This window comes from Halorarum sp. SLYT50 (assembly GCF_059821265.1).
Genome location: NZ_CM187555.1, coordinates 2,931,452 through 2,988,378, shown reverse-complemented (window position 1 = coordinate 2,988,378; position 56,927 = coordinate 2,931,452). Strand labels below are relative to the sequence as shown.

49 protein-coding genes and 2 pseudogenes (2 of these 51 running past the window's edge) are annotated in these 56,927 nt (G+C 70.4%); 22 read left to right on the top strand and 29 right to left on the bottom strand.

The window, feature by feature from the left end; genetic code table 11:
* The 5 genes from AC6RUA_RS15590 to AC6RUA_RS15570 all read right to left on the bottom strand — a co-directional run.
* Positions 1–977, bottom strand: partial view of an MFS transporter gene (locus tag AC6RUA_RS15590; RefSeq protein WP_499813910.1) — the 5' portion only. Its footprint begins 214 nt before the window's first position; the window shows 977 of its 1,191 coding nt (coding positions 1–977); its start codon is at positions 975–977; its stop codon lies beyond the left edge, outside the window.
* Positions 978–1,090: 113 nt separating this feature from the next.
* Positions 1,091–2,518, bottom strand: coding sequence for an amidohydrolase (locus AC6RUA_RS15585; protein ID WP_499813909.1), 1,428 nt, complete (start codon positions 2,516–2,518; stop codon positions 1,091–1,093).
* 86 nt (positions 2,519–2,604) lie between these two features.
* On the bottom strand, positions 2,605–3,987 hold the full coding sequence (locus AC6RUA_RS15580; RefSeq protein WP_499813908.1) for a serine hydrolase domain-containing protein: 1,383 nt from the start codon (positions 3,985–3,987) through the stop codon (positions 2,605–2,607).
* 70 nt (positions 3,988–4,057) lie between these two features.
* Entirely contained in the window at positions 4,058–5,986 is a 1,929-nt protein-coding gene (locus AC6RUA_RS15575; protein ID WP_499813907.1) for an ABC transporter ATP-binding protein, read from the bottom strand.
* A gap of 94 nt (positions 5,987–6,080) precedes the next feature.
* Complete coding sequence (locus AC6RUA_RS15570; RefSeq protein WP_499813906.1) at positions 6,081–7,379, bottom strand: 5'-deoxyadenosine deaminase; 1,299 nt, start codon at positions 7,377–7,379, stop codon at positions 6,081–6,083.
* A gap of 248 nt (positions 7,380–7,627) precedes the next feature.
* On the opposite strand from AC6RUA_RS15570, the gene AC6RUA_RS15565 reads away from it, so the two are divergent.
* The gene (locus AC6RUA_RS15565) at positions 7,628–9,190 is read left to right on the top strand and encodes an FG-GAP repeat protein (protein WP_499813905.1); all 1,563 of its coding nucleotides are present in this window, start codon (positions 7,628–7,630) and stop codon (positions 9,188–9,190) included.
* Between the two features lie 71 nt (positions 9,191–9,261).
* On the opposite strand, the gene AC6RUA_RS15560 is transcribed toward AC6RUA_RS15565, so the two are convergent.
* Together AC6RUA_RS15560 and AC6RUA_RS15555 are read right to left on the bottom strand one after the other, a co-directional pair.
* The gene (locus AC6RUA_RS15560; RefSeq protein WP_499813904.1) at positions 9,262–9,642 is read right to left on the bottom strand and encodes a YrdB family protein; all 381 of its coding nucleotides are present in this window, start codon (positions 9,640–9,642) and stop codon (positions 9,262–9,264) included.
* Positions 9,643–9,807: 165 nt separating this feature from the next.
* Positions 9,808–11,439, bottom strand: coding sequence for a polysaccharide deacetylase family protein (locus AC6RUA_RS15555; protein WP_499813903.1), 1,632 nt, complete (start codon positions 11,437–11,439; stop codon positions 9,808–9,810).
* Between the two features lie 429 nt (positions 11,440–11,868).
* Here AC6RUA_RS15555 and mtnP point away from each other — a divergent pair, with 429 nt between their 5' ends.
* Positions 11,869–12,729 (top strand): S-methyl-5'-thioadenosine phosphorylase, encoded by an 861-nt coding sequence (gene mtnP, locus AC6RUA_RS15550; RefSeq protein ID WP_499813902.1) that lies wholly within the window; start codon positions 11,869–11,871, stop codon positions 12,727–12,729.
* A 28-nt stretch (positions 12,730–12,757) separates the two neighbouring features.
* Here mtnP and AC6RUA_RS15545 read toward each other — a convergent pair whose 3' ends face one another.
* The 3 genes and pseudogenes from AC6RUA_RS15545 to AC6RUA_RS15535 all read right to left on the bottom strand — a co-directional run bounded on the left by AC6RUA_RS15545 (position 12,758) and on the right by AC6RUA_RS15535 (position 17,564).
* A complete protein-coding gene (locus AC6RUA_RS15545) occupies positions 12,758–13,615 on the bottom strand; it encodes a segregation/condensation protein A (protein ID WP_499813901.1) in 858 nt (285 codons plus the stop codon).
* Positions 13,608–17,197, bottom strand: a pseudogene (smc, locus tag AC6RUA_RS15540) (chromosome segregation protein SMC). Before smc ends, AC6RUA_RS15545 begins: the two are co-directional and overlap by 8 nt.
* Positions 17,198–17,240: 43 nt before the next feature.
* Complete coding sequence (locus AC6RUA_RS15535) at positions 17,241–17,564, bottom strand: DUF7518 family protein (protein ID WP_499813900.1); 324 nt, start codon at positions 17,562–17,564, stop codon at positions 17,241–17,243.
* Positions 17,565–17,833: 269 nt separating this feature from the next.
* Here AC6RUA_RS15535 and AC6RUA_RS15530 point away from each other — a divergent pair, with 269 nt between their 5' ends.
* The 4 genes from AC6RUA_RS15530 (at position 17,834) to AC6RUA_RS15515 (ending at position 23,491) form a co-directional block, all read left to right on the top strand.
* Positions 17,834–18,727: a phytanoyl-CoA dioxygenase family protein gene (locus AC6RUA_RS15530; protein WP_499813899.1), complete on the top strand. Its 894-nt coding sequence runs from the start codon at positions 17,834–17,836 to the stop codon at positions 18,725–18,727.
* Positions 18,728–18,969: 242 nt separating this feature from the next.
* Positions 18,970–20,193: a putative manganese transporter gene (locus AC6RUA_RS15525; protein WP_499813898.1), complete on the top strand. Its 1,224-nt coding sequence runs from the start codon at positions 18,970–18,972 to the stop codon at positions 20,191–20,193.
* 67 nt (positions 20,194–20,260) lie between these two features.
* Entirely contained in the window at positions 20,261–20,704 is a 444-nt protein-coding gene (locus tag AC6RUA_RS15520; RefSeq protein WP_499813897.1) for a universal stress protein, read from the top strand.
* A 111-nt stretch (positions 20,705–20,815) separates the two neighbouring features.
* Complete coding sequence (locus tag AC6RUA_RS15515) at positions 20,816–23,491, top strand: heavy metal translocating P-type ATPase (protein WP_499813896.1); 2,676 nt, start codon at positions 20,816–20,818, stop codon at positions 23,489–23,491.
* Between the two features lie 16 nt (positions 23,492–23,507).
* On the opposite strand, the gene AC6RUA_RS15510 is transcribed toward AC6RUA_RS15515, so the two are convergent.
* Positions 23,508–23,981, bottom strand: a complete 474-nt coding sequence (locus tag AC6RUA_RS15510) for a DUF4385 family protein (protein ID WP_499813895.1) — start codon at positions 23,979–23,981, stop codon at positions 23,508–23,510.
* Between the two features lie 133 nt (positions 23,982–24,114).
* Between AC6RUA_RS15510 and AC6RUA_RS15505 the strand changes: the two genes are divergently transcribed.
* On the top strand, positions 24,115–25,035 hold the full coding sequence (locus tag AC6RUA_RS15505) for a presenilin family intramembrane aspartyl protease PSH (RefSeq protein WP_499813894.1): 921 nt from the start codon (positions 24,115–24,117) through the stop codon (positions 25,033–25,035).
* Positions 25,032–25,940 carry a presenilin family intramembrane aspartyl protease PSH gene (locus AC6RUA_RS15500; RefSeq protein WP_499813893.1) on the top strand — a complete coding sequence of 303 codons (909 nt, stop codon included), beginning with the start codon at positions 25,032–25,034 and terminating at the stop codon, positions 25,938–25,940. Before AC6RUA_RS15505 ends, AC6RUA_RS15500 begins: the two co-directional genes overlap by 4 nt.
* A 118-nt stretch (positions 25,941–26,058) precedes the next feature.
* Here AC6RUA_RS15500 and AC6RUA_RS15495 read toward each other — a convergent pair whose 3' ends face one another.
* Positions 26,059–26,541, bottom strand: a complete 483-nt coding sequence (locus AC6RUA_RS15495) for a PUA domain-containing protein (protein ID WP_499813892.1) — start codon at positions 26,539–26,541, stop codon at positions 26,059–26,061.
* Positions 26,538–27,035 (bottom strand): LabA-like NYN domain-containing protein, encoded by a 498-nt coding sequence (locus tag AC6RUA_RS15490; RefSeq protein ID WP_499813891.1) that lies wholly within the window; start codon positions 27,033–27,035, stop codon positions 26,538–26,540. Before AC6RUA_RS15490 ends, AC6RUA_RS15495 begins: the two co-directional genes overlap by 4 nt.
* A gap of 118 nt (positions 27,036–27,153) precedes the next feature.
* On the opposite strand from AC6RUA_RS15490, the gene AC6RUA_RS15485 reads away from it, so the two are divergent.
* The 5 genes from AC6RUA_RS15485 to AC6RUA_RS15465 all read left to right on the top strand — a co-directional run bounded on the left by AC6RUA_RS15485 (position 27,154) and on the right by AC6RUA_RS15465 (position 32,510).
* On the top strand, positions 27,154–27,645 hold the full coding sequence (locus AC6RUA_RS15485) for a deaminase (RefSeq protein WP_499813890.1): 492 nt from the start codon (positions 27,154–27,156) through the stop codon (positions 27,643–27,645).
* 55 nt (positions 27,646–27,700) lie between these two features.
* Positions 27,701–28,612: a PhzF family phenazine biosynthesis protein gene (locus tag AC6RUA_RS15480; RefSeq protein WP_499813889.1), complete on the top strand. Its 912-nt coding sequence runs from the start codon at positions 27,701–27,703 to the stop codon at positions 28,610–28,612.
* A gap of 208 nt (positions 28,613–28,820) precedes the next feature.
* Positions 28,821–31,214, top strand: a complete 2,394-nt coding sequence (gene ppsA / locus AC6RUA_RS15475; protein WP_499813888.1) for a phosphoenolpyruvate synthase — start codon at positions 28,821–28,823, stop codon at positions 31,212–31,214.
* Between the two features lie 121 nt (positions 31,215–31,335).
* On the top strand, positions 31,336–32,082 hold the full coding sequence (locus AC6RUA_RS15470; protein ID WP_499813887.1) for a CPBP family intramembrane glutamic endopeptidase: 747 nt from the start codon (positions 31,336–31,338) through the stop codon (positions 32,080–32,082).
* Positions 32,083–32,228: 146 nt separating this feature from the next.
* Positions 32,229–32,510, top strand: coding sequence for a hypothetical protein (locus AC6RUA_RS15465; RefSeq protein ID WP_499813886.1), 282 nt, complete (start codon positions 32,229–32,231; stop codon positions 32,508–32,510).
* 55 nt (positions 32,511–32,565) lie between these two features.
* Here the strand turns inward: AC6RUA_RS15465 and AC6RUA_RS15460 are convergent, their stop codons facing one another.
* From AC6RUA_RS15460 to AC6RUA_RS15450, 3 genes are all read right to left on the bottom strand, one after another.
* Complete coding sequence (locus AC6RUA_RS15460; protein WP_499813885.1) at positions 32,566–33,264, bottom strand: helix-turn-helix domain-containing protein; 699 nt, start codon at positions 33,262–33,264, stop codon at positions 32,566–32,568.
* Between the two features lie 225 nt (positions 33,265–33,489).
* Positions 33,490–34,536, bottom strand: a complete 1,047-nt coding sequence (locus AC6RUA_RS15455) for a DNA-methyltransferase (protein WP_499813884.1) — start codon at positions 34,534–34,536, stop codon at positions 33,490–33,492.
* Positions 34,537–34,604: 68 nt separating this feature from the next.
* Complete coding sequence (locus AC6RUA_RS15450; RefSeq protein WP_499813883.1) at positions 34,605–34,952, bottom strand: winged helix-turn-helix transcriptional regulator; 348 nt, start codon at positions 34,950–34,952, stop codon at positions 34,605–34,607.
* A 130-nt stretch (positions 34,953–35,082) separates the two neighbouring features.
* Here AC6RUA_RS15450 and sp36 point away from each other — a divergent pair, with 130 nt between their 5' ends.
* Positions 35,083–35,289 carry a Sp36 family protein gene (gene sp36, locus AC6RUA_RS15445; protein ID WP_499813882.1) on the top strand — a complete coding sequence of 69 codons (207 nt, stop codon included), beginning with the start codon at positions 35,083–35,085 and terminating at the stop codon, positions 35,287–35,289.
* On the top strand, positions 35,286–36,434 hold the full coding sequence (locus AC6RUA_RS15440) for a DUF7972 family membrane protein (protein ID WP_499813881.1): 1,149 nt from the start codon (positions 35,286–35,288) through the stop codon (positions 36,432–36,434). Before sp36 ends, AC6RUA_RS15440 begins: the two co-directional genes overlap by 4 nt.
* Positions 36,435–36,475: 41 nt before the next feature.
* Here AC6RUA_RS15440 and AC6RUA_RS15435 read toward each other — a convergent pair whose 3' ends face one another.
* Positions 36,476–37,171: a YqjF family protein gene (locus AC6RUA_RS15435; RefSeq protein ID WP_499813880.1), complete on the bottom strand. Its 696-nt coding sequence runs from the start codon at positions 37,169–37,171 to the stop codon at positions 36,476–36,478.
* On the opposite strand from AC6RUA_RS15435, the gene AC6RUA_RS15430 reads away from it, so the two are divergent.
* The 5 genes from AC6RUA_RS15430 (at position 37,170) to AC6RUA_RS15410 (ending at position 38,923) form a co-directional block, all read left to right on the top strand.
* Complete coding sequence (locus tag AC6RUA_RS15430) at positions 37,170–37,316, top strand: hypothetical protein (RefSeq protein ID WP_499813879.1); 147 nt, start codon at positions 37,170–37,172, stop codon at positions 37,314–37,316. The genes AC6RUA_RS15435 and AC6RUA_RS15430 overlap by 2 nt on opposite strands.
* A 142-nt stretch (positions 37,317–37,458) precedes the next feature.
* Positions 37,459–37,923, top strand: a complete 465-nt coding sequence (locus AC6RUA_RS15425) for a hypothetical protein (protein WP_499813878.1) — start codon at positions 37,459–37,461, stop codon at positions 37,921–37,923.
* Positions 37,924–38,146: 223 nt separating this feature from the next.
* Positions 38,147–38,422, top strand: a complete 276-nt coding sequence (locus tag AC6RUA_RS15420) for an ArsR/SmtB family transcription factor (RefSeq protein WP_499813877.1) — start codon at positions 38,147–38,149, stop codon at positions 38,420–38,422.
* Positions 38,423–38,432: 10 nt separating this feature from the next.
* Entirely contained in the window at positions 38,433–38,726 is a 294-nt protein-coding gene (locus tag AC6RUA_RS15415) for a DUF8036 family membrane protein (RefSeq protein WP_499813876.1), read from the top strand.
* Positions 38,723–38,923, top strand: a complete 201-nt coding sequence (locus tag AC6RUA_RS15410) for a hypothetical protein (protein ID WP_499813875.1) — start codon at positions 38,723–38,725, stop codon at positions 38,921–38,923. Before AC6RUA_RS15415 ends, AC6RUA_RS15410 begins: the two co-directional genes overlap by 4 nt.
* 91 nt (positions 38,924–39,014) lie before the next feature.
* Here AC6RUA_RS15410 and AC6RUA_RS15405 read toward each other — a convergent pair whose 3' ends face one another.
* Positions 39,015–39,491: a YbaK/EbsC family protein gene (locus tag AC6RUA_RS15405; protein ID WP_499813874.1), complete on the bottom strand. Its 477-nt coding sequence runs from the start codon at positions 39,489–39,491 to the stop codon at positions 39,015–39,017.
* 296 nt (positions 39,492–39,787) lie between these two features.
* Here AC6RUA_RS15405 and metG point away from each other — a divergent pair, with 296 nt between their 5' ends.
* Entirely contained in the window at positions 39,788–41,929 is a 2,142-nt protein-coding gene (gene metG / locus AC6RUA_RS15400) for a methionine--tRNA ligase (RefSeq protein ID WP_499813873.1), read from the top strand.
* Positions 41,930–42,160: 231 nt separating this feature from the next.
* On the opposite strand, the gene AC6RUA_RS15395 is transcribed toward metG, so the two are convergent.
* The 5 genes from AC6RUA_RS15395 to AC6RUA_RS15375 form a co-directional block, all read right to left on the bottom strand.
* On the bottom strand, positions 42,161–46,144 hold the full coding sequence (locus AC6RUA_RS15395) for a NosD domain-containing protein (protein ID WP_499813872.1): 3,984 nt from the start codon (positions 46,142–46,144) through the stop codon (positions 42,161–42,163).
* A gap of 150 nt (positions 46,145–46,294) precedes the next feature.
* On the bottom strand, positions 46,295–46,552 hold the full coding sequence (locus tag AC6RUA_RS15390; protein ID WP_499813871.1) for a hypothetical protein: 258 nt from the start codon (positions 46,550–46,552) through the stop codon (positions 46,295–46,297).
* Between the two features lie 148 nt (positions 46,553–46,700).
* Positions 46,701–47,417, bottom strand: coding sequence for a DNA-directed RNA polymerase subunit epsilon (locus AC6RUA_RS15385; protein WP_499813870.1), 717 nt, complete (start codon positions 47,415–47,417; stop codon positions 46,701–46,703).
* 149 nt (positions 47,418–47,566) lie between these two features.
* Positions 47,567–48,466, bottom strand: a complete 900-nt coding sequence (locus AC6RUA_RS15380) for an MFS transporter (protein ID WP_499813869.1) — start codon at positions 48,464–48,466, stop codon at positions 47,567–47,569.
* A gap of 446 nt (positions 48,467–48,912) precedes the next feature.
* Entirely contained in the window at positions 48,913–50,034 is a 1,122-nt protein-coding gene (locus AC6RUA_RS15375) for an MFS transporter (RefSeq protein ID WP_499815458.1), read from the bottom strand.
* 146 nt (positions 50,035–50,180) lie between these two features.
* Between AC6RUA_RS15375 and AC6RUA_RS15370 the strand changes: the two genes are divergently transcribed.
* Complete coding sequence (locus tag AC6RUA_RS15370; protein WP_499813868.1) at positions 50,181–50,348, top strand: HVO_0758 family zinc finger protein; 168 nt, start codon at positions 50,181–50,183, stop codon at positions 50,346–50,348.
* A gap of 130 nt (positions 50,349–50,478) precedes the next feature.
* Here AC6RUA_RS15370 and AC6RUA_RS15365 read toward each other — a convergent pair whose 3' ends face one another.
* The 6 genes and pseudogenes from AC6RUA_RS15365 to AC6RUA_RS15340 all read right to left on the bottom strand — a co-directional run.
* Positions 50,479–51,567, bottom strand: a complete 1,089-nt coding sequence (locus AC6RUA_RS15365) for an aldo/keto reductase (protein ID WP_499813867.1) — start codon at positions 51,565–51,567, stop codon at positions 50,479–50,481.
* Positions 51,568–51,684: 117 nt separating this feature from the next.
* Entirely contained in the window at positions 51,685–52,854 is a 1,170-nt protein-coding gene (locus tag AC6RUA_RS15360; protein WP_499813866.1) for a DHH family phosphoesterase, read from the bottom strand.
* A 55-nt stretch (positions 52,855–52,909) separates the two neighbouring features.
* Positions 52,910–53,814 (bottom strand): annotated as a pseudogene (locus AC6RUA_RS15355) (NAD-dependent epimerase/dehydratase family protein).
* The gene (locus AC6RUA_RS15350; protein WP_499813865.1) at positions 53,814–54,242 is read right to left on the bottom strand and encodes a DUF5791 family protein; all 429 of its coding nucleotides are present in this window, start codon (positions 54,240–54,242) and stop codon (positions 53,814–53,816) included. Before AC6RUA_RS15350 ends, AC6RUA_RS15355 begins: the two are co-directional and overlap by 1 nt.
* Before the next feature lie 68 nt (positions 54,243–54,310).
* Positions 54,311–56,419: a DUF7286 family protein gene (locus AC6RUA_RS15345; protein ID WP_499813864.1), complete on the bottom strand. Its 2,109-nt coding sequence runs from the start codon at positions 56,417–56,419 to the stop codon at positions 54,311–54,313.
* A protein-coding gene (locus tag AC6RUA_RS15340; RefSeq protein WP_499813863.1) for a DUF7286 family protein crosses the window boundary here: on the bottom strand, positions 56,395–56,927 show its 3' portion. It continues 523 nt past the right edge of the window; 533 of the gene's 1,056 nt are visible here — the last part of the coding sequence; the start codon falls outside the window, past its right edge — the gene reads right to left on this strand; its stop codon occupies positions 56,395–56,397. Before AC6RUA_RS15340 ends, AC6RUA_RS15345 begins: the two co-directional genes overlap by 25 nt.

The window sequence follows — 56,927 nt, the reverse complement described above, 5'->3', positions numbered from 1 at the left end:
GGCGGGTACGCCATCAGCCCGGCGGCGAAACACGCCACCGCCGCCGTCGCGACCAGCGGCGTCGAGGCGACGACGACGGCCGCGAGCATCACCGCCGCGACGGCGAGCACGGCCGGGGCCAACAGGCCGCGCGGCAGCCGGTCGCCGAGTCCGCCGGCGACGGGTTTGACCGCCGCGCCGACGACGAACAGCGCGGCGAACCCGGCGTTCGCCACGACGGGCGAGAACGACTTGCCCACCTGGAGGTACGTCGGCAGGAAGCTGACCGCCGACTGCCACGTGAACGCGTACAGCGAGTACGCGAGCAGCAGCCACCGCAACTGCGGCTCCCTGAACAGCCGCCGGCCGGTGTCGCCGATGGCGAGGTCGACCCGTTCGATGGCGTACCCCTCGCGGCTCCAGAGGTGGAGCGCGAGCGCCACCCCGAGCAAGACGGCGACAACGGGAGCGAAGGCGGCCCGCCACGTCGCGACGGCGACCACGAGCGTCGCCAGCCCCGCGGCGAGCACGCCGCCCACGTCGCCCGAGGCGGTGTGGAGCCCGAACGCCTGCCCCCGCCGCTCGACGAACAGGTCCGACACCAGTCCGCGAGCCGGCGTGGGGTACAGTCCCGCGCCGAGCCCGACGACGGCTGCGCCCGCGAGGAACGCGAGGTAGGTCGGCGCGCCCGAGAGGACGAGGAACCCGACGCACAGCAGCGCCAGCCCGCCGACCAGCAGCGTCGTCCGGGAGAGCCGGTCCGAGAGCCGCCCGCTGGGGTACTGCAACAGGGCGTACAGCCCCCAGATGACCGTGATGGCGAGACCGGCCCGCGTACTGGACAGACCGAGGTCGGCGCTGATGGCGGGCAGCAGCGGCGAGATGACGAGCCGACCCGCCTGGATGAACGCCCAGCCGACGGAGACGGCGAGCAGTAACCGGCCGGTGTAGCCGGTCACGAGCCGCTCCTCGGCCGCCGTTCCCGCGGTCTCTGTCACGCTAGCGCGGGCGGCCGCCGGTCACTTGAACGCCCCCGTTCCGGCCAGTCCGAACGGGTTCGCCGCGAGCGGCGGGCGCGTCGAGCGACCGGTACCGGGGCGGACCGGACAGCTCACTCGCCGCCCATCGCGGTCACGTCGAACGGCGGTTCCGCCTCCTCGGGGAGCGGCGTCTCGTACGCGTCCGCGCCGACGTCGGCCTCGAACTCCTCGCGGGCCGCCGCGAGCCGCTCTCCGTCCGCCAACAGGTCGTACGCCGCCCCCGCGAGCACCTTCGCGGCGAAGGCGACGCCCTTCTGCCCGAAGTCGCCGTTCGCGGCGACCACCTGCCACGAGTGGCCGGGCGTGCCGACGGGCCACGTCGCCCCCCGGAACTGCCCGGTGGGCGTTATCCAGCTCACGTCCCCTACCTCCGTCGAACCGTGCGTCTGCTGGTCGCCGTCGAACGGCTCGACCGGTTCTGAGTACAGCGCCTCGTCGCGCACCGTCTCCGCGAGGCCGTCTGGCAGGTCCGCGAGGCGTGACTCGATTCGCTCGTCGGGGACCGTCGCGCGCAACTCGGCGGCGAACTCCCGGTCGGACTCGTCGTACGGGATGGGACCGACTTCCTCCATGTTCTCCCAGATTACCTCCGAGACTACGTCGTTCGCGCGGTAGTCGTAACAGCCGGTGAGGAACCGCTCGTCTACCTCGGTCTGGGTCATCGTCGCCGCCGCCCCCGCGATGTCGCGGAGCCACTCGGTGTTGCGCTCCACCTCTTCGCGGGTCGGGGCGCGGACGTAGTACCAGACCGTCGACTCCGCGGGGACGACGTTCGGCGCCTGCCCGCCGTTCGTGATGGCGTAGTGCATCCGGGCGTCGTCGGAGATGTGCTCGCGCATGTACTCGACGCCGGTGTTCATGAGTTCCACCGCGTCGAGCGCGCTCCGACCGGCATCGGGCGAGCCGCCGGCGTGAGCCGCCTCGCCGTGGAACGTGAACGTCAGCGAGTTGAGCGCGTTCGACGACCCCATCCGCGGCGTGTTGAGGTCGCCCGGGTGCCACGTCATCGCCGCGTCCAGGTCGTCGAACGCCCCCGCGCGGGCCATGTACGTCTTGCCGACGAGCGTCTCCTCGGCCGGACAGCCGAAGAAGACGACCGTCCCCTCCACCTCGCCGGCGTCGATGGCCTCCCGGAGCGCGAGCACCGCGCCCACGCCCGCCGTCCCGAACAGGTTGTGCCCGCAGCCGTGGCCCGGGCCGCCGGGTACCACCGGGTCGGGAGTGGCGGTCACTCTCTGCGAGAGGCCGGGGAGCGCGTCGTACTCCCCGAGGACGCCGATTCTCGGGTCGCCCTCGCCGTAGGAGGCGACGAACGCCGTCGGCATCCCGCCGACGCCCGTCTCCACGTCGAACCCGCCGTCCTCGAGCGCTTCGACCAGTCGCTCCGCGGACTCCTCCTCGTGGAGCCCCAGTTCCGGCGTCTCCCAGATGTCCTGTGCGATGTTCCTCAGGCGCGACTCCTCCGCATCCACGCGGTCGAACACGTCCTGTTTCGACATGGGGTCCGCCTAGCAGCACCCCGTAATGAAACCGCGTCTCGCGGCGGAACCGCCCGATTGCGGCGGAACGGTCCGGCGGCTGGTCCCTACTCGTGCTGGCGGTGGAGTCGCCACCGCTGGAGGAGCATGTCGACGCCGTCGTCCGTCTCCACGAACTCGACGGTGACGCGTTTGTCGCCCGCGACGGTGTAGTACGTCGGGTCGTCCGGGTCCGCGTTCTCCGGGAAGAGGGTGAGCGACTGGTCGCCGAGACGGCCCGCCACCTCGACCGACAGGGTCGTCCCCTCGCGCTCGACGGTCGCCGACTGAATCCCCTGGTACGACTCGTACTCGCCGACCAACGCGTCTGCCCGCCGTTCGAGCGCCAGCCGCGGGACCGCCTCGTGCGGGTCCCGGTCCCGGAGCACCGACAGGAGCGCGTGGCCGACGACCGTCGGGTGGTGGTCGGGGGCGGTGTTGCACGCGACGACGACGCCCACGTCCGCGTCGTCCAGCCAGCCCACGAACGCGGTGGTCGTCCCCATCATCCCGCCGTGCCCGACCAGCGTGTCGCCGAGGAACGGCTGGACGGACAGGCCGTAGCCGTACTCGCGGGCCGTCCCGTCGACGGTGTCGTACCGCGTCACCCGCGGCGTCGCCATCGCCTCGACGGCGTCGGCGTCGAGGACGCGCGCGCCGTCGAACGACCCGCCGTTCATCAGCGCCCGGAGGTACCGGGACGTCTCGACGACGGAACTCACCAGTCCCCCGGGTGCGTACATGGGTTCGGCGAAGCCGAGTCGTCCCTCCTCCCAGCCGTCGTCCGTCTCGAAGTAGGCGGTCATCCGGTCGTCGTCGGCCTCGAACCGGTCCGCCTCGAAGCACGACCGCTCCATCGAGAGCGGGTCGAACACGTGCTCGCGGACGTACTCGTGGAAGCCGGTGCCCGTGACCGATTCCACGAGTTTGCCGAGCAGGGTGAACCCCGTGTTGTAGTAGAAGAAGTGTTCTTCCTCGGTGTAGCGCTCCTCGGCGCTCGACTGGACGTGCCGGCGGAAGTCGTCGTCGCTCGTCAGCGGGACGTTCGCGTCGCCGATGTCGGTCAACCGGGTCACGAGCGCCGAGAGGTTGCCGTCGCTCGGCATCCCCGAGGTGTGCGTCAGCAGGTCCTCGACGGTGACCGGGTCGCCCGGCGCGTCCGCGAGGTGCGGGAGGTGGTCGCCGACGGGGTCCGACAACGAGAGGTCGCCCGCGGCGGCCCGCTGGAGCACCGCCGTCGCCACGAACGACTTCGTGCACGAACCGATGCCGTACAGCGTGTCCGGCGTCGCCGGCAGGTTCTCCGACAGGTCGCGCGCGCCGAACCCCTCGGCGTAGCGCAACTCCGTCCCCTCCACCACGGCGACGCTGGCGCCGGGCACCTCGTCGTCGCCCATCCACTCGGTCACGTACGACTCGAGGCGGCGCTCGGTGTCGGTGTCGACTGACATACTGGCGAAGACCGACGCGGCGACAAATACTCTGGCCTCGCGGAAGGCGAGGCGGCGTCGGCGACTCGTCCTACCAGCCGCCCCACCCCGACTCCTCGGCCGGGTCGGCGCCCTCCGCCGAGTCGACTTCCGCTCCCCGCCGGAGTGCCCGCTCGATGAACTCCCGCGGGAGCTCTTCGATGTCGCCCACCTGCACCCGCCAGAAGTTGGCGTAGAGGCCGTCGGCCGCGAGGAGGTCCTCGTGGGTACCCCGTTCGACGACCCGCCCGTCGTCGAGCACGAGGACGGTATCGGCACCGCGTATCGTCGAGAGGCGGTGGGCGATGACGAACGTCGTCCGGTCGCGGGTGAACGCCGCTAGGCTCCGCTGGATGAGCGCCTCCGTCTCCGTGTCGACGTGGCTCGTCGCCTCGTCGAGCACGAGGATGTCGGGGTCCTTCAGTATCGTGCGGGCGAGCGCGAGCCGCTGACGCTGCCCGCCGGACAGCTTCACCCCCCGTTCGCCCACGAGCGTGTCGTAGCCGTCGGGCAGGTTCCGGACGAACTCGTGCGCCTGTCCCCGCCGCGCGGCCGCCTCCACCTCCTCGTCCGTCGCGTCGAAACTGCCGTACCTGATGTTCTCCCGGACCGTCCCGTAGAACAGGAACGGTTCCTGACTGACGTACCCCACCGACCGCCGGAGGCTCGCCAGACTCACGTCGCGGACGTCCCGGCCGTCGACGCGTATCGCCCCCTCGCCGGCGTCGTACAGCCGCGGGAGGAGCTTCAACAGCGTCGACTTGCCCGCGCCGGTCGGCCCCACGACGCCGACGGTGGTGCCGCCCTCGGCGGTGAACGACACGTCCGAGAGGACGCGGTCCCGGCCGTACGCGAACGTGACGCCGTCGTACTCGACCCGGCCCGCCCCGACCGACAGCGGCGGCGCGTCGGGCGCGTCTCGGACGGCGGCCGTGCGCGTCATCAGCCCGTACACGCGCGTTCCGGCGGCCTTCGCCCGTTCGTAGTCGTCGACGACGCTCCCGAACTGGATGACCGGCCAGACGAACTGCTGGGCGTAGATGAGGAACGTGACGAACTCGCCGGGCGAGAGCGGCGTCGAGACGCCGAACGGCGCGCGACCCAGCACCCACAGCCCGCCGACGAGGAACGTGAGCGCGAACCCGGCGCCCGAGACGACGGTCAGCCCCGGGAAGTACGTTATCTGGACGCGGACGGCCGCGAGCGTCGCCGCGAGGTACCCCTCGGACGCCTCCTCGACACGCGCTCGCTCGTACGACTCGGCGCGTTCCGTCTTGATGACCTCGATGCCGCTGACGTTGTTCTCCAGCCGGGAGTTCAGGTCGCCGATCTCCCCCCGGACGGCGAGGTAGCGCGGTTCGACCACCCGGGTGAAGAACAGCGTGAACGCCGCGAGGACGGGCACCGGCAGGAGCGTGACCGCCGCGAGCGTGGGGTTGAGCGAGACGAGGATGGCGCCGATGCCGCCGAAGGTGGCGGTGAGCCAGACTGTCGAACTCAGCCCGTCCTCCAAGAACGTCTCCAGGGCGTTGACGTCGTTGTTGAGGATGCTTATCAGCTCGCCCGTCCGCTGGTTCGTGAAGTACGCAACGTCGAGTCCCTGCAGGTGCGCGTACGTGTCGACCCGGAGGGCGTGCTGGACTCGCTGTGCGAAGACGCTCCACCCCCAGTCCTCGACCCACGACGTGACCGCTCCCGACGCCGTCGCGACGAGCAGGACCAGAATAGAGAACTCCAACTGTCCGGCGGGCGTCGCCGGAATCCACGCGGCGGGCACGAACGGGAGGTGGTAGACCCGCTCGTTCAGGAATATCGAGTCCACCGCGAGACCGATGACGAACGCCGGGACGAGGCCGAACAGGCGGCCGACCACCGTCGCCACCACCCCGAGGAAGGCGTAGCCGGTGTTCTCGCGGCCGTACTCCGAGTAGAGTCGCCAGATGGGGTTTCCGGACCGCTCCGGGTCCGCGCCGGTTCCCATGACCCATGGTAGCGCGACCGACGTATCACTCTGTGGGCACTGCACGCGCGCACGTCGCAGGACGACTCCCAATCGCCGACCGCCCCCTGGCGTCTCACGCGACGCCCGGCACGTCGAACGAGCGCGCGCGCTCGCGGATCGCGTCGGCGTCGCCCGTCCGGAGGTCGCCGTCCGCGTACAGCACCTCGCCGTCGACCATCGTGAAGCGCACGTCGTCGCCGTGGGCGGCGAACGCGAGGTGCGAGCGCACGTCGTGGAGCGGCGTCGCCCGCGTGACGTCCGTCGACAGACCGACGACGTCGGCCTTCCACCCCTCCCGGAGCGCTCCCACCCGCTCGAACCCCGCCGCGCGCGCCCCGTTCAGCGTCGCCATCTCGAACACCCGTCGAGCGGGGAGGCTCGTCGCGTCGAGCGACTCCACCTTCTGGAGCAGGCTGGCCTGGCGCATCTCGGTGAAGGGGTCGAGCGTGTTGTTACACGGTGGGCCGTCGTTCCCGAGCGCGACGTTGATGCCCCGGTCGAGGTAGTCGCGGACGGGGGCGACGCCGGAGGCGAGTTTCATGTTCGACGACGGACAGTAGGTGACGTGCGTCCCCGTCTCGGCGAGCACCTCCCGCTCGGACTCGTCGGTGTGGACGCAGTGCGCGAGCACCACGTCCTCCCCGGTCAGCCCCACCTCGTCGAGCCAGTGGACGTTGCGCATCCCCGTCTCGCGCTCGATGGTGGCCACCTCCTCGCGGTTCTCGCTCGCGTGGGTGTGTATCCGGACGCCCTCGTACCGGTCGGCGAGGTCGCGCGCCCCCCGCAGGCACGCCTCGGTACACGAGACGGCGAACCGCGGCGTCAGCGCGTACCGGATGCGGCCGCCGTGCGCGCCGTGGTGACGGCGGATGAGTGCCTCCGAGGCCGCGAGCGCGTCGTCGGTGTCCTCCTCCAGTCCCGGCGGCGACTCCCTGTCCATCAACACCTTCCCGATGCGGCCCCGGATGCCCAGGTCGCCGGCGGCCGCGAACGCCTCGTCCGCGTGGTTGACCGAGAGGTGGTCCACCACCGTCGTGACGCCCGACTCGATGCACTCCAGGTAGCCGAGTTCGGCCGCGAGGCGCATCCCCTCGGCGTCGAGTCCCGCCTCCATCGGGAGGACGTGGTCGAACAACCACTCGAGCAGCGGAGCGTCGTCCGCGATGCCGCGTCCGAGCGACTGGACCGAGTGGACGTGGCCGCCGACGAGTCCCGGGAGCAGCACGTCGAACGACCGTCGCTCGTGGTCGGGGTAGCGGTCGAGCAGGTCCGTCCGCTCCCCGACGGCGACGACCGTGTCGCCCTCGACCACGAGCGCGCCGTCCTCGACGACCGTCGTCGCGTCCGCGATGACCGTCCCCGCGAGTAACATCCCCCCGCAGTTCGGGACGCTGCGCTGAAATACGTGTGGGTCTCACAGCGGCGTCGACGGGAGCGCTAGTTCCGACGGCCCGGTCGTTCCTCTCGTGTCGTCCGCCCCCGTTCACCGTCGCGCGAAACCAGACGGCGAGCACACGGCTACGACGGCGTGGCTTATTCCACGGTACGTGTCGCTGTCGGAGAAGCAATCGGTCACACACGTTTATGGACTAGTTGTCTCACCGACACGTACACGGAACGATGAGACGAGATATCGGTATCACGCGGCGGCGCGCGCTCCGGGTCGGAGCGGTCACGGCCGGCGTTCTCGGCGGCGCGGGACTCGGGGGCGCCCAACCCGACGGAGCGGAGGAGGAGTGCTACTACCAGGTGGACCTCGTCGCGGGCGACCCCATCGAGACGCTCGGAGAGACGCCGGGCGCGTTCTACGGCCGGCAGAACCGCCTCGTCCAGTACGCGCACGGCGACGAACAGGGACTCGTCGCGCGCGACACGTGGCTCAACTCCCTCGCGGACGGCGTCCGACGGCGCGTCACCGCCGACCCCATCCGGGTGAGCGGGGGGACGGCCTCGGTGGAGTTCGAAGTCGCGGACGGCGCGACTCCGACCCTCTCGCTCGCGGTGTACTCCCTGCCTGCCGGCGGGTTCTCCTTCGACGCAGAGCAGCGACTCCTCGACGCGACGACGAGGACGTTCGAGCCGGGGACGCACCGGTTGGAGGTCGGGCTCCCGTGTCACGTCTCCGCGCCGACGGAGATGACGAAGCTGGTCGCGTCGGACGGCGTCGTCGGCTTCGGGCGCTCGGTCGCGCTGGGAGGCGAATCGACGCTGTTCGCCGGCGCGCCACTCGCGGGGTCGGACGCGGCCTACGTGTTCGAACGGGTCGACGGGACCTGGACGCAGTCGGGCGCGTTCACCGGAGCGACGGACGACGAGTCCTCGAATCTCTTCGGCTTCGACGTGGCCGTCGACGGCGACACGGCGTTCGTCGGGGCGCCGACGGACGAGGAGGCAGGGCCCGGTGCCGGCGCCGTCTACGTGTTCGAACGGGTCGACGGGACCTGGACGCAGCGCCGGAAACTCCGTCCGGAACGGGCCGGGGTCGTCTTCGGCGCCGACGTCGACGTGGACGGGACGACCGGCCTGGTGATTTCGCCGAACAACGCGGCGTACGCGTACGAGCGGGGCGACGAAGGGTGGGAGCGGACGGCCGCGTTCGCGACCGGGGCGCCGTACGGTGCCCTCGAACGGGGGGCGCTCTCCGGCGACGCCGCCGTGGTGGGCGCGCCCGTGTACGGCACTTCGTACCCCGACGGTGAAGGCGCGGCGTACGTGTTCGAACGCGCGCCGACGGGGTGGGAGCGGACCGCCACACTCCAGCCGAGCGAGGCGCGCCAGTTCGGGCGGGCCGTCGACGGCGACGGCGACACGGTGGCCGTCGGGGCGGCGAACGAGGAGGAGTCAGCCGGCGCTGTCTACGTTTATCGACGGACGGGCTCGGAGTGGGAGCGAGCGGCGCGGCTGACGCCGACCGACGCACAACGGCTGGACGTCTTCGGGTCGGCGCTCGCGCTCCGGGGAGAGACGCTCCTCGTCGGCGCGTCGGAACGGGGCCGCGGCGGGAGCGCGTACCTGTTCGAGCGCACGGAGGACGGGTGGAACCAGCGGACGAAACTGGTCCCGGAGGTGTCGGACCCCGACGACGGGTTCGGAGACGCCGTCTCCCTCGGAGAGGGTCGCGCCGCGGTCGGCGCCCCCGGGACGGACGAGAACGCCGGGGCCGTCTACGTCGTCGACCTGTGACGCGACCGAACACCCGACTCTCGCTCCCGTAATGGAGTGTCGCATGCGGCCCGACCGGACTCGGCTCCCGGTCACCCGCCCGTCAGGAGCCACCGCACGCGGTGGGAGTCCAGCGCGTACTGGACGACGACGAGCGTGGCGAGGACCCCGCCGAACAGGGGGCGGCCGGCGACCGAGAGCGCGAGCGCCGCGGCGGCGAACAGGACCGCTTCGACGGCGAGTCGGGCGGGGCCCGGAATCGCCACCGGCGCCGGACCGGGGTCGTTCTCGACGCGGAACGTCCCCCAGACGAGCGCGAACGCGAGCGGCGCGCCGAGCGCCCACCCCCACCGCGCCGCGCCCGCGTGCGTCGTCCAGCCCCAGTAGCCGACCGCCCCGAGCGCCGCGAGTTCGAGGAGGAATCGGAGCACGTCCACCGCGTCGAACTCGACCGGCCCGCGCTCGTCGGACATACCGGTCGCTGTCCGCGAGAGGGCAAAACTATTCGCCCGAGGGTCCCGCCTGTACCGCTCCGATCGACCGTGGACTCGCGTCCCCGCCGCCGGTACGAGATCGGTCGGTCTCGGGGGAGGGGCCCGACGACTCGTTAGGACGGGTCGGGGCGGAGGCTCACCGACTCAGTACCCCTCTTGAATCGCCGCGAACTGGGAAGCGGTGATGACGTCGACCTCCTTGTCGGAGAGAAACGCCATCGTCTCCTCGAACTCCTCGGTCGAAACCCGGTTCTCCGTCTTCCCGATCATGTGGTACATCACTATCGTCACCGTTTGATACCGCTCGGCCATCTCGATCGCCCGCTTCGTCTCGGCGACACGGTCGCCTCTCACTCGCGCCACGATTCCCGGCTCGGTGATGACTCTCCCGACGGATGCGCGCCGTTGACCGAAACAGAGGCGGTGGTAGTCGGTGGCGATGTTCATCAGGTCCTCGTCGAACTCTCCCTTCGGCCAGATGAGGTTGTTCACGCTCTGCTCCAAGCCGTTCTCGATGAACCACCGCTTGTCCGACTCGATGACCCGCCGCTGGTAGTCGGGCGGGAAGGCGTAGAGGGGCTCTTCGTCCTCGCCGCGTGGGTAGTGGGGGTGGGACACCATCTCCCACCCTGCGTCCCTGAGGTCGTGTATCTGCGCCAGCGCCATCCTCCCGTCGATGCCCACCCAGCGCGGATTTATTGCGCAGACGCCCGGGAAGCCGTACCGCCGCATGATGGGGTACGCCGTCGTGTACTGGCTGAGGTGGTTGTCGTCGAAGGTGAGGATCACCTTTCCCCGGCCGGATTTCGGCGTCGTTCTGATCGCGTCGACGTTGAGACTCCTGAACTCGCCGTCGGTCCACATGTCGATGCGGATCTCACGGACGTCCGTCAAGTCCGGGTCACCGACGGAGTCCGCGGGACCGAAGTCGAGCCGAACCCACCCGTAGTCGCTTTCGATTATCCGCTCCATCGTGAGGTGGTTGTTCCAGTCTGGCGCGAGCAGGCGCACCTTGAGCTGTCGACTGAGTAGTGGGTTCCGCGGCCGTGTGAGGGTCGCCGCGAAAGAGAGGTCCCGGTTCGAGAGGTCCAGTCCGTCGAAGCGTCGTGCCATACCGATGAACGCGTCGCTCCCGGAGATACGCGCCGAACCCTCCCCCTGAAAGGCCCTCGTCGTGTCGTGAGAGAGCGTACCGCCGGTCGAGACCCACCCCTCGAGTCCGTTCTCGAAGTTCGTGAACGTCATCCCCCGGTCCCGGAATTCCTCACGGGTGTTTCCGTCGAGCGAGACGTCCGCTCCGACCGCATCCGGGTCGAGAGCCTCCCCGTCGACGTACAGGTCGAGGTCGCCCTCGTGGTAGAACCCAGTGAGTTCGCCGAGGAACTCGTACTCGTCGTACCAGTTGGCGACCTTCCCCCACGCGCGGGTCCCGTCGGCGTTGTCGCCCGTCGAGAGCGCGAAGACCCGTCCGGAGACCGTGAACTCGTACGCGGCCCCCTCGGCGTACTCCCGCCCGTCGACCCTGACGACTCGCATCTCCGCTCCCAGCGCGTCCGGAGAGACCTCGGTCCCGTTGACGAAGACGCGGAGGGGACCGTCGTACCGGAAGTAGACGATGTCGCCGGCGAAGCGATACCCGTCCATCCAGCCGGTGACGGCCCCCCACGCAGTCGTTCCGTCGGTGGAGTCGCCCGCGGGGCTCTCCATCGCCTCAACCCCCCTGGTGGTCTGGAACTCGTAGGTCGCCTCGCCCGGAGCGTCGCGCCCGGAAATCACGATCTCGTTCGGGTACGTCTCGTCGGTCGGCTCCGCTTCCGCTCGGACGACCGATGCTGCTCCGGTCAGAGAGACACCGGCTGCCGCCCCCCGCAGGAGCGTGCGTCGAAACAACGACGGAACCCGGTTACGTCCTCCCTCACTACTCCGGTCACGTCCTTCGGTTTCGCCTTCCACGTCTCGCTGCCGGCTCATATTTCAATGAGATTACCGAATCCCACAAGTATAGGTATTAACTACATTATCTACGACATTTTCTTGGGCAATTTACCTTCACAGTTACTGGTAAAATTATCGAACTATAATGGTCACATATCCGTCGCGGGATTCGACCAGCTACGACGGCGTCGGGGACGTGGAGGACGCCTGGGCGCCGCCGAGGATGACCCCGGTCCTTTAACCAACCCCCTTCGAACGGGGTATCCGAGGATGACAATCGGTTTCATCGGCGGCAGCGGCATCTACGAGGCGCTCCCGCTCACGAACACCCGCACGGAGGACGTGACGACGCCGTTCGGCGACCCGAGCGCGCCGCTCGAAGTCGGCGAGTTCGGGTCGACCGGCCGGGAGGTGGTGTTCCTCCCCCGTCACGGGCCGGACCACCAGCGCTCCCCGACCGACCTCCCGTACAGGGCGAACGTGTACGCGCTGAAGCAGGCGGGCGTCGAGTACGTCCTCGCGAGCAACGCCGTCGGGTCGCTCCGCGAGGACCTCCCGCCGCGGACGCTCGTCGTCCCCGACCAGATATACGACCGGACGAAACGGCGCGACCTCTCATTCTTCGGCGACGGAGTCGTCGTCCACCAGTCGTTCGCGCGGCCGTACTCGCCCGAACTGGCCGGCCACCTCGCGGACGCCGCGCGCGAGGCGACGGACGCCGACGTCGAGGAGGGGGGGACGTACGTCTGCATCGAGGGGCCGCAGTTCTCCACGCGCGCCGAGTCGGAGTTCTACCGCTCGCAGGGGTGGGACGTCGTCGGCATGACCGCGATACCCGAGGCGAAACTGGCGCGCGAGGCCGAGATGGCGTACGCGACGGTCGCGGGCGTCACCGACTACGACGTGTGGAAGGCCGACAGCGAGGTGACTCTCCAGGAGGTGCTCGACAACGCCGCCGCGAACGAGACGGCCATCAAGGACACCGTCGAGCGCGCCATCGAGACGCTCCCCGACGACGTGGACTGCGAAGCGCACGGCTCGCTGGCGGGAGCCATCAACACGCCCGCGGAGGCGATACCGCAGGAGACGCGCGAGAGACTCGACCCACTCGTCGGCGACTACCTCGACTGACGACGCCCCAGTCGCTCCGGTCCCGGTCTCAGTCCGCCGTCGCCTCGTCGCCGACGTCCGCGGCGGCCGGGTCGCGCACCCAGAGGTCGCCGAAGGGGTCGTCCTGCTGGAGCCGTATCTCCCCGCGGTGCGCGAGAAACAGCAGCGCGAGGTACGTCATCACGGGGGTCTCGGCGGCGTCGCGCACCTCGCGGAACAGCACCTCCGCGCGGCCGCGCTCGTACTGCGTGCGGAGACGCGCGCGCACGTCGTCGATGACCGACTCGATGTCCTCCGCGTGGGTCGTCCCGGTCACGTCGTTCTCGCCGGGTTCCCCCTCGCGGCGGAACTCGTCGGCGCCGTGGTACTCCAGCGTCTGGGTGCCCCGCGAGAAACCGCGGGGGGAGTCGCTGGTGTCGTACTCGCGCGACTCCTTCCACCACGACCCCCGCTCTGCCTCCCGCAGTTCGCGGACGAGTTCGTCGAGCGTCTCCGGGGAGCCGCGAGTGGACTTGCGCTCCAGCCGGCGGTCCATCTCGTCTTCGAGCGCGTCCACCGGGTCGAACCCGGGACCGGGCGCGTCGTCGGGACCCCCCGGTCCGCCGGCGCTCCCCTCGAACGCCGCCTCCCAGGGTTCGACGTCGGGCTCTCGGTCCTCCTCGTCCTCGCCGAGCATCGCGTCGGACTTCATCCGGAGCAGGACGCTGGCGTAGAACAGCGCGCGCCCGCCGGTCCGGAGGTCCGACTCGTCGAGCAGTGCGAGGAACGCGTCCGTCACCTCGACCACGTCGATGTCCCAGGGGTCGATCTCGCCGTCCTCGGCGAGTTGGACCAGGAGTTCGACCGGTTCGGCCTCCTCGTCATCGGTGGCGTCCGCGGGCGAGACGCCGCCGGGCGTCTCAGTCATCCGCGCTCGCCTCCGGTTCGACCGGGTCGCCGCCCTCGCCCAACTGGATGCCGGTGACCGCCGAGACGTTGTCGTCCTGCATCGTCACCCCGATGGCGCGCTCGGAGCGTTCGAGCAGCGCCGAGCGGTGACTGACCACGACGAACTGGGCCTCGCTCGCGAGTTCGTCCACCATCTCGCCGACCCGCTCGGCGTTGACCGCGTCGAGGAACGCGTCGATCTCGTCGAGCGCGTAGAACGGGGCGGGGTTGTGCCGCTGGATGGCGAAGATGAACGCGAGCGCGGTCAGCGACTTCTCCCCGCCCGACATCGCGTCGAGCCGCTGGACGGGCTTGTCCCCCGGTTCGGCTCTCATCGTCAGCCCGCCCTCGAACGGGTCCGCCTCGTCCTCGAGGACGAGTTCGCCCGTCCCCGCCGACAGTCGCTCGAAGATGTCGCGGAACTGGGCGTCGATGGACTCGAACGCGTCCATGAACGTGCCCCTCTTCTGCGCCTCGAACCGCTCGATGCGCTCCTCGATGGCGTCGCGCTCGTCCGCGAGGACACCCCGGCGCTCCTCCAGGTCGTCGAGGTCCGCCTCGACCTCGTCGTACTCGTCGATGGCGAGCATGTTCACCGGTTCGAGCGCCTCCATCTCCGCGTCGAGCCGCTCGATTTCGGACTCGACCGTGTCGTGGTCCGGGATGTCCTCCGGGTCGTACGAGCCGACCTGGTCGTCGAGTTCCTCGATCTCCCACTCCAGTCGCTCGACCGTCTCGCGCAGCGACTCGACCGTCGAGGCGACGCGGTCGACGGCCTCCTTCTGCTCGTCGCGGGCCGCCTTCGCCTCGTCGAGGTCCGCCTTGACCGACTCGCGCTCCTCCTTGAGGTCCGCGAGTTCCTCTTCCAGGTCGGCGATGGCGTCCCGCTTCTCCTCGAGCGTCTCCTCCTTCTCCGCGATGGCCGCCTCGAACTCGGCGACGCGCTCCTCCGCGTCCGCCTTCTTCGCCTGGGCCTCCTCGACGGTGTCGTGGAGGTCGTCGACCGCGTCCTCGGCGTACTGCTTCTGTAACTGGTGTTCGTTCAGGTCGCCGTCCAAGTCGTCCATCCGCGCTTCGATTTCCTCGATGTCCGCGCGAATCTCGTCGGCGCGCGCGGAGAGTTCGGGGATGGCCGAGTCGGCCAACTCCGCCTCGAGGTCGGCGATGTCGCTCTCGACGTCTTCGATGTCGGCCTCGCGGGCGGCCATCTCCTCGTCGAGTTCCGTCATCTCCTCGTCGACCGACTCACGCTCGTCCTCCAGGTCGGCGATGCGCTCCTCGAACTCGCCGATGTTCGCTTTCTCCTCTTCGAGCGTCTCCTCGGCGCGTTCGAGGTCCGCCTCGATGTCGCGCACCTTCTCGGTCGCGTCCGCGGCGCGCGAGCGGGCGTCCTCCAGGTCGTCCTCGACCTCCGCGATTTCGCTCTTGAGCGCCTGCCTGTCGTCCTCGAGCGAGTGAATCTCCTCGGCGACGCGCTCCAGTTTCCCCTTCCCGGACTTCGAGAAGGCGTAGCGCGACCCGCCGCCGGAGCCGCCGGTCATCGCGCCCGACCGCTCCACCAGGTCGCCGTCGAGCGTCACCATCCGGAACTCGCCCATGCACTCGCGGGCGGTGTCCATCTCCTCGACGACCAGCGTCGAACCGAGGACGTACGAGAAGACGCCCTCGTAGCGGTCGTCGTACTCCACGAGGTTTCGCGCGAAGTCGACGACGCCCGGGTCGCTCGGCGCGTTCGGCAGGCCCCGCCGGTCCATCTCCGTCAGCGGGAGGAACGTCGCGCGACCCGCGTTGCGCCGCTTGAGGTAGTCGATGCAGTCCGAGCCGACGCCGTCGTCGTCCACGACCACGTTCGCCAGCCGTCCGCCGGCGGCGGTCTCGCACGCCTTCGCGTACTGTGACTCGACCGACGCGAGTTCGCCGACCGGACCGTGGACGCCCGAGAAGTCCGCGTTCGTCACCGTCGTCACCGAACGGGGCCACGACGCGTCGCCCGAGGAGTCCGCCCGCGCCTCCAGTTGGAGTACTCCTGCTGTTTCGCGCGGATGTCCTCCTCGACCCCCTCGAGCCGCGACTGTGCGTCGGACTTCTCCTCGCGGAGGTCTTCGATGACGCCCTCGATTCGGGACTCGTTCTTCTCTGCCTTGTCGAGTTCCGAGTGGAGGTCCGAGACGCGCCGCTTCAGGTCCGGAATCGACTCCTCGGTCTCGGCCAGTCGCTCCTCGAGGTCGCTTATCTCGTTCGAACGCCGGCGCGCCTCGTCGAGCAGGCGGTCCTTCTCGCGCTGGAGTTCGTTCTCCTCGGCGCGCAACTCCTCCAGTCGCTCCTTGTTCGACGCGAGGTCGGCCTTGAGTTCGTCGAACGCGGTGTCGACGTCGTCGATCTCGGCCTCCACCTCCGCGAGTTCCGTCCGCTTGGATGTGAGCGACGACTTCAGGTTCGCCTTCTCGACTTTCGTCTCGCGGATGTCGGACTCGAGGTCGTCGATCTCCTCGTTCTTGCGGTCGATGGCGACGAACGCCTCGCGGCGCTCGGTCTCGGCCGTCTCGACTCGTTCCTCCTGGTTCTCGATTCGCCCCTCCAGCCGCGAGACCTCGCCCTTTATCTCTTCTATCTCCGACTTGATTGCGAGCTGTTCGTCCTCGCCCTTCCGTTCGATCTCGCGGTTGAGAGCGGCGAGGTCGTCCGCGAGGTCGTCGACGCGGCCCTGCCGCGCCTCCAGTTCGGCTCGGAGGTCGTCGAGGCGGTCCTCCTCGTCGGCCATCTCCTCGCGAGTCGAGGCGAGGTCGGCGCGCTTGGCCTCGAGTTCCGCGGCCTTCAGGTAGCCCTCGTACGTCTCCTTCTCCTCGCGGAGGCCCTGGTACTCGAGTGCGGTCTCGCGCTCGTCGGCGAGTTGGTCGAGGCGGTCCTCCTTCTCCCCGATGCGGAGGTCCGCCTCGTCGATGCGCTCCTCGACGGTCTCCAGTTCCTCGAAGGCGTCCTCCTTCTTGGCGTCGAACTCCGCGACGCCGGCGATCTCGTCGAGTATCTCCCGGCGCTGACCGGGCGTCATGTTGATGATCTCGGTCACGTCGCCCTGCATGACGACGTTGTACCCCTCCGGGGTGACCCCCGCCTGTGCGAGCAGGTCGCGGACGTCCGAGAGGTTCACCGAGCGACCGTTGAGGTAGTAGTAGGAGTAGTAGTTCTCCTCCGTCTCCTTGACGCGCCGCTTGATGTGGATCTCCTCGACGTCGCCCACGTCGTCGCTCCCGGCGGCGTTGACCACCTGAGAGCGGTCGAGTTCCCCGTCGGCGTTGTCGAGAACCACCTCGACGCTCGCCTCCCGGGGCCCCCCCTCCGAGGCGCCGTCGTCGTGGCCGGGGTTGTAGATGAGGTCGGTGAGCTTCTCCGCGCGGATGCCGCGGGTGCGCGCGAGACCGAGCGCGAACAGTACGCCGTCGATGATGTTCGACTTGCCGGAGCCGTTCGGGCCGGTGACGACCGTGAAGTCCTCGTAGAACGGGATGCGGGTCGTCCGCCCGAAGCTCTTGAAGTCGTCCAGGACGAGTTCCTTGATGTGCATGGGTGGTGTGTGACGGGACGCCCGTCAGCACGGGGGGCGTCGCCTACGCGACGATGATGTCGTCGGAATCTTCCGTCTCACCGTCGTCGGCCTCCTCTCCGGCGTCCGCGGAGTTAGCCTCGTCGGAATCGGTAGGGGGCGCCTCCGCGGATTCGTCTGCGTCGGCTGCCCCGTCGACGGCCGACTCGTTCGGCACGAACTCGGCGTGCGCGTCGTCGGAGTCGGTCTCGGTCGCCGATTCGGGTTCGGCCGCCGACTCCAACTGTCGCAGCCGCTCTTTCGTCTCGACCAGTTCCTCGGTCAGCCCGTCGACCGCCGCCTGTAGCTGTGCGACCTGCGTCTCCAACTCCTCCACCCGGTTTCCCATACACCGTGTCGGTGTCGCCGGACGTATAAACCTGTGTCAGACACTCGGATGACGGCCTCTCGGAGCGTGTCGGTGCCGAATTCGACGGAATCGTCCCAATCCGGTCGCGTCGAGACGCCGTACCCGATAAATCGGTGCACGCGATACGAAACCGGTCACGCCGTCTCGCGTCCGACTGCGGCCGGCAGGTCGTCGGGTCCGACCGGGAGCGCCGCCCACCGACGCGAGAACCCGAGGACCTATGCCCGTGTTGCGTGGTAGTACTCACCATGACGACCGTCTCCGTCGGCGAACACGAGTTGACGATGGGGGGCGACGCGCTCGTCGAGTTGCGCGACAGCACCGACCTGCTGGGCGACCCGACGGCGCTCCGCCGCCGACTGGCCGAGGACGGCTACCTCTACCTCCGGGAGTTCCACGACCCGGGCCTCGTGCGCGACGCGCGCGAGGACGTTCTCGACCACATGACCGCGGAGGGACTGCTCCACCCCGACGAACCGGTCGAGGAGGGCGTGGTCCACCCGGACTACTTCGGCGAGAAGTTCGACATGAGCGCGGCGTCGTGGACCCACTACCCGCACCTGGAGGAACTCGTCGAGGGCGACGACGTCATGGCGTTCTTCGAGTCGTTCCTCGACGCGAAACCGCTCGCGCTCGACCGCAAACTCGGGCGCGCGAAGGCGACGGGCGACTTCACCGGGTTCCACGTCGACCGCATCTTCATGAATCGAGGGACGGAGAACCTGTACACGGTGTGGCGTCCCATCGGCGACTGCCCGCTCGAACGGGGACCGCTGCTCCTCTGCCCGGGGTCGCACGAACACGACCGACTCCGCGAGACGTACGGCCAGATGGACGTCGACCGGGACGTCTTCGAGTCCGCCTTCTCGGAGGACCCCCACGACGTCGTCGAAACCGTCGGCGGGCCACTGGCGACGACGGACTTCGAGGCGGGCGACGCCCTCGTCTTCGGACAGTACCTCCTGCACGGGTCGCTGTCGAACCGGACCGACCGGTTCCGCATCAGCGTCGACACGCGCTATCAGTCCGTCGAGGAACCCGTCGACGCTCGGTGGGTCGGGTCGGACCCCATCGGCCACTACAACTGGCCGTCGGACGACGAGACGCCCATCTCCGACCTCAGGGAGGAGTGGGGGCTGTGACCCGGCGAGGCGAACCTAGTAACTCTACCGCGTCGATGGCCACTGGATATGAATTAGAGCAGTCTAATTCATAATCTGGGTAGTAACTACTTTATGGTTGGGAGCACCACCAGTGAGTATTCAACGTCTATGACGACCGAACGAAGTGTATCTAACTCTGTAGAACCCCCCGGCGAGCGGACCAGTACGCGTCTCGTCGGCGTGAGCGCGCGAGTGAACGACGGCCGGGACGGGAGTGAGTCATGATCGGCGTGCAGGAGGCGCTCGACATCCTGGTCTTCTCGGTGCGCGACGGCTTCGTGCAGGTGAGCGCGTTCGTCGCCGTCACCGTACTCCTGTTCAGCTACGTACAGTACCGGACAGGCGGCCGAATCGTCACGTTCCTCGAGGAGAACAAGCGTCTCCAGCCCATCGCCGGCGGCCTGCTCGGCCTCACGCCCGGGTGCGGCGGGGCGATCGTCGCGATGCCGCTGTACATCCGTGGCACCATCAGCTTCGGGACGGTGGTCGCCACGCTCGCGGCGACCGCCGGCGACTCCGCGTTCGTCATTCTCGCGCTCGCCCCCGAGGCCGCGGTGTACGCGTACGGACTGGCGCTCGTCTCGGGCGTCCTGTTCGGCTACGCCATCGACTTCTGGGGGCTGGGTGTGGGACGCGTCGACCGGGCCGTCGAACGCCTCAGCCGACCGGTGACCGACGGGGGGTTCGCCACGACCAGCGTCGCCAGCGGCGGCCCGAGCGTCGCCGGCTACGAGATGGACCACGACGGCCACCACCACGACCACGGCACCGGCACGTCCGGACCGATGGCGACCCTCAGTCACGGCGTCCACGTCGTCTGGTGGGTCGTCGCCGTGGCCGGTCTCGCCGCCGGCGTCGAGTACCTGCGCCGCGGCGCGCCCGAAGTGGCACTGGAGGTGGGTCCCACGTTCTTCGGTCTCTTCACCGTCGCGGGACTGGTCGGGACCACGCTGTCGTTCTACCTCCACTTCGTCGGCCGGCGGTACATCGGCGAGGGCGAGGCCGGACGCATCCGCGACGACTTCGAGAGCGCGTACGAGACGTTCCAGCACGCCGCGATGGAGACGAGCATGGTGACCGTCTGGGTCATCGCTGCCTACCTGCTGTACGAGTACGGTATCGTGATCTTCGCGCTCGACATCGGCGCGCTCGCGGCCGCTGCAGGCGTGCTCGCGCCCATCGCGGGGGCGCTTCTCGGACTGGTCCCCGGTTGCGCCCCGCAGATAGTCTTCGCGGGGCTGTACGCCGAGAGCCAGATACCGTTCTCCGCGTTGGCGGCGAACGCCGTCAGTCAGGACGGTGACGCGCTGTTCCCCCTGATGGCCATCGACATGAAGGCCGCCATCATCGCCACCATCTACACCACGATTCCGGCGCTCGTCGTCGGCGTCGCCGTGTACTACTTCTGGCCGTTCGCCAGCTTCGGGTTCGGGGTGCTCGGATGACCGCTCGCCCGCCCGAGGCGCGAATCGCCGACGCCGTCGAGCGCTCCGCCGGAGGGGAGTGACCGCCGTGTACGAGCGCGTCCTCCTCGCGACCGACGGCGGCGAGCGCGCGACCGCCGCGGCACGCCACGCCGTCGACCTCGCCGAGACGTACGGGGCGACCCTCCACGCGGTGTTCGTCGTCGACACGGGTACCAGCGCGTTGACCGTCTCGAAAGACGAGGTCCGCGACGCGCTCAGAGACCTCGGTCGAGAGGCGAGCGACCGGGCGTTCCGGGACGTCGAGGCGCGAGCCGCGGACGCCGACGTCGAACTCGTGACGGAGGCACTCGAAGGGAAACCCGACGAGCAGATACTCCGGTACGCGGACGAGAACGACGTCGACGTCGTCGTGGTGGGAACCCACGGCCGGACCGGTATCGGGCGCCGTCTCGTCGGGAGCGTCGCCGAGCGCGTCGTGCGTGGCGCCGCCGTCCCCGTTCTGACGGTCGGTTCCCCAACCGAGGACTGAGGCGATCGGACCGGATTTAATAATTCGCTCGAGTATAGTTGTTAATCGATACCATCTGAAGCGGCTTCTGTGGCAGCTAGATTAATACGTCCGACGAGCCTAGCGCCGACAATGGACTCCCCGGACCCGCATCCACGCGACAGGGACCACGGGTCCCACGCAGACGACGACTCCGACGGTCACGACCACGACGACGGTCACAGCCGCGACCACCCCGACTCCGCCGCGGAGCCTCGCGGAGAGGGAGCGGAAGGCGAGAAGGTCGCACAGTTCTCCGTGCCCGACATGGACTGCCCGTCGTGCGCGGGGAAAGTCGAGACGAGCGTGCGAAAAGCGGACGGCGTCGGCACCGTCGACCCACGGGTCACGACGGGCACGCTCACCGTCTCGTTCGACCCCGACCGGGCGACGCCGGCGACCATCGCCGAGCGCATCGAGAAGGCCGGCTACGCCGTCGAGGACGGCGGGAACGAGGCGGTGACGCTCACGCTCACCGTCCCGGAGATGGACTGCGCGTCGTGTGCGGGCAAGGTCGAGAACGCGCTCGACCGACTCGACGGCGTCTCGGCGCGCGAGACGCGACCGACGACGGGGAAACTGGTCGTCACGTACGACGCGACCGCGGTTTCGGAGCGCGATATCGTCGCCGCCGTCGAGGGCGCCGGCTACGAGGTCACGGGGACGACGGGGGAGGGGGGAGCCGAGGAGGCGGCAGCCGAATCCGACGGGAGCATCTGGACGAGCACTCGCGCGCTCAAGACGTGGGTCAGCGGCGGGTTCGTCGCGCTCGGCCTCCTGTTCGAGTTCGTCGCGACGGGGGCGAACGCGCAGGTCGCGACCCTGCTCGGGAGCGAACTCCTCCTCGCGGACGTGCTGTTCCTCGCCGCCGTCGCCGTCGGCGGGCAGGCCATCCTCCGGAACGGCTACTACTCGGCGCGGAACCTGAACCTCGACATCGACTTCCTGATGTCGGTCGCCATCCTCGGCGCGCTGGCGGCGAGTCTGGCGTTCGGCGAGGCGCTCTACTTCGAGGCCGCCACGCTGGCGTTCCTGTTCAGCGTCGCCGAACTCCTCGAGCGCTACTCGATGGACCGCGCGCGCACTTCGCTCGAGTCGCTGATGGACCTCTCCCCGGACGAGGCGACCGTCAAGCGGGACGGGCGCGAGGAGACGGTCCCGGTCGAACGGGTGGCGGTGGGTGACGTCGTCGTGGTGCGGCCGGGCGAGAATATCCCGATGGACGGCGAGGTAACCGACGGGGAGAGCGCGGTCAATCAGGCACCCATCACGGGCGAGAGCGTCCCCGTGGACAAGACGGTCGGCGACGAGGTGTACGCCGGCACCGTCAACGAGGAGGGGTACCTCGAGGTCGAGGTCACCTCCGACGCGGGCGAGGACACCCTCTCGCGCATCGTCGAGATGGTCGAGGACGCCCAGTCCAACAAGACGGAGCGCGAGCAGTTCGTCGAGCGGTTCTCGGCGTACTACACGCCCGTCGTCGTGGCGTTCGCCGTCCTCGTCACGCTGAGTACGCCCTCGCTGCTCGGCGTCACGTGGTCGACGGCCGTGGTCTACGGGCTGACGCTGTTGGTGCTGGCGTGCCCGTGCGCGTTCGTCATCTCGACGCCCGTCTCGGTCGTCTCGGGGATCACGAGCGCGGCGAAGAACGGCGTGCTCATCAAGGGCGGTAACCACCTCGAAGCGATGGGGGCGGTGGACGTCGTCGCGTTCGACAAGACGGGGACGCTGACGAGGGGCGAACTCACGGTGACCGACATCGTCCCGCTGAACGGGAACGACGAGACGGACGTCCTCCGGTGCGCCCGCGGTCTCGAACGCCGGAGCGAGCACCCGATCGGCGAAGCCATCACCGTGGCGGCCGGCGACGCGGGCGTCGCCGAGCGTGCCGTCGAGGAGTTCGAGAGCATCACCGGCAAGGGCGTGCGCGCGGAGTTGGACGGCACCCCCCACGTCGCCGGGAAGCCGGGCCTGTTCGAGGAACTCGGCTTCGACCTCTCGCACGTCCACGCGACCACCGACGGCGGCGTGGTCACCCGGACGGCCCGGCAGCTCTGCGACCGGAACGGCTGTCTCGACCTCCTCGACGACACGGTTCCCGCGCTCCAGTCGCAGGGCAAGACCGTGGTGCTCGTCGGGACCGAGGACGAACTCGAGGGGCTCATCGCCGTCGCCGACGAGGTCCGCCCGGAGGCCGAGCGAGCCGTCGCGCGGCTGAAGGACCTCGGCGTCGAGCGGACGGTGATGCTCACCGGCGACAACGAACGGACCGCGGCGGCCATCGCCGAACGGGTCGGCGTCGACGAACACCGTGCGGAACTCCTTCCGGAGGAGAAGGTCGCGGCCATCGAGGAACTCGTCGCGGACCACGACGGCGTGGCGATGGTCGGCGACGGCATCAACGACGCGCCGGCGCTCGCGACGGCGACGGTCGGCGTCGCGATGGGCGCCGCGGGGACGGACACGGCGCTGGAGACCGCCGACATCGCGCTGATGGGCGACGACCTCGCGAAACTGCCGTACCTCTACGAACTCGCCGACGACGCGAACGCCGTCATCCGGCAGAACGTCGTCGCGAGCCTCGCGGTGAAGGCCGGTCTCGCGCTCGCGGTGCCGTTCGGCTACGTCCCCATCTGGCTGGCCGTCCTCGCGGGCGACGCCGGCATGACCGTCGGCGTGACGGGCAACGCGATGCGCCTCTCGCGCATCGAACCCGAGACGCTCGTCGACGACGACGGCCCCGAAGCCGCGTCGTCCGGACGAGCCTGATACCGACGACCGGGTCTCAGCCGTGTCGCTCGCGGTGGCGAGTTTCGAGTTCCCGGTACCGGTCGTCGTCCCGGGCGCGTTCGAGCCACGCGTCGAACACGAGCGCCGCCTCCCGCTTGTCGTGGTCGGCCCACCGGACCGGGTCGCGCTCCTCGCCGTCTTCGTACTTCTGCCCGCCGTGGTACCGCGCGTACCGCATCGCCCGCGTGTACCCCATCTGGAGGTACTTGCGCGCCACGTCCATCCCGACGAAGTCGCCGTCCGCGCCGTACGCACGGAACCGTTCGTAGACGGCCTCGCCCGCCTCGTCGGCCGCCTCGCGGTCGGCGTACCCCCACAGCGGGAGGAGTTCGGACTTGTACGGCTGCGTTTTGAACACTCCCTCCTCGCCGCGGCCGACGTCGTACCGTTCGGGGTGCGCGCGGTAGTTCACGTCGTCCGCGGCGTCGTCCGTCTCGTGGGGAGGGGCGTCGTCGGTGGCTCCGGTCACGGGTCTCTCGAACCGGAAGACGCTCGCGCCCTTGAGCGTCGCGGCCGTGCGGCACGACGGCGGGGTCGACGTGCGGGAGTCACCCCTCCCCCGAACCACAACCCCCAAACCGGGGCCGGTGTAATCGTCGCCGATGAACCCCCGCGCCGCCCGCGGCGTCGCCATCGCGGCCCTCGTCTTCCTCGTGGTCCAGTTGGGGGCGGTGTCGCTGGCGCCGACGTTCGAGGCCGCCGGCTACCAGACCGTGCCGGACCCGCAGGACCCGGCGAACAGCCTCGTCTACCTCGGCGCCATCCTCGTGGTGACGGCGCTGATGCTCGCCGCGTTCAGGTACGACCTCGACGCGCTGGTCCGCGTCGTCATCGTCCTCTCGTCGGCGTCGCTCTCGTGGTACGTCTTCTCGGTGTTCCTCCCCGGGACCGTCGCTGTCGTCGCGTCACTGGTGGTCGCGGCGGCGCTGTGGGTGTATCCGGAGTGGTACGTCATCGACGTCGCGGGCGCGCTGATGGGGGCGGGCGCAGCCGGCCTGTTCGGCATCAGCTTCGGGCTCCTCCCCGCGGTAGTCCTGCTCGTCGTGCTCGCGGTCTACGACGCCATCTCCGTGTACGGCACCGAGCACATGCTCGACCTCGCGGAGGGCGTGATGGACCTCCGCATCCCGGTCGTGCTCGTCATCCCGTTCACGCTGTCGTACTCGCTGCTGGAGGACGACCTCTCGGGCGCGGCCGAGGGAACCGAGTCGGACGAGCGCGAGGTGTTCTTCGTCGGCCTCGGCGACGCGGTGATGCCGGCGGTGATGGCGGCCTCGGCCGCGCGCTGGTCGCCCGCCCCGGCGCTCGGCGTCCCGGGGCTGGAGGCGATGGGGCTGCCCGCGCTGTTCGCCGTCGTCGGGACGTTCCTCGGTCTCGCCGTGCTCCTCCGGATGGTCCTGAAGGGGAACCCGCACGCCGGCCTCCCGCTGCTCAACGGCGGCGCCATCGGGGGCTACCTGCTGGGCTCGCTCCTCGTCGGGGTATCGCTGGTCGACGCGCTCGGGCTGGCGCCGTACCTGTGAGCGACGAGGTGAACGCGGCCGGTCGGAGGGGTCGCCTCCGCGACCCGCGCGTCCGCGGCGCGCTCGGGACCGGCGCGCTGTTCCTCGCGGTGCAACTGCTCGCGCTCCTCGTCGCGCCGCGACTCGGCGGCGCGGGCGTCAGCTACGGCGACGGTGCGGACGCACTCGTCCCGCTGGTGGCCGGGGTGGTGCTCGGGACGCTCCTCTCGCTGGCCGTCGTGCGCTACGGTGCGAGCAGGCGGCTCGTCCGCGGCGTGATGCTCGTCTCGGTGGGGACCGCGTTGTGGTTCGCGTTCGCCACGTTCCTCTCGCCGCTCGGTGCGGTGGCCGCGGCGGGTGCGGGCACCGCGCTCGCGTGGCGCTCCCCCCGGCCGGCCGTCCGCAACGCCGTCGGCGTCGTCGCCGTCGCCGGCGCGGCCGGGCTGTTCGGCGCGAGTCTCGACCCGGCGTACGCGCTCGCCGCGCTCGTGCTCGCGGCGCTGTACGACGCCTACGCCGTGTACGGGTCGGGTCACATGACGGCGATGGCCGACGCGAGCGCGGACCTCCGGCTCCCCTCGATGTTCGTCGTGCCGACGAGCGAGGCGTACGACGACGCGAGCCTCCGCGTCGGCGGCGACGGCGCGCCCGCCGCGACGGTGCTCGGGGCCGGCGACGCGCTGTTCCCCGCGATGCTGACCGCGAGCGCTGCCGTCGACGCCGCGTCGTGGGGCGGCTACCTCCCGGCGACCCCGCTCGGTCTTCCCCTCCCCGTCTGGGGATCGCTCGTCGGGTCGCTCCTTGGTCTCCTCGCACTCCAGTGGGTCGTCCACCGACGCGCCGGCGTCCACGCCGGCCTCCCGCTGGTCAACGGCGGCGCGATAGCGGGCTACCTGCTCGCCCACACCGTGACGACGGCACTGTGAACGTGTCGAATCGTTGGGCGTTAGATTTATTTCTACCCTATCCTGAGCGACTGGCGCGGGGTACCCGCGAGTGCTTGGGTCGCCTTATCCCCGAGAGGGGACGTGGGAACCCGGCGTTTCAGGGCGTCGTGTCACTCTCCGGGCCGACGCCCGACCGTACCTTCACCGCCATCCCCGTGTCGAAGTCTCCCATCTCTTCCGCGGAGAGTTCCGCGCGTCCGACCGCCAGCAGCGTGCCGTCCTCGTGGACGACGCTCACCTCGTCCCGCGGGCGGACGGCGGGGTCGACGCCCGAGACGAACTTGGCGAACACGTTCTTGCCGTCCCGGACGAACGGCGCGCTCTCGTCGCCCACGGTGACCGAGTACGCGTCGCCGAGTGCCGCCCGCAGTCGTCGCCCGCCGGCGACTCCGAGGGTGAACCGTCCGTCGGTCAGGTACGAGACGAGTCGCTCCCCGTCGGCGACGACCTGACGCGGCCGGCCGCTGGAGGAGCGCTTCACCGTCGCCGAGTCGTCGGGGAACAGCGCGTCGCCCGCGCCCGCGCCGAACTGGTAGTCCGCGACGGTGCGGAGCGCGTCGAGGTCCGGCGCGGAACTCACAGTAGGAACGTCTCTTCGCGCTCTCCCATGTCGAGGAACGCGTCGGCCTCGTCTTTCAGTTCCGTCGCGGTGGACGACTCGAAGCTCATCACCTCGATGCGCACCCCCTCGTGGCGGAGGTGCGAGCAGAGCCGCGAGAAGTCGCCGTCGCCCGTACAGAGCACGAGGGTGTCGATGTGGTCGGCGAGCGTCACGGCGTCGAGGCTCATCCCCACGTCCCAGTCGGCCTTCTTCGACCCGTCGCCGAACGTCTTGATGTCCTTTATCTTCGTCTCGAATCCGATGTCGCGGAGCGCCTCGAAGAACGACTCCTCCTCGGGGGAGTCCGCGCGGATGACGTACGCGATGGCGCGGATGAGTTCGCGGTTCTGCACCGCCTTCTCCAGCATCGTCGAGTAGTCGATGTTGCGCGAGTAGACGCTCTGTGCGGAGTGGTAGAGGTTCTGCGAGTCGGCGAGCACCGCGACTCGCTGGCCCGGGTGAATCTCGGTCATATCCGGGGAGTATGCGAGCGGTCGGATAGTCCTGTCGGGGTCGGGAGCCGAGCGACGTGTCCGAAATCTGTCCCGACCGTCGATAGAGCCACGTTCACACACCGCGTAGCACGACCGCATGGACGCCGAGACGCTCGACGCACTCGACCACGAGACGTACGTCGAGCGAGCCCTCGAACTGGCCAGACAGGCGGCCGCCCGGGGCGACGACCCCTACGGCTCGCTGCTCGTTCGCGCGGCCGACGGCGAACGGGTGATGGTCGCGAGAAACGCCGTCAACACCGCCGCCGACATCCGACGACACCCCGAACTCACCCTCGCGTACCGGGCCGCACGGGAGTTCTCCCCGGCACAGCGCGCCGGGCTGGTGATGTACACGAGCACCGAGCCGTGTCCGATGTGTGCGGGCGGCATCGCCGCCGCCGGGCTCGGCGCCGTCGTCCACTCCGTCTCGGCGGAGGCGAGCGCACGCCTCCGCGGGAGCCGGGACTTCGTCGCGTCGACGACGGTGTACGACGGACTCGGGAGCGACGTGCGCGTCGTCGGTCCCGTCCTCCCGGCTCAGGGAGAGGCGGTTCACCGGCCGAATCGACACGGCCGCGAGGCGTGACCGCGCGGCGCCGGGGCACGGAGAAGTTTTACCCGCGGCGGCCGCAGTCGCGGCCATGACCGACGAGACGCGTGACGCCGCGCTGGTGGACGCGTTCACCGCCGACCCGCTGTCGGGGAACGCGGCGGGCGTCGTGCCGGACGCGGACGGACTCGACGACGCACAGATGCAGGCCGTCGCGCGCGAGTTCGCCGTGAGCGAGACGGCGTTCCTCCTCGACTCGGCCGACGCCGACCGGCGCGTCCGCTACTTCACGCCGACGACGGAGGTGGACCTCTGCGGGCACGCCACCGTCGCCTCGCACGCCTACCTCCGCGAGTCTGGCGTCGTCGACGCCGGGACGCACACGCTGGAGACGAACGTGGGCGTCCTCGACGTCGAAGTGGCCGACGACGGCCGCGTCTGGCTGACGCAGAACCGGCCGATCGTGTTCGAAGTCGACGCGGGGTACGACCGACTGGGCGAAGCGCTCGGCTGTGACCCGAACGCGTTCCGCGACGTGGGCGCGGACCTGCCCGTGGCGTACGCCGATACCGGGCTGCCGTTCCTCGTCGTTCCGGTGAACTTCCTCGAACACCTCGGCGGGATGGACCCCGACTTCGACGACGTGGCCGCGGTGGCCGACGACCACGACGCCGCCGGCGTGTACGCGTTCACGTTCGACACGCTCGACGCGGAGTCGACGCTCCACGGCCGGTGTTTCGTCCCCGGCGCGGGCATCCCCGAGGACCCAGTCACCGGAACCGCGTCCGGCGCGTGCGGTTCCTACCTCGACCACTTCGCCGCCTTCGACGAGACGCCCGACGAGATGGCGTTCGAACAGGGTCACTACGTCGACCGACCGGGCGTCGTCCGCGTGCGGGCCGCCGACGGGGACGCCCCGACCGTCGGCGGCGACGCGGTCACCGCGTTCGAGGGGGAGGTTCGAATCCCCGAGCGCGGCGGGGACGACATAATCGAGGCCTGAGTCGCGGCGTCGCCGCCGACCGCGGGTCTGTGCGTATCGGGCGCGTCCCGGTCGCTACGACCGGTAACACGCGACTACTCGCCGCCGGGTCGCCGGTAGGGTGTCCCGGCCGTCCGGGGCCCCGGTACTCGCCGCCGAGTACCCTTTTCATCACGTCGTGAACGGTCGGAAGGTTCTTTAGGTGTTCGGCGGACTCCCTCCACACGAGATGGCTGTACTCTGGCTGGACGACGTATCCGCCGACGACCTGGACACCGTCGGCGGGAAGGCGGCCTCCCTGGGCGAACTCACCGACGCGGGGCTCCCGGTCCCCCCCGGGTTCGTGGTGACCGCGGGGACGTACCGGGCGTTCATCGAGGAGGCGGGCATCGACGAGGAACTGTTCGCCGCGATGGACATCGACCCCGAGGACAGCGCCGCGCTCAAGGAGGCCGAGCGGACGGCCCACGACCTCATCCTCGGCACCGACCTCCCGGAGTCGGTCCGGGCGGAGGTGCTCGACGCGTACCGCTCGCTGGGGGTCGACGGCGAGGAGGCGTTCGTCGCGGTCCGCTCGTCCGCGACAGCGGAGGACCTCCCCGACGCGTCGTTCGCCGGCCAGCAGGAGACGTTCCTCAACGTCCGCGAGGACCGGCTGCTGGAACGCGTGAAGGAGTGCTGGGCGTCGCTGTTCTCCCAGCGCGCCATCTACTACCGCCAGCAGAAGGGGTTCCCGCACGACGAGGTCGACATCGCCGTGGTCGTCCAGCGGATGGTCGACGCCGAGAAGTCCGGCGTCATGTTCACCTCGCACCCCTCGACCGGCGAGCCGCGCATCATCATCGAGGCGGCGTGGGGGCTGGGCGAGGCGGTGGTGTCCGGGGCGGTCTCCCCCGACAACTACGTCGTGGACCGCGGGACGGCGACCGCCGAGGAGGTGACCGTGGCCGACAAGAAACTGATGATGGAGAAGGACCCCGAGACGGGCGAGACCGTCGAACGCGAGGTCGCAGCCGACAGGCGCGAGGCGCGCGTGCTCTCGGACGGGGAGATCGAGCGCCTCGTCGAACTCGGCGAACGCGTCGAGGAGCACTACGGCGTCCCGCAGGACGTCGAGTGGGCGGTCTACGACGGCGACATCTACATGCTCCAGTCGCGGCCCATCACGACCATCTCCGAGTCGTCCGCGGCCGCCTCCCCCGACGACGCGGAACGCGGCGGAGGGGTCGCCGGCGAGGGAGTGAACGAGATGAACGAGGTGAACGCGGCCGGGACGAACGGCGGGAGCGCCTCGAGCGCGGCCGACGCGAACCCGGGCGGGACGGCCGACGGCGGCGAGGGTGACGCCGTCCTCCTGCGGGGACTGGGCGCCTCGCCGGGCGTCGTCTCGGGGACCGTCCGGGTCGTGACGAAACTCGACCACCTCGACCAGGTCGCCGACGGCGACATCATCGTCACCGAGATGACGATGCCCGACATGGTGCCGGCGATGAAGCGCGCGGTCGGCATCGTCACCGACGAGGGCGGGATGACCAGCCACGCCGCCATCGTCTCGCGCGAACTCGGCGTCCCCGCGGTGGTGGGCACGGGGTCCGCGACGCGCGAACTCTCCGACGGCCAGACGGTCACCATCGACGGCGACAAGGGCACCATCCGACAGGGCCGGCCCGAGACGGACGACGGGGTAGAGGAGTACGAACCCGTCGAGGCCGTCCGCCCCGAGACGCCCGTGAAGCCGATGACCGCGACGGAGGTGAAGGTGAACGTCTCCATCCCCGAGGCGGCAGAGCGCGCGGCCGCGACGGGCGCGGACGGCGTCGGACTGCTCCGCATCGAGCACATGGTGCTGTCGCTGGGCAAGACGCCCGGTCAGTACATCGCCGACCACGGCGCGGACGCGTACGTGAACGAACTGGTCGACGGCATCCGCACCGTCGCCGAGGAGTTCTACCCGCGGCCGGTGCGCGCCCGGACGCTCGACGCCCCGACCGACGAGTTCAGCGAACTGGAGGGCGGCGAGAACGAACCGACCGAGCACAACCCGATGCTCGGCTGGCGCGGCATCCGTCGGTCGCTCGACAAGCCCGACGTGTTCGAGCAGGAACTCAGGGCGTTCGCCCAACTGTACGAGATGGGGTACGACAACGTCGAGATCATGTTCCCCCTCGTCAACGACGCCGAGGACGTCCTGCAGGCGAAAGCGCGGATGGAGGAGGCGGGCATCGACCCGGCGAAGCGCCGCTGGGGCGTGATGGTCGAGACGCCCGCCTCCGCGCTCGGCATCGCGGACATGGCCGACTGCGGCATCGACTTCGCCTCCTTCGGGACGAACGACCTGACGCAGTACACCCTCGCGGTCGACCGCAACAACGAGAACGTGGCCGACCGGTTCGACGAACTCCACCCGGCGGTGCTCGACCTCATCGCGAGCGTCATCGAGACGTGCCGCGAACTCGACGTGGACACGAGCATCTGCGGGCAGGCCGGGTCGAAACCCGCGATGGTCGACTTCCTCGTCGAACAGGGGGTCACCTCCATCTCCGCGAACATCGACGCGGTCCGCGACGTCCAGCACGAGGTCAAGCGCACCGAGCAGAAACTCGTCCTCGACTCGGTCCGGTAGACGGTCCGCGGGCGTCGGGCGCACGTCGGCCGTGCGTCGCGTACCCCGTCGCTGTGCGGTTTTTATCCGCCTGGCTTGCGTACCGGAAGCCCGCTCTCCGAACTCGAGAGTCCGACTCACCATGACCCCAACCGCTGGTTCCACCACCCCTTCCACGCCCACCCAGTCGGCCGACCGCTCCGACCGACCGCGCGCCGTCGCCGTCGCGTTCGGGTTGACGCTCGTCGCGTTCGCCGCGTCGCTGCTCGCCGGCGTCGCCTCCGTGATTCCGGTCCTCCTGCTGGACCTGGACATCGCGTCGACGCCGGTGTTCCTCGCGCTCGCCGCCGTCGGGCAACTCGCCTTCCTCGCGGTCGGTCTGCTGTACGCGCGGCGGTACGGACTCCGGGTCAGAATCGAGCGGCCAACGGGCCGTCACCTCGGTCTGGTCGCCGCAGGGACGGTCGGAGCGGTGGCGCTGGCGACGGTGCTCTCGCTCGTCGTGCAGGCGCTCGGTCTCCTCCCCGGGTCGGTCATCGCCGACGCCGCGACAGAGGACCCGACGGTCCTGCTGGGACTGGCGGCGCTCTCGGTGGTCCTCGTCGCCCCGGCCGAGGAGTTCCTCTTCCGGGGCGTGATTCAGGGTCGGCTCCGCGGGGCGTTCGGGCCCGTCAGCGCCGTCGCCGGGTCGAGCCTCCTGTTCGGGTCGCTCCACCTCGCAAACTACTCCGGGTCGCTCCCGCGCGTCTTCGCCGGTGCGCTCCTCGTCGCCGGGACGGGCGCGGTACTCGGCGCCCTCTACGAGCGGACTCGTAACCTCGCGGTCCCCATCGCGGTCCACGCGCTGTACAACGTCGTCCTGCTCGGCGTCGGCTACCTCGGCGCATAGGCACGGTGGTCTCGACCGACTGGCGTGAACCGACCCGGACCGGCGGGACGGCTGCCGACGGGTGACGAGACCGACGTGATCGCTCGGCCCGCCCCGCCACCGCGCGGCTGCCGGCCGATTTTCACCCCCGCGCTCGACGGTCGGTCGTGGACGTAGAGATGGCGCTGCGCGAGATCGACGAGGCGAACAGCAAACACGTCGGCGCGGAGGGGTACGAGCGTCAGCGGGAGGCGTACGAGCGCACGCTCGAGGAGGTCGAACGCATCGGCGGCGGCGAGGCCGTCGAGGAACTCACGAAGTGGATCTGCTCGTTCATCCGCGAGGAGGGGAGCCGCCCGAGCAGCGAGCGGGTGGACGAGCGCGCCGTCGAGCGCCTCGACGAGACGGGCCACGACGTCCCGTCCGACTCGCACCTCGACGCCGACTGAGTGGACGCTCGCCGGTCGTACTCGGACGTCCGGCGTGTCGCGCCGGGCGCGACCGTCACTCCGTCTCGTCCCGGTCGTCCGGCTGATTGCCGCCCCCGTGCCCCAGCGCGAGTTCGACGCAGCGCTCGACGCCGCGTCGGAGGCGCTGTGAGGTCGCCTGCCCGCTGATACCGAGCCGGTCCCCCAGCGCCTCGAGCGTCGTCCGGCGGGGGACCGTGAAGTAGCCCTCGGAGAGCGCGAGCGACAGCGCCTCGCGCTGCTTCTCGGAGAGGTCGTCCGACCCCTGCCCCACCGAGTCGGAACGGGGGTCCGAGTCGAGCCGTTCCACCTCGAGGGGGACCGACGCGTCGAGACACGCCGCGTGGAACGACGTGAGCAGCGCGTGGTCCGGAAACGAGACGACGAACCGCCAGTCCCCGTCAGGGTCGGACCGCTCGGCCGACTCCACCACCGCCTCGTGTGCGACGAGGATGTCCGTCAGGTCGCGGGCGGCGGACTCCCAGTCGATTCGGTAGCGCACGGCCGAGGGCCGACGGGTGTCGGCCCGGAGCGACGTGACGCCCTCCCGTTCGCGGACGGTCCGCTCGAAGGAGGCGATCTCGCGGTCGTCGCCGGTCACCCAGACGAGGGGGAACGGTCGGCCGGACAGCGGCGTCGTGGTCGCGAGCGTGACGGTGACGTCGTGGTCGGTATCGAGGAGACTACCGAGCGCGAAGGAGGCTGCCTCCGTGGTGAACGTCACCCGGATACTCATTTCAGGGAGGGACCGCCTCGGCGTGGGCCGCTTGTCGGGAGTGGGGACCCGAAGGCGGAGTGGATACCGGTTCGTTCGGCGGTACGTCTGATAGGAACGATGGCTCGGTGTACAAGCAGTTTAAACGTACCCCACGAACACGCGGGCCGGAAGTCGAGTAGCCCTCCGCCTGTGTCCGGACTGGACGGTCGAACCCGGACCGCCGGCCGTTCGGACGGCGCCGGCTCATCGCCCCTCCAGCGGTTCGTGAGCGACGCGGTAGCCGCCGGCGACCGGCGTCACGTCCGCGGCGGCGTACGCGCGGAACGACCGTTCGCGCCGGGTCACCACGCGGAAGTCGTAGTGGTCGGCCTCGTAGTCGGGTCGCTCGCTCCTGTCGGCGAGGAACGCGCGGTGGGCGTCGAGTCGACGCCGGCCGCGGTCGACGGACCGCTCCGGCAGCCCTCCGAGACGGTCGGAGAACGCGGCGACGAACTCGCGGTTCCGCTCGACGCCGACGGAGTCGCGCGCCGCGAGCATCGCGGCCAGCGTGGTCGTACCGGTCCCCCAGAACGGGTCGAGCACCGTGTCGCCGTAGACGGAGTACATGTTCACGAGTCGGTACGGGAGGTCGACCGGGAACGCCGCCGACCGCTCCCGGGGCGCCCCGTCGTCGAGCGTCTGTCCCTCGCCGCGGAGGTCGTCCCACGACTCGGAGAACCACCGGTTGCGCTCCTCCCAGAAGTACGCCGCCTCGTACCGGTCGTCGTCGCGCGGCGGGAACGACCGGCGCGACCCGTTTCGGAAGACGAGGACGTGTTCGTGTTCGAGCGTGACGTACGCGTTCGGCGGGAGCGTCCCCGACCCCATGAACTTCGTCGGGGCGTTCGTCGGCTTGCGCCAGAGCACGCCCGGGAGCTGGTCGAACCCCCGCGCGCGGAACGCGCGACTCACGCGGGAGTGGTTGGGGTAGAGCCGGAATCGCCCGCCGAGCGACCGGGTGGCGTCGCCGACGTTCACGCACGCGACGCCGCCGTCGACGAGGACGCGCGCCACCTCGGACCACGCGTCGTCGAGGAGCGCGTGCATGCGCTCGAAGGCGTCGTCGCCCTCCTCCGCGTCGAGCGCCTCGCCGACCGTCGGGTCGAGCGCGGTGAACAGCCCGTCCCACTGCTCTATCATGGGGTACGGGGGCGAGGTGACGACGAGACTGACGCTGTCGTCCGGGAGCGGGAGCGTCCGCGCGTCGCCGACGCAGACGGCGTGCGTACTCGCTCGGCTCGGCTCTCCCATCTCGTTGGAGACGCACGTTCACGCGAAATAAAACCCGCTGTCGTCGCCCCGTCGGTCACCCCGGTCGGTCACTCGGCCGACGTGCACGCGTCGAGCCACTCGCTCGCCCACCCCTCTATCTCGTCGAACACGGGACACAGCGACGCCCCCTTCGGAGTCAGCGAGTAGTACGTCGCCACGGGAGCGTCCGGTTCCATCCGCCTGTTCACGAATCCGAGTTCCTGCAGGTCGTCGAGCACCCGCGAGAGCGTCCGCGCGCTGGCGTCCGTCGAGCGCTTGAGTTCGTTGAACCGCTTCTCGCCGCCCTGCAGGTCGTGGAGGACGACGAGGCGCCACTGCGACCCGACCTGCTCCATCGCGTCGACGACCGGACACGGGCCGTCGTCGCGGTCCGCCTCGGACTGCTCGGCTGCCATGCGCCGGCCTACACGCCCGGCGCATAAACGAGTTCGGTTCCGAACCGGATATCGCTCCGACACCAGCTTCCGGAGCGTGAGCGCCCGCGTCGGTCCGGTGGTTCTTCCGTGTTCCGTACGGGGAGACGGTATGGGAACCGACCGGGAGTCCGGCTGGGAGTACGAGACGCTCCGACCCCCGCGGGGGTCGACGGAGAAGGAGGCGACCGACCCCAAGGAGCAGTTGAACCAACTGGGACGCGAGGGGTGGGAACTCGTGGACACCGTCGACTACGTCGGCGGGGGCACGAAGTACCTCGTGTTCAAGCGGGCGCTCGGAGGCGACGGCGACGCATGAGCGCGGACACCGGGAGCGACATCGACGCGGACCCCGACGCGGACACGGACCTGGACACCAGCGGCGACGCCGACATCAGCACGGCGAACACGATGCGCGAGCGCGCCGACGAGAGCCGACTGAAGCTCTGGGTGCTGCTCAGCGCGAACCGTCTGCTGGTCACGGGTGCGCTCGCGGGCGTGGTGTTCGTCGCGTTCGTTCTCCTCGGGACGACGTTCTACCCCGCGTTTCAGGCGGACATCCAGTCGGGCGACACTATCGAGACGGTCTTCTCGACGATGCTCGGCGCCATCATCACGGGGACGACGCTCGTGGTGACCATCAGCCAACTCGTCATCTCGCAGGAGAACGGCCCGCTGGGCGACCAGCACGAGCGAATGAGCAACACGATGGACTTCAGAGACTACACCGAGGGGCTCATCGACCAGCCGACACCGGTCGACCCGTCGGCGTTCCTCCGACAGCTCGTCAACGCCGCACAGCGGCGCGCGGAGGCGCTCCGCGACTCCGTCTCGGACACCGACGACGAGGAGCTCAAAGACGAGGTGGACGAGTTCACCGACAGCCTGACCGGGAACGCCGACGAGGTGCGCGAGACGCTCGACGGCGCGCGGTTCGGCTCGTTCGACGTGCTGTTCTCGGCGCTGAACTTCAACTACGGCTGGAAGATATTCCAGGTCGAACGCATCGGCTACGAACACGACGACGCCCTCAGCGACGACGGTCACCGCCTGCTGGACGAACTCAAGACCTCGCTGTCGATGTTCGGCCCGGCGCGCGAACACATCAAGACGCTGTACTTCCAGTGGGCGCTCATCGACCTCTCACAACTCATCCTCTACGTCTCGGTGCCCGCACTCCTCACCGCCGGTAGCATGCTGGCGTTCGTCGGCCCGGGTACCGTCTCCGGCGGGATAACGCTCGCCGTGCCGAACGTCGTCACCGACGCGCTCGGGGGCGTCGTGGCGAACGTCGTCGCCGGTGCGGCGGTCACCGTCCCGACGGTCCTCCTGCTCGTCGGCGCGGCGTTCACCGTCACGCTCCTGCCGTTCCTCCTGCTCGTCGCGTACATCGCGCGCATCGCGACGGTGGCGAAGCGGACCCTCGCCATCGGCCCGCTCATCCTGCGCGACTCACAGCGGTGAGCGGGGAACGCGAGCGGGCGTGACCGGCGGTCGCCGCGACGCTACTCCCGGCGCTTGCTCCGGGAAGCGACGACGTCGAGTCGCGGGCTGTAGTAACACACCGGGTCGCCCGCGGGGTCCGCGAACCCGTCGGCCCGGAACAGCGTGTTCTCCTCGACGGCGAGTTCTGCGGGGTACAGCGGCCACGGGTCGTGGTCCACCTCCGTGTACCGGACGGTCCCGCCCGGCGACTCGGTGTGGAAGCGGTACCGCTCGGTGAGGAACGTCGCCAGCGAGTCCGACCCCGAGTCGAGTCGCTCGCCCGTCGGCGCGTACGTCGCCGCGAACCGCGCCGGTCGCGCCCCGGGGTGGAGTCGCCTGCTCTCGAACCGAACCCGGCCGTCCTCGTCGCGCGTGTGTCGGATGCGTGCGTAGAAGTACGGCAGGTGGTGAGCGATGCGCGCGCCGACGACCGAGAGCACACCCTGCGCGTCGAGGCTGAAGAAGTAGACGCTGGGCGTGCCGTCGACGGTGACGTACGTTCGGAGGTTGAGCTCCGGGAGGTCGACGCCCAGTGACGCCGGGACGCCCCGCGGTCGGACGGCGGCGTTGGTGAACGGGACGACCGAGAGCCACGCGTTCCCGCCGTACGTGTCGACGGGCAGCGCGTCCGGGAGGTGAGCGTCGACGACCTCCGGGTCGACGGGCCAGTTGGCGAACAGGAGCGCTCGCCACGACATCTCGAGACCGACGGCCATGTCGAACAGTTCGGGACTCGCCGGGTTCAACGCTCCGACCGGCGCGGACCCGGCCGGTGACTTCGGCGTCCACGCCCGGGAGCCGAACCCGGCCGGCCGAAAGGAGTGGGGACGACGAGTCACCGACGGCGCGTCCCGAATCTAGAGAGAGTCGGGAGAGAGTCGAGTCGAAATCGGACGGAAAGTTGAAAATTCCTTATCGTCCTCACCGACGACCGTTCACCCGGGTCGACGGAGTGGAGCCGGAATCGTTCCGGCGGATTCGCGCGTCGACCCGGAGAACGACGATGACAGAACCGACGCCACGCAGTAACCCGACCCGCCGACGCTTCCTGCGGACGACCGGACTCGTCGCCGGAGGACTCGTGCTCGGCGCGACCGCGACCGGAGGTGTCGCCGCCGACGCATCGAACAGCCCTGCGCTACCGGGGCGCGTCTACGCCGACGGTGACCTGTTCGCTACCCGAGGATTGACCGACCTCCCGCCGCCGAACGGGAGAAACGACCACTCGTTCGACGAGCTGTACCAGTTCACGAACGGGGCGGACGGACAGTTCAGCGTCGCCGAGGCGGCGCCCGGAGAGCGCGACTTCAACGGCGGCCGCTGGTCGGTCACCGTCCTCGAGTGGACGATCAACGACCCACCGGTGGTGACGAGCGACGACGAGATACACGCACGCGCGAGCGACATCACCGTCGTGGCGGAGGGCGTCCGCTACTTCGAGTGTCCCCTCGTCCCCCTTCGGGACTGAGACCGTCCGCTCACTTCCCGTGGAAACGACCGCGTCGGCGCGACGTTCGTCCGGCCGGTCGCTTCCCCGACCTCCATCGGTAGAACTCGCGGTCGCCGCACCGCGACCAGCTACCCTCCCCACGACTCGACGCCCAGTCGTGGCGGCGTTCCTCACCCGAGGACCTATATCCGACCGGTCACGTGTGTTCAGCGCGTTCCGACCCTCGCACGGAGGTGAAGTCATGGAGAAGGTGTTGTGGTACCTGTTCGCCGGAACCCGGGGTGGCGAGAACCGCGCGCGCGTCATTCGGGCGATCGGGGAACGGCCGCGGAACGCCAACCAACTCGCCGAGCACCTCGAACTGGACTACAACACCGTTCGCTACCACCTCGACATGCTCATCGACCACCACGTACTGGAGACGAGCGGTGACGAGTACGGGAAGGTGTACTTCCTCACCGACCGGTTCAAGCGACACGAGGAGACGTTCGAGGACATCGTCCGGGGGCTGGAGTGAGACCGTGACCATGAACTCACCGACGCTACTGTTCGCGGCCGTGCTGGCGGGACTGAACGTCGCACTGCTGCTCGTGATCGGCGGAGTCTGGCTCCGGAACTACCGGACGTTCCGAACCCCGCTCGTACTCGGACTGCTGGCGTTCGCGGCGGTGTTGCTCGTGGAGAACCTCACCGCGCTGTACTTCTTCTTCGACATGCGGATGCTGTACGCCGCGGACCCGAGCGTGCACGGGGCCGTCGCGGTCCTGCGGGCGCTCCAGTTCGTCGCGCTCGTGCTGTTGACGTACGTGACGCTGAAGTGACTGACAACCGGGTCGCCTCCCGGCCGAGCGCGGCGTCGAACGCGTCGGGGAGTTCCGAGCCGAACGACGCGGCGAGGAGTGTCGACGCCGGGAACGTACCCCGTCGCCTCGCCGGCGGGGTCGGGCGCTCCGCGGACGAGACGCAGCTTCACCTCCCGAGTGAGCGATTCGAGGAGTTCGGCGACCGAGGACGGTGACGGCCCGTTCCGAACACGACACACCCGCTCTGGAAGTTCGGGTGGCAGCGACGCGGTCACCGGAGACGGGTTCGATATCGCGCTCTCGGGTTTACGCCTCCGCGAACGCGCCGACCGGCGTCGGCTCCGCGAACTCCCGGAGAGCGGCGGGTGAGAGTTCGCACACCGCTTCCGGCGTCCCGGCGGCGGCCCAGACGGCGTCGTGGTCGGACAGCGACTCGTCGAGGTACACCGGCACTGGGGTGTCGTGACAGAACGGGGGCACACCGCCGATGCTCCACCCGGTCGCCGCCTTCACCTCGTCGGCGTTCGCCGACCGGACCCGCCGGGCGTCGAGTTCCGCCGCGAGTGCGTCCTCGTCGACCCGGTGGTGTCCGGCGGTGAGGACGACGACCACCTCGTCGTCCGCGACGAACACGAGGCTCTTGACGATCTGGCTCACCGCACAGCCGACGGCGGCCGCCGCGTCCGCGGCCGTCTTCGTCCCCTCGGGGAACTCCTCGATGCGGGCGTCGAATCCGTACTCCTCGCGCGCGCGTTGACGGAACCGCTCGGCGGTCGGGTGCACACCGGCGGGAGCCACGCCGGAGTGAAATAGTCGCCGCTCGGGGCGGGTCGGGGCGGCACCGCGGGGTTTAGGTGCGCCGGGAGCCGAGTGGGGAGCGTGACAGCCCGCCCGGTTCGCCGTATGCGCACGCCGTTCTCCAGCACCGGGTGGACCGTTCGGCGTCGGCGCGTCCCGTAGGGGGGTCGCGCCGACCGCGGGCGGGAACCCCGGCGCGTCGGGACCGACGAGAGCCCGACGGGCGAGGGACCTTCGCCCGATTCGGCGGGCTTTAGGCCCGCATCCACGACACCCACACCATGAGTCACGAGGACGGACGCGAGGCGTTCCCGACCGACGCGCCCGCGGTGGTGACCTGCGGGTTGCCGTACGCCAACGGCGACCTGCACATCGGCCACCTCCGCACGTACGTCGGCGGGGACGTGTACTCGCGCGCGCTCGAATCGCTCGGTCAGCAGACCGCGTTCGTCAGCGGGTCGGACATGCACGGCACCCCGGTCGCCGTGAACGCCGAGAGAGAGGGGAAAGACCCCGAGGCGTTCGCGCTCGACTGGCACGAGCAGTACGAGGAGACGTTCCCCCGCTTCGACGTCGAGTTCGACAACTACGGCCACACCCACGACGCGACCAACACCGAACTCACCCGGGAGTTCGTCCGGACGCTCGACGAGAACGGTCACGTCTACGAGAAGGAGATACAGGTCGCGTACGACCCCGTGGCGGAGCAGTCACTCCCGGACCGCTACGTCGAGGGCACCTGCCCGTACTGCGGCGCGAAGGCCCGCGGCGACGAGTGCGACGAGGGCTGCGGGCGCCACCTCGAACCCGGCGAGATAGAGGACCCCCGCTCGACGGTGACGGGCAACCCCGCCGAGTACCGCGAGCAGACGCACAAGTTCTTCCGCGTCTCCGAGTTCAAGGAGTACCTCTCGGGCTTCCTCGACCGACTGGAGGGCACTTCGAACGCCCGGAACCAGCCGCGCGAGTGGGTCGAGGGCGACCTGCGCGACTGGTGTATCACCCGCGACATGGACTGGGGCATCGACTACCCCGACGCCGCGGGCGAGGAGACCGACCTCGTGCTCTACGTCTGGGTGGACGCCCCCATCGAGTACGTCGCCTCGACCAAGCAGTACACCGAGCGCGTCGGCCCCGACGAGTACGACTGGGAACGGGTCTGGCAGGACGACGGCGAAATCGTCCACGTCATCGGGCGCGACATCATCCAGCACCACACGGTGTTCTGGCCCGCGATGCTCCACGGCGTCGGCTACAACGAACCGCGGGCGGTGCTGGCGAGCGGGTTCATGACGCTCGCCGGCGAGGGGTTCTCCACCTCCCGCAACCGGGCGGTGTGGGCCCGCGAGTACCTCGACGAGGGCTTCCACCCGGACCTGCTCCGGTACTACCTCGCCACCAACGGCGGGTTCCAGCAGGACGTCGACTTCTCGTGGGAGAAGTTCCGCGACCGGGTGAACAACGAACTCGTCGGCACCGTCGGCAACTTCCTCTACCGGTCGCTGCTGTTCGCGCACCGCAACTTCGACGGGACGCCGGGCGACCCGAACGCGGGCGACGAGGACCCGGAACCGCTCGACGTGAGCGAGGAGGTCGAGTCGCGCATCGAGGAGGCCATCGAGGAGTTCGAGGCGGGCGTGGACGACTACTCCGTCCGTGATATCGGGAACGCGACGGTGTCGCTGGCCCGCTTCGGAAACGAGTACATCCAGCGCGAGGAGCCGTGGAACCTCCTCGGCGAGGACGACGAACGCGCCGCGGCGGTCATCCGCGACTGCGTCCAGTTGGCGAAGGCCGTCGCCGTCCTCTTCGAACCGGTCGCGCCGAGTACGAGTCAAGCGCTCTGGGAACAACTGGACGAGGACGGCTCCGTCCACGACGTGACCCTCGACGAGGCGCTGGTGGCCCCACCGCGTCGGTTCGGCCACCCCGAGGAACTGTACGAGAAGATAGAGGCGGAACGGGTCGAGGAGTTGAACGCCAAACTCGAGGAACGTGTCGCCGCCGCCGCGGCCGACGAGGGGGAGAGCGAGACCGAAAGCGACGAGGCGACCGGCGACCGCGGGACGGACGTGAGCGACACCGACCTCGAACCCGTCGTCGAAGAGCGCATCAGCTTCGAGGAGTTCCAGAACCTCGACCTCCGGGTGGGCGAGATCGTGCGCGCCGACCCCATCGAGGGCGCGGACGAACTCGTCCGGCTAGAGGTGGACATCGGCGTCGAGACGCGCCAGATCGTCGCCGGCCTCAAGCAACTCCACGACGTCGACTCCCTCTCGGGAACGAAGGTGGTCGTCGTCGCCAACCTCGAACGGGCCGAACTGTTCGGCCACGAGTCGAACGGGATGGTCCTCGCGGCGGGCGAACAGGCCGACCTGTTGACGACCCACGAGGACGCGGTGCCCGGCACGCGCGTCCGCTGAGGCCTCCCCCACCCACTCTACTTCCGTCGGCGTGTCGAGCGACTGCGCTCTCGGACGGAAGAGATGAATCGATAGACGCGATACGAAACGGAGACTCAGACGGCTATCGGTCGAGCAAGCGGAGGCCGACGAGTCCGGAGAGAGCCGAGGAGTTCGGCTCGGACGGCGTTCGCCGACCGGGCCCCACGCGACCGGTGAGCCGGCGTCGTCATCGGTCGACGCTAGCCCGCGTCATCCGAGCGGGTCGTCGGTCGGAAGGACGACGGCTATCGTGTACGTCCCCGGCCCGTAGGTTTCGGTCGTCGCGGCCAGCAACACCTGTTCGCCGGCCGTCTCGGCGACGAACGCGTCGCCGGACATCGAGTAGACGACCAGCGACAGCGTGAGCTCACAGCCGTCCGCTACGGTGAACGTCACGGCGGCCGTCCCGTCGTCGCGCTCCGTGACGTGGCGGTAATCGACGCACTCGCGGATGGAGGCGCTCGGCCAGGCGCTCCCGCGGTGAGTGACTCCCTCCTCGACGCTCCCGAACGCGAACCGGAGCAGGCGGTCCTCCTCCGCGTACAGCGTCTCGCCGAGGTCGACGATGGGCTCACCGACCACGAAATCGACCTGGTAGTACGACTGCGACGGACGCGACTCCCCTGCGACCAGTACCACGTTATCCAGCCCGCCGGTGTCGGGGCCGTCCCGGTACTCACCCCGAATCAGCAGTTCGTCGAGGTCGGCGAGGACGGTTCGCATCTCCGATTCGCTCGCCGGCTCACCGGTCGTTCCGTTGGTCCAGCCTGCGGACGCGCGCAACTCGACGGTGTACGACGTCCACTCGGACGCCGGCGGTGTCGAGTCGTCGACGCCGTAGTGCAACTCGGTGCCGGCTCCTCGGAGGATCACATCGGGAGCCTCGACCGGACTTGCCCACCACAACGACTGGCTGAGGTCGAACGAGAGCGACCGACCGTACGACGCCGACCGGTCGCCGAGGAACGCCGACGGAGCGACCCAGTATCGGACGGCGTCGTCGACCTCGTCGGTCGCGAAGACGTATCCCCCGGGGTTCCCGTTGTAGGCCCGGTAGGTCGGCGTCGTGGCGTCACCGTTCCCCCGGACGCGCCAACCGTCGTCGCCGCCGTCGAACCCGCTCTCGACGACCGCCGTATCGCAGGCGGTCCCGACGCCGTCCCCGTCGCCGTCGGCTTGCTCGGCATTCGCGACGAGCGGGCAGTTGTCCGCGACGTTCCGGACCCCGTCGCCGTCGTAGTCCGGCGAACCGAGCGCACCGTCGAGGTAGTCCGCCTCGTCCTGTTCCGACAGCGTCTCGGAACTGTACCGGACGCCGTCGGCGAACTCGTCGGAGTCGCGGAACCCGTACCGAACGTTCGCCCAGTCGTCGTACCCGGTGACGGTGGCGGGGAGCGGCGTCCCGGAGTCCGTACTGAGCGTGACGTTCACGGTCGATTCGAGCGCGCTGTTGTTGTTCCAGTCGATGGGACCGTCAGCCGGGACCACCCGGGTGGTCACGGTACCGCTCGCGTTCAACGAGTACCTGGTCCGCTCGCCTGCCGGTCCGGCGACGCCGGCGGACTCGTTGAGTGCGGTTCGCGTCAGGGCCGGGAGTTCCGCCCGCGAGTAGTCGAGCGAGCGGTTGGTGTAGATTCGGGCGGCCGGCGGTACGCTCGAACTCGCACGCTTGTTCCACTGGAACCCGTAGTTCATCACGCTCAGGTAGTTGGGTTTGTCGTTCGCGTTCGCGTCACCCCCGTGCAGGAGGTCGAGCGTGTGCCCGAGTTCGTGCATCAGCGTCCCGCTCTCTAGATCCGCCCACTCCTCGTCGAACGTCGTCCCCCGGACCGTCGAGATTCTTTGCGCCGAGTTGTTGTACACCGTGGAGTTGTGGGTGACGATGAGGTCGTTGCCGTGAATCTCTCCTCTCCCGCTCGAACCGAGGCCGTGCGCGTGGTCGTGGCCGAACACCGCGTACCGGAACACGAGTTTGCGCGCGTCGATAACGTTCTGACAGTTCGCGGAGACGCGTTCCGCCGCCGTTCCGAACCGACCGTCCGACGCGCCCGTCCCACAGGCGTTCGCCGGGTTGCCGAGTTTGATGTCGTCGAACGTCCGGTTCGCGGGGGTGACCGTCGTGTTGTTTGGCAGCGTGTCGAGTGCCCCGCTGTCGAACCGGAGCGGCGTAGCCTCGGGGATAGGCTCGTCGACCATCAGGTGGAGCGTGATACCGGTCGAGCCGTCGGGGTTCGACACGGACGCGTTGGCGAACGCCGCCTCCACGGCGTCGAGCGACGCGGCGACGGGTCTGTGGGTGTGGTTATCGCCCGCGCTGCACCCGCCCAGCGTGCAGTCCATGTAGTCGATCTCGACGAACAGGTCCTTCCGCTCGGGGTCCGCGTCGAACGGGGCCTGGTGTAACGCGAGGTCGACCGTCCCGTCGCCGTCGAAGTCGATGCCCTGCGCCTCCCAGCTATCGCACAGCGCGTCGCCGTCGTCGTCCCTGTCGCCGTCGCCGTCGACGTCGCGGCAGTCCGGAGCGGGGACGGGGTCGAGCGCGAAGTCGACGTCCGTTCGACTCGGCGGGACGGCGACGGTGGTCGAATCCGCCGAGTAGAGGCTGCTCGGGTCCCAGACCTCGACGTCGACCGAGCCGTCGTCGTCGAGGTCGACCGGCAGCAGGTACCGGCCGTCGGTGTCGGTGCTCGTTCGGGTCTCCATCCCGTCGCCCTGTCGCACGCGGACCTCGATGCCGGCGAGTGGCTCATCGGTCTCAGCGTCGGTGACGCGCCCGCCGACGGTCGGCGGGGAGACGGACAGTGGGAGTTCGTCGACGTTGGTCGGAGTGAGCGCGCGCGGCACGTCACAGATTCCGTCGCTGTCGGCGTCGCCGCACGTCTGGCTGTACCCGCTCCCGTTCGGCGCGGCGTAGAAGTTGCCGCCGACGAACGGACCGCCGACCACGTTCGGCCCCGGCCGCTCCGAGACGTTCCACGCGTACACGGCTTGGAACCGGGGAACGGTCTCGAATTCGACGTTGACCGTGTTGTTCAGGTAGTTGTCGTACAGGCTGGTGCCGCTCACCAGGTCGATCCCCCGCAACTCGAGGAAGACTCCCGCGTCGCCGCCCCCGGTGACGCGGTTCCCCGTCACCTCGATATCGTCGACTTCCTCGAGACTCAGGCCGTGCCGGCTGCTGTTCGCGATTCGGTTGTCGGTGACAGTTCCGCCGTCGCCCGTCGTGTCTACTTCGACTCCGTCCCTGTATTTGATACCCGAGCCTGCCCGGAGGAGAACTCCGATATCGCGGGAGTCCGTGATCGAGTTGTCCGAAATCCTGATGTCGGTCGCCCCCTCGGCGAGGACGCCGACGACGGCGTCCGTGACCTCGTTGTCGACGACCGAGACGGAACGGGAGTCGCCGACCCGGATGGCTATCGTCGCGTTCCGGAGCGTGTTTCCGGAGACGACCGCCTCCTCGGAGTCGCCGACGGAGACCGTCCCGAGGTTCCATCCCACGCCGTCGAACTGGTTGTCGCGTATCTCGGCCCCCAGCACGTCGGACACGAGCACGTTCGTGTTGTCGAACTCGTTCGACTCGATGACCAGTCTCTCCCCGTGTAGGGCGTCGATTCCGCTCCCGGTCCCCGGTCGCGGGTGGAACACGTTCCGCTCGACGGTGATGTTCAAGTTGACCCGGGCGTTGTCGGAGACTCCGTACGCGCCGATGTCGAGTTCTCCGATACGGTTGTCGACGAGTTCGCCGCCATCTATACCCTCCAGCACGACCCGTTGCCACTCCGAGTTCTTGACGCGGACGTCTTCCCCGTGCCAGACCTCCATCGTGTTCCCCACCACGTCGTCGACGAGCAGGTCGCTCACGTCGTCGACGCGGAGACCCCCGAGCCCGTACGCGTTCCCGAGAATCATGTCAGACAGCTTGACCCCAGTGAGTCCGCGCGAGACGTACACTCCACCTACGGTGTGGCCAGTCCCGTCGATGGAGACGCCGCTCGCTGCCACTCGGAGACAGGACGCGGTGCCGTCGCTCAGATCCGCCGTCACGACGTAGCTGCCGGCGCTATCGACCGTCTGACAGCGCGAGAGCGGCAGCGACTCGTCGGCCTGAGCCGTGACGGGCGCGGTTCCGAGCGACACGAACACGACCGACGAACTCGCGACGAGGAGCGCGACGACGACGACGACCGTCAAATCGCCACCTCGCGGTCCCCCTCTCCAGAATACACGTCCCGCAGACATGAGTCCAGAAAGCCGTCGGTCAGTAAATATACATATGACCGAGTACGGACCAGCGGACCGTGCGGCCGACCGCAGTCGGGCGGTCTGGCCGCAAGGGACCGGTCAGCCCGGGTCGCCCTCGACGGGGTACTGGCTCTCTGCGATGTACGCGAGGGCCGCGTCGAACGCACCGTCGACCGTCTCGAAGGTCCCCTCGTGCTCCCACTCCCCGTCCGGAGAGGCGACGTACACGTCGAAGTCGCCGCCCCGGTACTCGTGAGACTCCACGTACAGTTCCTCCTCGACGGTCCCGTCGTCGAGGAGCAACCAGACGCCCAGTTCCTTCCCACCCTCCAAGTCGCGTCGTCTCCGCCAGTGCATGCGCGAGCGTCGGTCGCCGTCCACCTAAATCCCGAGCGCCGGCACGTCGACACGGGCGGCTACGCGACCCGCCGTGCGGTGGGTCGAACGGGTCCGTGACGGTTCCCGTCCGGCGTCGTCTCGCCGCCAGCGCGTCCGGTGGAGAGAGTCAGTCGGCGGACTCGGCCGTGACCGCCGGGAGCGCCGGGTCGCGGTTGGGGTTCCGGCCGAACACCGCCTCGCCGAGGCCGCGCTCGTCCAACTGCTCGGAGAGCACGTTGTCGAGGCGGTTGAGACTGGTCGTCCCGAGGCCGTACTTCTCGAGTAACGCCTCGAACGTCTCGTCGGACTTGATAGAGAGGGCGCGGAACCGCTCGTACAACTCGGTCATCGCCTCGGGGTCGAGGTCCGCGACGTACGCCTCGTCGTCGAGTCCCAGGTACCGCCGACGCTCGGCGTCGACGACGTGCCGGACGACGACCAGCGCCACCTTCTCGATTGCCCGCTGGCTCCCGAACGCGGTCAGGTCCAGTCCGTCCATCACCCCGAGCACCCGGTCGCGCTGCCAGCGCGTGAGGTCGAGCGCGTTACACAGCGCCTGCGTGATGCGGAGTCGGTCGAGGCGGTGGGCGCGCTCTCCGTGTCCCTCGGTCGCCGGGTGTCGCTCGTCGTGGAGGCGACGGAGGCGCTCGGGGACGTCGGCGTCGCCGGCGCGCGGTCGGCCGATTCGCGTCGCGCTCGGCGAGACGACGTCCCACCGGCGAACGGTCGTATCCCGGCGCGCCTCCGCGCGCGCCAGCGCCCCCGCACCCGCCCGCCGGTCGAGTCGGCGCGGTTCGTCGTCCGCGTCGACCCACCGCACGTCCCCGGTCCCCGAATCACTCATTGGGGGCAGTGGCGGCGGAACGTAGTTGAAGCCACCGCTCGCGAAGCGGCGTCGTGAGAACGAACGCGGCCGGCGCGGACCGCCGACCGTCCGTCGTATCTACTCCTTGTGACGGGAACCACTTAAACCGGCGACGGGGGTCCGCTCGCTCAGTCGTCGGCCGGGTCGCCCGGCGTCGGGTGGTGGATGCCCGCGGTCGTCTCGACGCGGCGCGCCACGTCCGGGCGTTCCGGGCCGGTCGAGTCGGGGAGCCGTCCGGCGACGATGACGGCCGCGAGCGCCGCGGCCGCCCCGGCGGCGGTGAAGGCGACGCCGTACCCGAACGCGGCGACGAGCGCCCCCACCGCCGTCGGCCCGACCACCCCCCCGACGCCCCCGACTGTGGCGCGGAACCCGAGGAACGTCGTCTCCCGGTCGGCCGGCACGGACGCGCAGACGAACGCGACCGACCCCATATCGAGCGCAGAGAAGCCGACCGAGAGGACGAGGAACGCGGCGACGGCGACGCCGAACCGGGTTGGACCGGTCAGCGCCCCCGCGGCCGCGAGCGTCGGCCCGTACACTGCGCTGGCGACCATCCCGGCCACGAGGAGCGGCTTCGTCCGGCCGGGGACGTCCGCGAGGTCGCCCGAGACGCGCATGAACACGACCTGTCCGGCCGACGAGACGGTGAGCAGTAGCCCCATCACGGCCTCGCCCGTCTCCAACTGCGTGAGCAGGAACAGCGGGACGAGACTCCCCACACCCCGGACGGCAGCGTGCCGGAGCACGAGCGCCGCGAACAGCCAGTCGAGCCCCGTCCGCCGGAGGAGGCGCCGTTCGGCCTGCGTCGGGACCAGCCGGCCGGACACGTCGCCGAGGAGCGCTCCCGCCGACGGCGGACCGCCCGACGCGCCCCCGTTCGCTGCCAGGTCGCCGTCGTCGAGTAGGAGGACGGCGACGAGGCCGACCCCCCCGACGGCCGCGACGAGCGCGAACAGTTCCGACCGGGAGAGGACGACGAGGAAGAGGCCGACGCTCGCCTGTGCGAGGACGTCGCCCCCGGCCATCGTCGACGAGAGGAAGCCGGCCGCTCGCCCCCGTCGCGCCGGGTCGACGCTGGCGCGAACGAACGAGCAGCAGCGGCGCGAAGCCGACGGCGAACGCCGCGTACACCCCGCGCAGGCCGACCACTTCCCACGGGTCGCGGGTGAACGAGAACCCGAGCGGGAGGACGACGGCGGCGACGCTGATGAACGCGAGCAGGCGGCGGTACCGACCGAGTGAGTCGCCGAGTGCGCCCCACAGCGGGGTACACACCGTCGTCGCGGCGAACAGCGCGGTCGACAGCATGCCGACGAGGAACGCCGAGCCGTCCCGGCCGACGTAGACGGCGAGCGCCGTCGCGAGCATCCCGCCGGCGGCCGCGCGCGACGCGCCGGCCAGGCCGACGGCGAACGTCCGTCGGTTCACGGGCGCCCATGACCGCGAGCGAGCAAAATCACACTGGTCGCGGTCACTCGGGGAGCACGCCGGCCCGCTGAGCGACCGCGAAGCCGACGAGCAGCACCACGAGACCGGCGGCCGAGACGCCGAACACGTCGTCGAACGCGTAGCCGGCGTCCCGGAGCGCGCCGACGACCGACGACCCCGTCGCCTGCACGACCATCATGGTCCCGCTGTAGGCGGCGTACGCCGACCCGCGCGACTCGTCGGGGAGCGTGTCGAGCAGGTAGGTGTCCATCGCGGGGAACAGCGAGTGGATGACGTACCCCAGCGTCGCCGAGACGACGAACAGCGCCAACAGCCCCGAGACGCTCACGAGCGCGACCAGACAGCCGATGAAGGCGGCGAGGATGGCGAGCATGTACGGCACGTGCCGGAAGCGGTCGGCGAGGCGACCCGAGACGAAGAACGCGGGGACGCCGGCGACGAAGATGACCGTGAGGAGGTTCGGCGCGACCGACTCGGGCAGCCCCTTCGCGACCATGTACAGCTCGTAGAAGTTGAACACGCCCTGCCAGACGAACCCGGTGAACCCGAGGAGGACGACGCCGGTGACGACCGTCCGCCACTCGCTGCGCGCGGCTCCCAGCAGGTCGCGGTCGGCCGCGCCCGCCGCGGGGAGGTCGGTCGACCGCGCGGCGAGGAACACGAGGCCGGTGACGACGGCGGTGCCCGCGGCGATGGCGACGAAGACGACCCGCCACTCGGAGAACCCGCCCACCCGGAGCCCCAGCGCCACGGTGACGAACGGGGCGGCCGCGGCGGCCGCGAGTTGGGCCGCGGTACCGTGAATCCCCATCGCCCGCCCGACCCGGTCGGGGAACAGTTCCGAGACGAGCGGGTTCGCGGCGACGAAGTAGCTCCCGGAGGCGAGCCCCATTCCGACCGCACCCACCATGAGCACCGGCACGGAGTCGGCGACCGCGACGAACGCCGACGCGGCCGTGAGGAGGACGCCGGTGGCGAGCACGACGTGGTGGCGCGGGACCCGCGTGAGGAGCCACCCCGTCGGCACGCGCAACAGCGCGCTCCCCATCCAGACGGCCGTAGCGAGCAGGCCCGCGGTCCCCGCGGTCATGCCGAACACCGCGATGAACTCCGAGAGCAGCGGCGCGAACACGACGCGCGCCATGTTCACGAGGAAGACGGCCCCGCAGAGCGTCCCGAACAGCCGGGCGCGTGACACGGGCGGGAGTTCACCGGCACGCGCCTGAAGCTTCCGACTCGCCGGCGCGCGGGGTCGTCGATTTTTTGCCGTCGGCCGCGGTACGTGTCGCCGTGAAATCGACGCGAAAGGGGCTGCGCGAGGGCGAACTCGAGAAGGACAACTACGAGCGACTGCTGTGTGCCGACTGCGAGATGAGCCTGAAGACGCAGAACCCACCGGACGAGGTGTACTCCGTGCGGTCGTGTCCCGAGTGCGGCGCCGAGTGGAAGGAACTCTAACCCTGCGGGGTCCCTCGACGGCCCCGCCGGGCGCGCCGGCCGCGTGCGCGTCGACCGCCGGTCCTCGACTCGCTCGGGACCGGAGCCTCTCGGTCCCCGTCCTCTCCGAACGCCCTCGTGCTTCGCTGACTTACTCGAACACCGCGTCGAACGCGTTCGCCCCGAGCGGGTCGAACGTGCCGGCCGCGACGTTCTCGCGCACGTGTTCCACCCGGCTCGTCCCGACGAGCGCCGCGGTCACCGCCGGCGCCGAGCGGGCGAAGTTGAGCGCGCGCTGCGCCGTCGTGTCGCCCGCCAGTTCCGCCGCGACGCCCGCCGGGAGCGAGGTGGTGAGCTCCCCCTGCCCGAGGCTCGCGCTCGCGAAGACGGAGAGCCCCTCGCGGTGGGCGAACTCCAGCGCGCTCACCCGCTCGTCGCCGTGGGTGTGCGCGGCGACGGTGAACGCGTCTGCCATCGCCACGTTGAACGGGAGCTGAATCGCCCCGAAGCCGTGCTCCTCGACGCCGGCGGCGTCGGCCGCCGCCTCCGCGCGCGCCAGCACCTCGGCCAGGTCGAGGTGGGCGTCGTCGTCCGGGGGGACGCGGAACGCCTCCCACGTCGCCACGCCGTAGACGCCGACGTCGCCGGCGGCGCGGCGCTCCTCCAGTCGCTCGAACGCCGCCTCAAGCTGGTCGTACACCGCCCCGCGGTCGCGGGCGGCCAACTGCGTCTCGGGGTTGTGGACGTAGTAGCAGTCGACCGAATCGAGTCCGAGCGACTCCAGCGAGCGGTCGAGCATCGCGTCGAGGAACCCCGGTGCGATGCAGTGACTCCCGCGCGCGAGGTCCGCCCGGTCGGCCAGCCCCGGGTCGAGGAACGCCTCGCGGACGTACCGAGCCGGGTCGTCGGGGCGCTCGCCGTCGAACGGGATGAACCCACCCTTGGTCGCGACGACGACGGCCTCGCGGGCGGCGTCCGCGTCGCGCAGCGCCGCCCCGACGGCGCGCTCGCTCCGCCCGTACCGGTAGTTCACCGCCGTGTCGACGAGGTTGACGCCGGTATCGAGCGCGGTCGCTATCGACTCGCGGTAGCGCTCGTCGACCGCGTCGGTCGGGTCGCCGAGGTACGTCCCGAGGCCGACGCTGGAGACGACGCCCGGCCCGAACCGCCTGAAGTACGTCCGGCCGAACGCGTCGCCGAAGCGGTCGCGGTACCCCCACGTCCCCGAAGCGGTCGCCATGCCCGGGCGTAGCGGGCGGGGGCGGAAAGCGCTCGCGGTCCCGTCCGACCCGTTCGCCCCGTCCGTATCGCGCGGTGACGCCCGCGTCCCGCCTCGGCGACGCGGACTACTGCGATGCTACACCTCGCCGGTCATCGCGTCGAACAGGCGGTCGACCAGGTCGTCGCCGTGGGGGGCGGTCACCTCGCGCGTGCCGTCGGTCTGGACGACCGGCGGGAGTTGGCCGCCGCCCATGCGGGCGTGGCCGCCGGCGCTCGCGTTCGGGACGTCGCCGACGGCGGCCTCCAGCGTCCGTCCCATGTGGACCCGGTCGTCGCGCGAGCGGCCCGAGAGGTAGACGGTGCCGTCCTTCTCGCCGGCGACGACAACCGCCGTCACTCCCTCGAGACCGACGAGTTCGTCGGCCGCCTGCGGGATGGAGTCCGCGCTGGAGACGTCGCCCACGTCGCTGACGCAGAAGGAGCCGCGTATCTCGCGGCCGGCGATGGCGCGCGCTTTCACCTCCAGCGTCTCCGTGCTCACCTCGGGTTCGGCGATGCGGGTCAACAGGTCCTCGTCGACCCCCTCGTGGAGGTAGGCGGCCGCGACGAAGTCGGCGGCCGAGGCGCCGCGCGTCAGGCGGTTCGTGTCCGAGAGGATGCCGTACAGCAGCCCCGTCGCCACCCGGGTCGGGAGCGCGCGTCCGCGCACCTCGCTGTCGTGGCGGTCCGGCGGGACCGGCGTCGCGCCGAGTTCGCGGAAGTACTCCGCGATGACGCTCGCGCACGCGCCGTACTCGGTACGCACGTCGGTGAACCGCTCGCCGTTGCCGCCGCCGGGGTGGTGGTCGACGACCGCCACGGGGAGGACGCCGTCGGCGCCCGCGAACCCCCGCGGTTCGTTGTGGTCGACGAGCACCACCGCCTCGGCCGCCAGGTCGGAGACGTGTTCGATGGGGTCGATGTCGACGTCGAGGACGGTCCGGAACGCGCGGTTCTCCTGTCTGCGAACCTGCCCGGAGAACTGGAGGGTGGTACCGGTGTCGACCTCTTCGGCGATGTCGGCGACGCCGATGGCGGCCGCCATCGCGTCGGCGTCGGGGTTCGGGTGGAGGAGGACGGCGACCGCGTCGTGGTCCGCGAGGACCGCGGCGAGGCGCTCGCCGCGCGTCCGTCTGAGGCGACGGATCAGGAACAGCGCGGCGACGAGCGCGAGCACTCCCCCCGCGACGCCGACGGCGAGGCGCGGGTCGAGCGCTATCGCGTCATCCACCTGCTGGATGAAGCGGACGCCGGCGGTCTGAAGCATACCCGGCGTGTACACGTCCGGGGATAAGAAGGTACCACACGGTTCACTGCCGCAGTCACGACCCGTCGCGACGGTCACGGCGATAGGCGACGACTGCGTCGCGGTAGCCTTCGCGATACGTCGGGTAGCGGAACTCGTACCCGAGCCGCCGCAGTTTCGCGTTCGAACAGCGCTTGCTCGTCCGGACGCGCCGCGCCGCCGCCGCCGAGAGGTCGCCCGCGGCGATTCGCTCTTCCGCCGTTCGCTTCTCCGGGGGGTCGACGCCGCACTCGGCCGCCAGCCAGTCGGCGAACGCCCACCTGTCGACCGGGTCGTCGTCGACCACGAGGACCACCTCGTCGCGCGCCCGGTCGCGCTCCAGCAGGAACGCGACCGCGCCCGCCGCGTCGTCTCGGTGGACCATATTGAGGTAGCCTTCGGTTACCGGACCGTCCAGGTACCGGTCGAGACGGTAGCGGTCGGGGCCGTACAGCCCGGCGAACCGGGCGACGGTGCCGTCGATGCCGCGGTCGGCCGCCGCCTCGCGCGCGACCCGTTCGGCCTCGACCAGCACCGCCGTCTTCTCCGTCGTCGGGTCGAGCGGGGTCGTCTCGTCGACCCAGTCGCCGCCGTGGTCGCCGTACACGCCGGTGCTCGACGCGTAGACGAGTCGCTCCGGTGGGTCCGCTCGGTCGCCGTACGCCGCGACGACGTTCCGCACCCCCTCGACGTACACCCTGCGGGCCGCGTCGGCGCCGCGCCCCCGGTGCTCGCGGCGAAGACGACGGCGTCCGCGTCGGGGAGCGCGTCGAGCGAGTCGGCGTCGGTCGCGTCCGCCCGGACCGCCCGCGCGCCCGCGTCGCGAACGGCGTCCAGTCCCCCGTCCGACCGGCGGACGCCGGTCACCTCGTGGCCGGCGCCACGAAGCCGGCGAGCGAGTTCGAGGCCGACGTAGCCGCAGCCGACGACGACGACGCGCATCAGCGCTGCGAGCGCTCCTCGACGAGCGCCTGGATGGCCGCCAGTTCGCCGAGCGTGAGCCGCGTCCGCCCCTCGATGGCCTGCTGGACCTCCTGTCCCGTGAGGTCGGAGTCGATCTCCGCGGCGATGGTGTCCACGTCGAGGATGGCCGTCGTCATCCCCATCATGAGGTGGTCGCGGACCTCGGCCGCGATGTCGGCCGGGGGGACGTCCTCCCGGAGCGCGAGGACGGCGCTCGCGTCGACGAGGCGGACGTCCGCCACCTCGCCGGCGGCGATGGCTTCGACGGTCGGGCGGTCCACTCCCGTCTCCCCGACGACGGTGTCGACGCCGCGGCGGTCGACGACCGCGGCGAGTTCGGCGGCGTACGCCGCGAGAAGCGCGTCCGGCGTGACCTCGTCGACGTCCGCGGCGGCGTCGTACAACATGTGCCCCTCTCCCCGCCGCGCCGTCAAAACGGTTGCCACTCCGCTGTCCGGTCGACCGGTCCGACGCCTCAGCCCTCGCAGGTCCGGTTCGCGTCGCCGGGGCACGGCCACCCCGCGGAGCGCTCGTCCGCGTTCCCGTCCACGTCGCCGACGCCGCTCTTGCCCGCCGGAACGACGACCGGAATCGCCGTCTCGACGCGGAACGAGACGCGCTCGTCTCGACCGAGTCGTTCGGCGTCGCCGTCGCCGTCCACGTCGAGAGCGACCGCCGACCCGTCGCGGACGTACCGCAGGCGGTCGCCCGCGGCCGTGGGACCGCCGACGGGCGCGGTCACCGAGAACCGCTGGTAGACGCCGCGCACCTCGACGCTCCAGACGTTCGTCGTCGCGTACCAGTAGCCGGGCGCGGGCGCGACCGGGAGACCCGCGAGCACGCCGCCGAACGCGTGGTCCGCGTAGCGCTCGCGGACCGTCCGCTCCGCCGCGCCCGTCTCGTTCGCCACGGCGGCGCGGAGGGCGGCGCGCGCCGCCGCACGCTCGGCGCTCACCGTCGCGTTCGTCACGTCGTGGGGGACCGCGACTCGCTCGCCGTCCGTCCCGTCCGCCAGCGCGACCCGGAGTCCGACGCCGAGGCGGTCGGCGGCGGTCGGCGAGAGGTCGCCGCGCCTCGCGGCCGTCCGCGCGAGTTCGGCCGCGTACGACCCGTTGGTCGCCGCGACCGTCCGAGCGCCGACGCCGGGCCAGCGCGCCTCGGTGGCCCGCACGGCCGACCGGCGCTCGCGGGGCGAGAGCGACGGGGCGCGGACGCGGAGGACCGCGAGCGCGCGCGAGCGGACCCACCGCATCGACGCCGCGACTTCGCTCCGGAGCGCCGCGCGGCGCGCGCGCAGGGTCGCGTTCGACCGCCGGTCGAGCGTCCGGTTCGCGGCGACCAGCGCGCGGCCGGCGGTCCGGAGCGAGGCCGTCCGCCGCGACGGGAGCACCGCGTCCGTCACGGTGTCGGCGGCGTCGCCGTGCGGGAGCGTGAACACGTTCGTGTTCCGCGCCGCGAGGGGGTGGACGGACTCGCTCGACGGGACGGCCGGCGCGTGGCGGTGGCGCACCGCCGACAGCGTGAGGTAGCCGGGTTCCGCGTCCGGCGTCAGGACGACCGACCCGGCCGGTCCCTCCCCGACGGGTCGCGGGGTCGGCGCGGTCGTGTTCGCCGCCGCGTGACTCAGGTCGCCGAGGCGGTCGGCGAACGCCACCCCGTTCTCCTCGATGGTCTCGAGGAACGCGTCGTTGCGGTCGCCGGCGGTCCGCGCCCGGGCGTCGAGCGCCGAGAGCACCCGGTCGAGGTAGGCCGCGCGGGCCGCGACGCGCGCCCGGTCTGCCGGACCGTCGTACGCGCCGCCGGGCGCCGGCGCGTCGACGAGGTCCGCCCGTCGGTCGCGCAGGGCCGCCGCCAGCCGGGCGGGCGCGTTCGCCTCGCCGGTAGCGACGGCGTCGCGCGGAATCGCGACGGTGACGTTGCGCACCCGCTGGCGGAGGCGGGCCGCGTCGGCGTACGCCCAGTCGGCGAGGCGGGCGGGCGGGTCGACGCGAATCGCCGTCGTCTCTGCGGACTCACTCGCACCCTCACCGACCGCTCGCCGGGCGAGCGCGTCGGCGTGGTCGGGACCGCCGAGGAGCCGTGACCGCGCCTCGCTCGGCACGCCCGACAGCGCCGGTCCGTCGAGCGCACCGCCCGGGGAGAAGACCGGGTCGGTCGCACGGTCGGGGCCGGGGAGTTCGGGGTCGTACGCGCCCCGGAGCGTGATGCGGACGACGTACCGGTCGCTCCACTCGACCGTCTCCCGTCGGGTCCGCGCCCCGTTCGTCCACGTCCGCGTCGCCGCGTGGTCGACGCGAATCGTTCGCCAATAGGACGCGAACTGCCGCGATTCGGAGGCGGACGCCGACTCGCGCGTCCGCGAGACGACCGTCCGGTCGGTCCGCGTGTCGACGGCTGCGAGCGTCCAGTTCTCGGACGGCGGCGTCCGCGAGGGGCGACGTCCGTCCTCGACGCTCCGGACGCGGACGCGTCGGGTCGCCTCGGCCCGGTACGCGCCGCGGAGCGCCGCCCGAAACTCCTCGTCGAGGAACGCCGCGAACGCGCGGTCCGCGGTGGCGTTCACGCCGACGGCGAGCGTGTCCACGCCGGCCGGCGAGGCGGCGGGCGCGAGCGTCTCCCCGGTGTCGGATGCGCCGCCCGCTCTGTCTGCGGTTCTGCGGCCGAGAGAACCGTGTCGGTCCACTGCGGACCGCCCCGCGCCGCCGGGACGAGCAGGTCCGTCGCGCCGACGCGCCCGGCCGCTCGGACGAGCGCCGCACGGCCGTCGGGGTCCGCGCGGTCGAACGCCGCCCGCTGTTCGCGCAGCGCCGCACCGTTGGTCGACAGCTCGACGTGACGGTTAGATATCACGTTCTCGACGGGCGCACCGCCGTACTGCGCCAGCCCGCGCGCCTCGGCCACGAGTCCGAGCCGCCACGTCAGCCGCCGGCCGAGTCCGGACCCCTGGAGCGGGCCGGCGTTCAGCCGCCGCTCGTAGCGGGCCGTCCGGTCGTGCATCGCCAGCACCGGGAGCGCGACGACGACGGAGAGAGTCGTCCGCTCGCGCGCGAGGACTCGACCGTTCCCGTCGGGGTCGGTCGGGCCGCCAGTGC

Excerpts from the sequence above, each read along its gene's own strand:
- AC6RUA_RS15535 (WP_499813900.1), bottom strand. The coding sequence starts at position 17,564 with ATGGGAAACCGGGTGGAGGAGTTGGAGACGCAGGTCGCACAGCTACAG.
- AC6RUA_RS15490 (WP_499813891.1), bottom strand. The coding sequence starts at position 27,035 with ATGACCGAGATTCACCCGGGCCAGCGAGTCGCGGTGCTCGCCGACTCG.
- AC6RUA_RS15430 (WP_499813879.1), top strand. The coding sequence starts at position 37,170 with ATGTCGAACAGTTCGGGACTCGCCGGGTTCAACGCTCCGACCGGCGCG.
- AC6RUA_RS15440 (WP_499813881.1), top strand. The coding sequence starts at position 35,286 with ATGAGCGCGGACACCGGGAGCGACATCGACGCGGACCCCGACGCGGAC.
- AC6RUA_RS15580 (WP_499813908.1), bottom strand. The coding sequence starts at position 3,987 with ATGTCAGTCGACACCGACACCGAGCGCCGCCTCGAGTCGTACGTGACC.
- ppsA (WP_499813888.1), top strand. The coding sequence starts at position 28,821 with ATGGCTGTACTCTGGCTGGACGACGTATCCGCCGACGACCTGGACACC.
- AC6RUA_RS15505 (WP_499813894.1), top strand. The coding sequence starts at position 24,115 with ATGAACCCCCGCGCCGCCCGCGGCGTCGCCATCGCGGCCCTCGTCTTC.
- AC6RUA_RS15575 (WP_499813907.1), bottom strand. The coding sequence starts at position 5,986 with ATGGGAACCGGCGCGGACCCGGAGCGGTCCGGAAACCCCATCTGGCGA.
- AC6RUA_RS15435 (WP_499813880.1), bottom strand. The coding sequence starts at position 37,171 with ATGGCCGTCGGTCTCGAGATGTCGTGGCGAGCGCTCCTGTTCGCCAAC.
- AC6RUA_RS15585 (WP_499813909.1), bottom strand. The coding sequence starts at position 2,518 with ATGTCGAAACAGGACGTGTTCGACCGCGTGGATGCGGAGGAGTCGCGC.
- AC6RUA_RS15390 (WP_499813871.1), bottom strand. The coding sequence starts at position 46,552 with ATGCACTGGCGGAGACGACGCGACTTGGAGGGTGGGAAGGAACTGGGC.
- AC6RUA_RS15380 (WP_499813869.1), bottom strand. The coding sequence starts at position 48,466 with ATGGCCGGGGGCGACGTCCTCGCACAGGCGAGCGTCGGCCTCTTCCTC.
- AC6RUA_RS15415 (WP_499813876.1), top strand. The coding sequence starts at position 38,433 with ATGAACTCACCGACGCTACTGTTCGCGGCCGTGCTGGCGGGACTGAAC.
- AC6RUA_RS15420 (WP_499813877.1), top strand. The coding sequence starts at position 38,147 with ATGGAGAAGGTGTTGTGGTACCTGTTCGCCGGAACCCGGGGTGGCGAG.
- AC6RUA_RS15530 (WP_499813899.1), top strand. The coding sequence starts at position 17,834 with ATGACGACCGTCTCCGTCGGCGAACACGAGTTGACGATGGGGGGCGAC.
- AC6RUA_RS15385 (WP_499813870.1), bottom strand. The coding sequence starts at position 47,417 with ATGAGTGATTCGGGGACCGGGGACGTGCGGTGGGTCGACGCGGACGAC.
- AC6RUA_RS15375 (WP_499815458.1), bottom strand. The coding sequence starts at position 50,034 with ATGGCGCGCGTCGTGTTCGCGCCGCTGCTCTCGGAGTTCATCGCGGTG.
- AC6RUA_RS15350 (WP_499813865.1), bottom strand. The coding sequence starts at position 54,242 with ATGTTGTACGACGCCGCCGCGGACGTCGACGAGGTCACGCCGGACGCG.
- AC6RUA_RS15460 (WP_499813885.1), bottom strand. The coding sequence starts at position 33,264 with ATGAGTATCCGGGTGACGTTCACCACGGAGGCAGCCTCCTTCGCGCTC.
- AC6RUA_RS15425 (WP_499813878.1), top strand. The coding sequence starts at position 37,459 with ATGACAGAACCGACGCCACGCAGTAACCCGACCCGCCGACGCTTCCTG.
- AC6RUA_RS15565 (WP_499813905.1), top strand. The coding sequence starts at position 7,628 with ATGAGACGAGATATCGGTATCACGCGGCGGCGCGCGCTCCGGGTCGGA.
- AC6RUA_RS15360 (WP_499813866.1), bottom strand. The coding sequence starts at position 52,854 with ATGCTTCAGACCGCCGGCGTCCGCTTCATCCAGCAGGTGGATGACGCG.
- AC6RUA_RS15470 (WP_499813887.1), top strand. The coding sequence starts at position 31,336 with ATGACCCCAACCGCTGGTTCCACCACCCCTTCCACGCCCACCCAGTCG.
- AC6RUA_RS15455 (WP_499813884.1), bottom strand. The coding sequence starts at position 34,536 with ATGGGAGAGCCGAGCCGAGCGAGTACGCACGCCGTCTGCGTCGGCGAC.
- AC6RUA_RS15570 (WP_499813906.1), bottom strand. The coding sequence starts at position 7,379 with ATGTTACTCGCGGGGACGGTCATCGCGGACGCGACGACGGTCGTCGAG.
- AC6RUA_RS15450 (WP_499813883.1), bottom strand. The coding sequence starts at position 34,952 with ATGGCAGCCGAGCAGTCCGAGGCGGACCGCGACGACGGCCCGTGTCCG.
- mtnP (WP_499813902.1), top strand. The coding sequence starts at position 11,869 with ATGACAATCGGTTTCATCGGCGGCAGCGGCATCTACGAGGCGCTCCCG.
- AC6RUA_RS15365 (WP_499813867.1), bottom strand. The coding sequence starts at position 51,567 with ATGGCGACCGCTTCGGGGACGTGGGGGTACCGCGACCGCTTCGGCGAC.
- AC6RUA_RS15515 (WP_499813896.1), top strand. The coding sequence starts at position 20,816 with ATGGACTCCCCGGACCCGCATCCACGCGACAGGGACCACGGGTCCCAC.
- AC6RUA_RS15560 (WP_499813904.1), bottom strand. The coding sequence starts at position 9,642 with ATGTCCGACGAGCGCGGGCCGGTCGAGTTCGACGCGGTGGACGTGCTC.
- sp36 (WP_499813882.1), top strand. The coding sequence starts at position 35,083 with ATGGGAACCGACCGGGAGTCCGGCTGGGAGTACGAGACGCTCCGACCC.
- metG (WP_499813873.1), top strand. The coding sequence starts at position 39,788 with ATGAGTCACGAGGACGGACGCGAGGCGTTCCCGACCGACGCGCCCGCG.
- AC6RUA_RS15485 (WP_499813890.1), top strand. The coding sequence starts at position 27,154 with ATGGACGCCGAGACGCTCGACGCACTCGACCACGAGACGTACGTCGAG.
- AC6RUA_RS15545 (WP_499813901.1), bottom strand. The coding sequence starts at position 13,615 with ATGACTGAGACGCCCGGCGGCGTCTCGCCCGCGGACGCCACCGATGAC.
- AC6RUA_RS15480 (WP_499813889.1), top strand. The coding sequence starts at position 27,701 with ATGACCGACGAGACGCGTGACGCCGCGCTGGTGGACGCGTTCACCGCC.
- AC6RUA_RS15525 (WP_499813898.1), top strand. The coding sequence starts at position 18,970 with ATGATCGGCGTGCAGGAGGCGCTCGACATCCTGGTCTTCTCGGTGCGC.